This is a genomic window from Streptomyces sp. NPDC002156, from assembly GCF_053593675.1.
The window spans coordinates 1-55,873 of the sequence record NZ_JBSFDA010000061.1 but is presented as its reverse complement, the minus strand read 5'-3'; the positions used below and the strand labels follow the sequence as shown (position 1 = coordinate 55,873).

The following is a 55,873-nucleotide window of genomic DNA, read 5'->3' as shown; positions in this document are numbered from 1 at the left end:
GATGCCCAGTTCGTCCTTGGCTGCGGAAATCCATTCGTCCAACACGTGCCCATGCTCCCTGATGCGTGCTCTAGCGGCGGCGATGTCGTCCCAGGGCGGAGCCCCCGAGGATGGGACGGGTAGGGGCGGCGGGGGCGAGAAAAAGGCCCCCCGCCTCCCCCCTGGAGCCCCCATGCCCCACCCCCGCAAGCCCGCCCGCCCGGAACGACACGCCGTCCCGACACCACCCCTCGGATTCAGAACCAGCCGCTGGCTGGCCGCCGGCGTCCCCTGGTTCGCCCCCTTCACCGCGATCGCGGCGACGATGAGCGTCCTCGCACTCGCCGTCTCGGGCCCGGAACTCACCGACACGGCCGACCGGATCCTGGCCGCCGCCGACTGGACCCAGCCCCACACCTGGGCCGCGCTGCTCCTCAAGCTGGGCGCCAGCGGGCTGAGTTTCCTGCCCGTGGCCGTGGCCGGACACCTCGCCTACGGCATGGCCGGCAGACCGGCGCTGGTTCCCGGTCTCCTCGGCGGCATGGCCGCCCTCGGGGTCCAGGGCGGCATCCTCACCGGACTGCTCGCCGGTCTCCTCGCGGGCGCGGCCACCATGGCGCTCCAGCGGATTCCCGTCCCCTCGGCGCTGCGCGACCTCGCCTCGACCACGCTGGTCCCCCTGCTGGCCACCCTCCTCACCGCCGCGGTGATCATCGCGTTCGTCGGGGAGCGGCTCACCGCCCTGACCGGGTGGCTTCACGGGAAGCTGGTGTGGCTGGAGTTCCACCACCTCGTGCTGGCCGGCGTGGTCCTCGGTGTGATGGTCTGCTGCGACCTCGGCGGCGCGATCGGCAAGTCGGCCATCGCCTTCGGCACCGTGGGCGTGAGCGGGTTCGACGCCTCGAAGTTCAACCCGACCGACATGACCATGATGGCCGCCGTGGTCGCGGCCGGCATGGTGCCCCCGCTCGGCCTGAGCCTCGCCACCCTCGTCCGCCGCAAGGTCTTCACCGAGCCCGAGCGGGCCTACGGCAAGGTCGCCTGGCTGTTCGGCGCCGCCTCCATACCCGAGGGCGCCGTCCCCTTCGCGGTGGCCGACCCCCTGCGGGTGATCCCGGCGGGCATGGCCGGCGGAGCCGTCACCGGCGCCCTGGTCATGGCCTTCGGCACGACGATCACCGTCCCGTACGGCGGCTTCCTCGCCCTCGGTGACACGGGCAGGCCGCTGCTCTTCGCGCTCGCCGTCGCCGCAGGCACCCTGGTCACCGCCGCGTCGGCCGTCGCCCTCAAGAGCCTCGGCGCGCAGCCCGCCCCGCGCCCCGCGAGCCCCGCGGTGCGGGTCCGCCGGAAGGTGTCCGTCGCCGGCTGAACCCCGTACGACCCCAAAGAGCGGCCCCACGAAGAGGGGCCGCTCTTTCGTGTAGGCGTGCCCGGGCGGACGGGATGTGCATCCCTGTAACAGCCGTACGTCGTTTCCGGCGGCCAGGTGTGATCCGGCCGCCGGACCACCGAGACGTTCGGCCGGTCTTCTTGGGCTCAGCCAGGGGCGCACCGCCCCGGCGGACACCCGAGAACAGACAGGGAGCCAACCATGTCCCCATCCTCCGGGCGGAGCCTGACGGCCCGCCTCCGCGCCCACGCCCGTAAGGTCGCCGTCCCGGCCATGCTGCTCGGCCTCACCGTCGGTGGTGTCGGAGTGTCGGCCACCGCGCACGCCGCCGAGGGCCCCAGCTGCGCCAGCGTCCCGGGCCAGACCTGCCCCGCCCCGGGCCCGGCCGCGGACCCCCTGCCGTCGCGCGGCTCGCAGCCCGCCGGTGTCTCCACCCAGCAGTGGCGGGGCGCGACCACCGCGGCCACCTTCTGGAGCAACGAGGGGATCAGTACGGCGTCCGGCGACCGCAACCACCTCGTGATGCGCGGCCAGACCGGCTACCCCGGACAGGGCTGGCCCGGCAACACGAGCGCGAACGCCCGAGCCTGGTACCACTTCGAGACCGGCAGCAGCTGGCGCCCGGAGCACCACTACATCGTGTACGGCGGTGTCTTCCAGGACCGCGACCACCGCATCGAGAACCTGGAGGAGTCCCACCACGTCACGCAGAACAACGCGAGCGGCTCGAACACCGTCTACCGCGAGTACGACGTCAACTCCTGGAGCACCACCACCGCCAGCCGCGGCCGGGAGCGCATCGTGCGCAACGTCCGCAACGGCCACGTCTACGCGACGTTCGACCACTACGGCTCCTTCCACTACCTCGGCCGCTGGTAGGAGGACGTCATGACGGAGGGCCCCGAGGTCCGTGGCAGCCGCTGCCGCACCACCCTCGACCTGTTCGCCGAGTGGGCCGAAGTGCTCGGTTTCCCGGAGTACTTCGGGCACAACTGGGACGCCTTCGAGGAGTGCCTCCGCACGGTGACCGGGTCGTCCGACGGCCCCCTCACGGTTCTCGTCCGGGACGCCGGCCTGCTCCTCGTGGACGAGGACCCGCGGCAGCTGGCGACGTTCCTGGCGATCGTCGACACCGTCACCCAGGAGACCGGTTTCACGCTCAGGTCCGATCAGGCAGCGTGAGCACCGCCTCCGCCCCGCCCTCCGGATGGTTGCGGAAGGCCAGCCCAGCGCCCAACAGCCGGGCCTGGCCGACCGCGATCGTCAGCCCCAGGCCGGTTCCGGTGCCCGGTGCGGTCGTACGGAAGCGCTGGGGCCCGGAGGTGTGCAGGACCGCGAACAGGTCGGGCGGGAAGCCGGACCCGTGGTCGCGGATCCGCACCACCGGGCCGTCCACCTCGACCTCGACCGGCGGGGCACCGTGCCGCAGCGCGTTGGAGGCCAGATTGGCGAGGACGCGTTCGACGCGGCGCGGGTCGGTCGTCACGACCGTGTCCCGGACCACCCGGACCGCCACCTCCGCCAGTCCCGCCACCGCCCGCCGGGCCATCGCGCTGACCTGCCGTTGCTCGGTCTCCAGCACCGCCACCTGCGCGTCCATGCGGGCCACCTCCAGTACGTCCTCGACCAGCCCGCGCAGGTTCTTCACGGACCGCCCGATCAGGTCCGTGGCGGGGCCCGGCGGCAGCAGCCCGACCGCGGTCGCCATGCCCGCGACGGGGGTGCGCAGTTCGTGCGCGATGTCGGCGGTCACCCGGCGCTCGGCCTCCAGCCGGGCGCCCAGCGCGTCCGCCATCGTGTCGACGGCGGCGGACAGCCGCGCGATCTCGTCCCGGCCGTCGGGGCGGACCCGGGCGTCGAGGTCGCCGTTCGCGATGCGTTCCGCGGTACGGGCGGCGGCCGTGGCCCGGCGGCCCATCCGCACCCCGAGGAACAGGCCCGCCAGGGACACCACGACGGTGGCCGCCGAGCCCACGGCGGCCAGGGTCCGGTCCAGCGTGGCCAGCGACCGGGCCTCGGGGACGTACGACCGCGACAGCGCGAGCACCTCACGGTCCGAGACCCCGGTCGCCGCCCACAGCACCGGGCGCGAGCCGTCCCGCAGATACGTCACCCGGACCCCGTCCCGCACGGCCTTCGCCACCGGGGCCGGCAGGTTCGGCGGATTGATCCGCGCCGGGGACTTGCGGGCGGCCGCGTAGTCGTACGCGGCAGTCATCAGCTGCTGGTCCAACTCCTTGCGGGCCGTGGCGAGTTGGTCCGCGGCGGTGAGACGGTGGACCAGGACGCCGACCACGGACGACACCGCCAGGGCCGCGGCGGCCACGGCGAGGGCGACCTTCGTACCGACGTGCACGCCGGGCGGCCGTCTCATGCGCGCAGCTTGTAGCCGAAGCCGCGCACCGTCTCGATGCGCTCCCGGCCGATCTTCGCGCGCAGCCGCTGCACATGGACGTCCACGACCCGGGTGTCGCCGGACCAGGCGTAGTCCCACACCCGCTCCAGGAGCAGGTCCCGGGTGAGCACGGTGCCGGGCGAGGCGGTGAACTCCCGCAGCAGCTTCAGCTCGGTCGTGGTCAGGGAGAGGAGCCGTCCGTCCCGCCGTACGTCCAGGGTCACCGGGCAGAAGGCCAGGTCGCCGAAGTGCTGGGCCGACGACGTCTCCGGCCGCTCGGGCGACGGCTCGGCCGGTGCCGCGCGCCGCAGCAGCGAGCGGATCCGGGCGACCAGGACCGGGCCGTCGAACGGCTTGGTGACGTAGTCGTCGGCGCCCGCCTCCAGGCCCATCACCACGTCCACCGGGTCGTTGCGCGCCGAGATCAGCAGCACCGGCACCCCGGACTCCTCGCGGATACGGCCGGCCAGGCTCACCCCGTTGAGCCCCGGCAGCATGATGTCGAGCACCGCCACGTCGGGCCGGCGCTCCCGGAACAGGGCGAGCCCGGTGACGCCGTCGGCCGCCGTACGGACCTGGTACTCGTGCCCCTCCAAGATGAGCCGGGTGGCCTCGCGGATCATCTCGTCGTCCTCGACGAGCAGGATGTCGGGCATCGGGCGTCCCTTCGGGATGGGCGAGGTTGTCGGGGTCTCGGTGCTCGGTTGTCAGGGCTTCGGCACATGCAGTCGGACACGGCTGGTGTCCTCCGCCCAGCCGGGCGCCGGCCGCTGGACCGGGGTGACGGACGCCCGGCTGTAGTACGCCGCGTACTGGCGCTCCACCAGCCCGCTGACGGCGATCGAGACGGGGAAGCTCTTGTAGTCGTGGTGGGGGCAGCCGCCGGCGCAGGCGAAGTCGACCACCGTGGCCGTCGCGGTGGCCCGGGGGGAGCCCCAGCCGTGCCACTCCACGCCGTACAGGACGGTCCGGCCGGTCAGGTCCATCACGTCCGGGTGCTGCCAGGCGAGGGACTTCCAGTCCAGCACGTACACCGGTCCCGACCAGGGGATCCGGGACGGGGCCGGGCCCTCGACGCGTACCCCGCCGTCCGCCGCGCCGCATCCGGTGAGGCAGGCGAGGCAGACCAGCAGACAGGCGGTGAGCGAGGCGCCCAGCACCGAACGACGACGAGGCATGGACGTCTCCCCCGTGCGATGAGTGGTTCACGTGGAATAGTGCATGTCCGTACATGAACGATTGGTCAAATCCACCCGTGATGTCCGCAACAGCGCCCTGCGCAACCTTCGGCGGGAAAACGGCGTCGAGCGGTCGGCCGGCGGCCGGCTAGCGGCCGATGCGGAGGTGGACGCGGACGGCCGTACCGCCGGAACCGGTGTGGGTCCGGACCAGGTCCGTGACGGTGTGCACCAGCAGCAGACCGCGCCCGCCCCGCTGGTCCCGGGCGGCGGGGCGGCGTCCGGCGAGCGGATCGGTCAGCCGCCCGCGGTCGCGGACCTCGCACACCACCTGACCGTCCTCGGCCCAGATCCGCAGGGTGCCGGAGCCGCCGCCGTGCACCACGCTGTTGGTGGTCAACTCGGCCACCGCCAGGGCGAGATCGTCCAGTCGTACGCCGGACAGGCCCAGCCGCGCCGCCCGCGCGACGGCGAAGTGCCTGACGACCGGCAGCTCGTCGATGCCGAACAGCTGGGGCTCGGCCGACGCGGGAGCCGCCGGGAAGGGCCGGTTGTAGTGGGCGATGACCTCCCCGGGCGCGTACGAGGGACTGGGCCGCCGAGTTCCGCTTCCGCCGGAGACGATCACGGGGTGGGTGGCGTACGCGTCGGTGAGCACCTTCTCGTCGAGGCGCTCGGCGTCGTACGGGCAGAGAATGGTCACGTCCCGACCCTGGAAGGCGAGGTTGATCAGCGCCTCGTGCTGCACGCACGCCGGGTACTCGACGCTGCTGCGGCCGGGCCAGATCGGCTCCCCGATGATCCGTACGCGGTTCCGGGGGTGGGCGTCGGCGAACGCGCGTAGCACCCTCGGGATGATCCGGCCCGGATTGCGGCCCGCCTCGGTCATGTCGACGAAGTACACGGACGCGGCATCCCCGTCCAGGCTCTCCCTGAGCAGGGCCAGCTGCCGTCCGGGCACGGCGACCGCCACCGGCAGGCCCGCCTTCAGCCCCTCGCGGAGGAAGGGCACCGTGCCGTCGAGGTACTCGTCCTCGCCCCGGTAGAACAGGGCGGGATGCACGAACGGCTCGGTGGTCGGCTCGGCGGCCCGCGGGGCGGTCATCGGGCCACCGCCCCGATCACGGTCTCCCCGGCCGGGCGCGTGGCCGAGGTGTTCGTCTGCCGCAAACTGTCCACGCACCCACCCCGGTATGCCGGTTGACCCTCCCGTGTCCCGCCCCAGTATTACTCCCCTATTACTCCCCGGCCCCGGGGCGGCCCTTGCCAGCCCTTGTCGGTCCTCGTCAGTCCTCGTCAGTCCTTGTAGTCCGGAGCGATGCGCTCCACCAGCCGGAGCAGGGCCGACCAGGCCAGGGCGTACGCCTGGTCGTCCTGGAGATCCGAGCTGTCGTCCTCGCCCGTGAGCTGGCGGGCGGTGAGTTCGCAGATGTCGGGGCCGGGGATGACGAGCGGGGTGCCGGACGCGGTGGCCGTGGTCTGGATCTCGCAGGCCTTGTCCAGGTAGTACATGCGCAGGAACGCCTGGGCCGGGGTCTCGCCGACCGTGAGGAGGCCGTGGTTGCGCAGGATCATCGCCGGGTGGCCGCCGAGATCGGCGACCAGGCGTTTCTGTTCGGCCAGGTTGAGGGCGACGCCCTCGTAGTCGTGGTAGCCGAGCCTGCCGTAGAACTCCATGGAGATCTGGTTCAGGGGGAGCAGCCCGTGTTCCTGGGCCGCGACGGCGCAGCCCGCCCTGGTGTGGGTGTGCAGGACGCAGTGGGCGTCGGACCGGGCCGCGTGGATCGCGCTGTGGATGACGAAGCCGGCGGGATTGACCGGGTGGGGGCTCTCGCCGACGGGGTTGCCGTCCAGGTCGATCCTGACGAGGTTCGACGCGGTGATCTCCTCGAAGAGCAGGCCGTACGGGTTGATGAGGAAGTGCTGCTCCGGGCCCGGGAGCCGGACGGAGATGTGCGTGAAGATCAGGTCGGTCATCCGGAAGTGCGCCACGAGGCGGTAGACCGCGGCGAGTTCGCGGCGCAGGCGCAGTTCTTCCGGGGAGACGGCGGGGCCGGACATGGGGACCTTTCGACGAGGTGCGGCACGTGCGGGTGCGAGTGGGTGCGGGTGGGTTTTTTTAGGGGAGGCTTCCGGTACGGCCGGTCAGGCTACGCTCAACTCCGGTGCGGCCGGGGCCGGTTCGCCCGCCAGGCGGCGGTGCCATGCCTCGACGACGGCTTCCTCGGTCGGCTCGGTCAGGAGGCTGACGGCCACGTAGGCGACGAGGCCGGCCAACAGGCCGTAGTAGATCGGCTCGTTGGCGAGGAGCCCGTCGGTCACCATGAACGCGATGACCGTCGTACCGCCCGCGATCATCGAGGCCATCGCGCCCTGGAGGTTTCCGCGCTTCCAGAGCAGCCCGCCGAGGATGGGCACCAGCAGCCCGCCGACGAGCAGGTTGTAGGCGACGGTGAGGGCTTCGATGACATCGCTGAGGACCACGGCGATGGCCATGGCGGCGACTCCGAGGACGACGATGGCGAGCCGGTTGGCACTGATCTCGTCGCCGTCCTCCGAACCTGTTGTACCGGAGCTCGTACGTCGGCTCAGCCGCGCCCAGATGTCGTTGTTGGCGACGGTCGCGGAGGCGATCAGCGCGCCGCTCGCCGTGGACATCATCGCGGAGAGCGCGGCGGCCAGGACCAGGCCCCTGACCCCGGTGGGCAGGGCGTGCTGGACGATCGTGGCGAACGCCTGGTCGGCGGCGGCGAGGCTCGGGTAGAGGGTCTTGGTGGCCATGCCGATGACGGCTCCGGCCAGGGCGTAGACCAGGCAGTAGACGCCGGCGACCGTACCGCCCCAGGCGGCGACCCTGTCGGAGCGGGCGGTGAAGACCCGCTGCCAGATGTCCTGCCCGATGAGCATGCCGAAGGTGTAGATCAGGACGAAGGTGAAGATGGTCTGGCCGCCGATGGAGGTCGGGGAGAAGAAGCCGTCCGGCAGCTTGTCGGCCATGGCGGAGAAGCCACCCGCCTTGACGACGGCGATGGGCAGCAGCAGGACGAGCACCCCGAGGCTCTTGACCACGAACTGCACCATGTCGGTGAGCGTGATGGACCACATCCCGCCGAGCGCCGAGTAGCCGACGACGATCGTCCCGCCGATGAGCACCGCGACCCAGCTCGGCACGTCGAACAGGACGTCGAAGACACTGGCGTACGCGATCGTCGAGGTCACGACCAGCATGAGCGTGTAGATCCACATCACGACGCCGGAGATCACGGCGGCGGTGTCGCCGTAGCGCAGGGAGAGCATCTCGGCGACGGTGTAGACCTTGAGGCGCGCGATACGGGCGGAGAAGAACACGCTCAGGGCCAGCAGCCCGAGCCCGATGGCGAAGACCATGGCGGCGCCGGATATCCCGTACGTGTAGCCGAGCCGTACGCCACCGATGGTGGAGGCGCCGCCGAGGACGACGGCGGCCATCGTGCCGGTGTACATGAGCGGGCCCAGCCGCCGGCCGGCGACGAGGAAGTCGCTCTTGGAGGCGGCACGTTTCTTGCCCCACCACCCGACACCGACGATGCCGAGCAGGTATGCGGCCATGACGAGGTAGTCGACGGTCATCAGATCCTCCGGGGAACGAGGGAGAGGGGAGGGAGGGGATGTCGGCGACCGGGTGCGGGCCGGGCCGGAGAAGGGAGATGCGCGCGCGGGGGGTGCGAGGGCGGGGATGTTGCCCTGTGGGTGCCTGCGGGTGGCACGACGATAGCGGCGGACTGCACTGGTGCCGAAGTGGCGGATTCCTCCAATATGGAGAATCACATTGGACGATTCCGGCACTCGCACGGGAGACTCGCACGGAGAGAGGACGTCTCCTGATGACCGAGCCCGAACGGCCGTCCGAACAGCCGTCCGTACCGCTGAGCGCGCTGCTCGCCGATCCCGCCCTGGGCCTGCGCCAGATCGCGGGCCCCGCCGAGGACCGTCGCGTGAGTACGGTCGGCACGACGGAGATCGAGAACCCGGCACCGTATCTGGTGGGCGGCGAACTGTTCCTCACCGCGGGCGTACGGCTGCCGCGCGACGCGGACGGCATCGACACGTACGTACGGCAGGTCGCCGCCGTCGGGGTGAGCGCGCTCGGGTTCGGCGTGGCCCCCGTGTACGAGGAGGTGCCGCCCGAACTGGTCGCCGCCTGCGACCGTCACGGGATGCCGCTCCTGCGCATCCCGCCGGCCACCCCGTTCGTGGCGGTCGGTCAGGCCACGTACACGGCGATCGCCGAGGTCCGCACCCGCGAACTGCGGGAGATCTCCCGGGCCCAGTCGGCACTGGCCACGGCAGCGGCCAGGCCGGACGCGCTCCAGGCCGTGCTGGACCGGCTGGGCGCACACACGGGCGCCTGGGCGGTCCTCTACGACGCCCACGGCAACGAACTCTTCAGCGCGGGCCCGCGCCCCGCGTCCCCGACCCCGGAACGCCTGCGCGACCTGGCCGTACGCACACGAGGTGCCGCCCGATCCGCGGCGGCCGACCACCGGACCGGAACCCACCTGACGGTCCACACCCTGCCAGGCCCCGACGGCACCGCCACCACTACGACCCTCGCCCTCGGCCAGGCCACCACCACGGCCCCGACCCCGGTCCACCGCCAGATCACCAGCACGGCAACGGTCCTGCTGGCCCTGCTCACCAGCCCCCGCCACGCCCTGGGCACCGATACCCGAGGCGCGGGCGCGCTGGTACGGCTGATGCTGGGGGCGACCCCGGCGGAGGTAGCCCCGGCCCTCGATGTCGGCCACTGGACAGTGGTCCACGGCCGCCACGCACGCTCGGTCTCCCCGGGCGAGGACCCGGCCCAACTGGCCACCCTGGGAACGGCCTTGGGCACCCCGTACCTGTACGTGGACGGCCCCGACCTCAAGGCCCTGATCCCTGGCACACCGGACGCGCGCCCCGAGGCCCCCGCACAAGCGGCCGAGTTGGGCTGGACGTTGGGCTTCAGCACGCCCGTATCCGCCTCGAACCTCCCTCAGGCCGACCGCCAGGCGGATCGAGCCCTACAACGCGCGCTAGCTGCCGAGATACCGGCCACCGTCCACACGGAGGACCCGCTGACCGTCCACGCCCTGGTCCCCCCGGCCGACGCCCGGGACCTGGCCCGCACCCGCTTCGCCCCACTCGACGAGGCGGGCACCCCGGGCCGCGCAGTCCTCCTGGACACCCTCCACACCTGGCTGACCCTGCACGGCAGCTGGGACCGCACGGCCGCGACGCTCCAGGTCCACCGCAACACGGTGCGCCACCGCTTGGCCAGGGTGGGCGAGGCGCTGGGCGTCGACCTCCAGGATCCGGGCGTGCGGATGGAACTGTGGTTCGCGCTGCAGTGGTTGGACTGAGGGCATTGGCGGACGAATCTGCTGCCCCCGAGGGAGCCTCAGCCGAGGGTCAGCATGCCCGACCAACCACCGCTGGGTACTGCTGTATACGCCCCGAGGGCTGAACGGCCCCCCGGGTAGAAGCGGACGGAGCCGGTCCCCGTGACCGCCCAGATGTCCGGGATGGCGTCACCATTGGCATCGGCTGTACCGAAGGCCAGCTTGATGTCGGTGGCGGTCCAGCCGGACGTCGCGTAGTCGGTGTTGTCCGTGCCGCCTGCCGACTGACCCGAGGTGGACAACGAGTCGAGGCTGACGCCGCCGGTCGTGGTGTCCTTGATTCCCGTACGCAGTGCGAGACGGCCACTGCTGACGACCCGGTAGAGCATGTCCGTGACCCCGTCCCCGGTGATGTCCTGGAGGCTGATCAGGTCGCGGGTCGCCCACGCCGTGCCGGTGTTCAGTGCCCTGGCAGCCTCGACCGTGGCCCCGTTGTAGCCGGTGAGGGCCCACAGGGACTCCACGGTGTCGCTGTCCTTCACGGTGAGGAAGAAGTCCGGCTTGCCGTCCCCTGTGGCGTCTCCGGAGGACACGATCTGGGTGACCGCAGCCAGGTTGGGCCCGCCTGCCGGAAGCAGGATCTCCTGCCGTTTGTCGATGTTGACCGCGCCGTAACCGTCGCCCGGGTAGACCCACAGTTTGCCCTCACGCACGGCGACGAGGTCCTGGAGACCGTCGCCCCCGTAGATGTCGCCGAGGTGTGCGAGCACCGTGTTCTTCCAGTACCCCGAGACAGGACTGACGTACAGAGGCTTGTTGTCGGCCACGTTGCCGTTCGGGTCCTTCTCCGGGTTCTCCCGGTAGGAGCCGGACATAGCGGGGCCGAACGTCCCGGTTCCCTTGGTCAGGTCGGAGTTGCCCCTGCTGGGATACATCCAGAGGTCGCCGGTGGCGGTCACCACCATCAGGTCCGCGAACTCGTCACCGGTGAGGTCGCCCGCCGCGTCGGCCTTGTCTCTGGGGGTGATGTAGAAGAAGTACTTCCGGGGATCCGACACATGCCCCGCGTCGTCAACGGCCCGCACGTACAGCACATTCGGCCCGGCCAGTGGTGGCTTGGCACCGTTCCAGGTGGTCGTCGTCGGGGTCGTGGCGCCGTTCAGGCGGGGGAGGGAAGCGGTGTACGTGGGCGTGTTGAAGGCGAACTCGTACTTCACCACATCCGTCTGCGAGGCCCTGAAGACGAAGGACCCCGCCGTGCCGAACTTCACCTTGCTCCAGATCGCGTCCTCGGCCTCGTTGTGCAAACCGTTGTTGTTCGCGTCCGCGTTGGGGAACTGGACCGAGGTGACGACGGGCGGCGTCGGCCGTGAACTGTCGAAGACGAAGCGGCAGTAGGGCGACTTCGAGGGCGCGAAGGCGGAGGTGGCCCCCGCCTTGTCCATGGCACGCACCCGCCAGGAGTACGTGGTGCCGTTCTTCAGCCCGCTGGTGGAGAACGGTTCGGTGTGCTCCCGGGTCGAACCGGACTGGCCGTCGATCGGTACCTTGCTCTTGGAGCCCAGCAGGTTGCCGCTGCCGTTCGTCGGCCACAGTTCGAAGCGGAGCGAGGCCAGGTTGTTGTCCTTGTCGGTCGTGCTCGCCCAGAACGTGATCGAGGAGGCGCCGACGTTGACGTACGGCGCGATGGTGTCGCACGACAGGTCGGGATCGAGGTCCAGCCTGGTGGGTGCGGTCGGCGGCCGGTTGTAGACCAGTTCGATGTACGGGCCGTTGTCCTTGTCGGCCGCGAACTTCTTCCAGGAGTACGCGGAACCCTCGTCACCCGCGCGCAGACCGATGGTCAGCGAGTCCGCGCCGTCCGAAAGCGCCTTCTGGGCAGCGCGTTTGACGTCGAAGGCCTCGTACTCGTCGGGGCAGGTCGCCGCCTTGTACCCGTGGGCGAAGCTCTTGCTCGCCAGCTTGTTGCCGGCCGTCATGCTGGGCGCGTTCCGCCAGGTCGTCTTGTTGCTGATCGGTCCGGTGACGTACACGTTCACGCTGCGCGGGGTGCACGACCAGGAGTACGTCTCCAGAATGTGCAGCTTCGCGGTCGTGACGGTGGAACCCTTCAGGTCAGGGTTCCAGTCCATGGTGAAGAAGGACCGGGACGTCCCCCAGGTGTCCGACTCGAAGCCGACCCGCGCTTCGCTCGTCCCCTGGTTGAAGTTCCGCCCGTTGTAGAAGTTCGCGTTGGGGTGACGGCTGTAGGCCGTCGTCCAGTCGTCGTTGTGCTTGCGGACCGACGGGTCGATGAAGACCGGGTACACCGTGTCCGCCTCGTCGAGGAACTCCTGATCAGGCGTCAGTGTCCAGGTCGAGCCGTTCAGGTCGGTCTCGATGAGAGTGCCCTTCGAGTCCGGCTGCGGGCCGGCCAGCGACGGCAGATCGAACGTCGCGCTCGCACCCGAATGTGTCGGATCCGGCGAAGCCTCCGCCGGTACGGAGGGATTGGCGCCCTCGCCTTCCGAAGCGGACGGGTCCGGGGCCTCGTCGGTGGCGTCCGGGAGTACCTCGGCAGCCGTGTCCCCCGAGTCGACGTAGTCGGAGGTGTCGCCAGGTTCGGGGGACTCCGTCGGGGACTCGGAGTCGTCGGGTGCGCTCGACTCGTCCTCGGACAACGATTCCGAGGTGGTCGGCGAAGCGCTGCTGCCGGCCTGGCCGTTGGTGAGCGCCGGGGTGCCCGAGCTGTCCCACATCAACGGGGTGGGGGAGACCGCCACCTCCTCGCCGTCGCCGTCCTCGGCGCTGATGATGCCGGTGGTCGGGTCCAGGGAGAAGCTGAGATCGGGGGAGGACAGACCGTACGACAGCTGAGCCACACGGGAATCGGCCGCCGCCGCACGGGTCTTCAGGACGAGCAACTGCGCGAAGCCCCCGTCGTTCGCCGTCAGCACCAGGTCGGCGCCGGGCAGGATCTCCGGGTAGAGCGCTCGCGAGCCGTCGATGACGGGTGTCGGAATGTCGTACGGCCAGGTCAGGACGATGTCGTGGCCGCCGGTGGTCAGGGTCACCAGCGCGTTGCCGGTCGTCGTGGTGTCCGCCTGGGCCAGCAGGGAGACCCGGAGCGCGCCCGCGCCACGGTCGGCCCGGTCGTCCTGTCCACGGGCATCCGTACCCGCCGAGAAGGTCATCCGTACGTTCGTCGCCCTGGGGGACCAGCCGTCCTCGGTCTGCCCGAGCGAGGTGTCGATCGCCCGCCAGGTCCCGTCCACCTTGGCCCGGATGGGCGTCGCGTGGACCCGCCGCTGCAACAGGCCGTCCGGCCGTGCCCACGTGGTCTCGTACGCCGTACGCAGTCCCGTGATCTCGACCGTCTTTCCGGTCCGGGCCGCCTTCGCCGCAGCCTCGGCCTGACTCAACGGCGCGCTGTGCCGGGGCTTTGCCTCCGGCTGTGACTGCTCCCCGCTGTCACTCAACCCGGCGTACGTCAGGCCGGAGGCCGCGACGACAGCCACGACGGCCGCCGCGATGATCCGGCGACCGGGTCTGCGGCGCCATGTGCTCGGCCGTGTGCTCGACATGCGCGAGTTTTCCTTCCCCCCTGGGACAACGGGACCAGAGCATGACCCAATGCGCGGCTGCCGTCACGCGCCGGTTTTCAACGACGAGCGGAACGCGGTCTCTTGATGTGCCCTAAAGCGCCGCTTTAGAAGTGATTGACCCGTACATGATGTGATCATTACCACTAACTCACAGGGAACTCTGGCTTTCCTTACAAGTGCGACAAAGAATCTCCACACGTTCTTTGACGTGGTTTTGCCTGCGTGCGGCCTTCCCAGGCGGCCGCTCCATGCCGTCCGGGGGGATCAGCAGTGTCATTTTTTTCGTCCGCGCGTTTCAGAGGCCGTCGGTCCGTCCTTCTCTCCACCGCGGTGCTGACACTGTCGATCGCCATGCTGCCGACGCAGGCCCTGGCAACGCCTCCGGATCCGGCGAGCGCGGAAGTGCCCCGCGACGACGTCCCGTTGGAGGAACTCGCCGACGAGCAGCTCGTCACCGGTACGGACGTCAACGCCAAGCTCGGCAAGATCGGGCTGTCCGCTCCGGCCAACCATGACAAGGCCCCGGCCGGTACCACCACCCCTGCCACCTCCGGCACCGAACCGGTCGAGTTCGGGAGCGCCACGTCAACGGTCGCCCTGCGGACCGGCTCTGCTGTGACCCAGGCCGCCTACAAACCTGCTGGCAGCCTGCCGGTGAAGCTGGGCCAGGCGCCGGACGCAGCCGCGCCGACCGGTACTTGGGCGGTCACGGTCTCCCCCCGTACGGAGTCCGTGTCTACCGGCGTCGATGGCGCGGTGGTCACGGTGGCCGCGCCCGCCACCGGCTCGGTGCCGATCTCCGTCCAGCTCAGCTACAAGACGTTCGAGAATCTCTACGGGGCCGACTGGGCCTCACGCCTGCACTTCGTCCAGTTCCCCGAGTGCTACCTCTCGACTCCCGACCTGGAGGAGTGCCAGGCGTACACCGAGCTGGACACGGACAACGACACCGGCGCCAAGACCATCACCGCCACTGTCGACACGGCCGCCGACGGCACCGTCTCCAGCTCCGCGGCCTCCGCCGCCCCTGCCGACTCCTCCGGCGTCATCCAGGCCTCGTACACCCGGGCCCAACCGGCAGCCGCCACCGGCGACAAGGCGGTCATCGGCGCTGTGGACTCCGGTGGGAGCGCGGGCGGTTCGTTCAAGGCGACCCCTCTGGCCTCCAGCGGCAAATGGGCGGCCGGCAGTTCGTCGGGTGCGTTCACCTGGTCCTACCCGATCACGGTCCCGCCGGCGCCCGCAGGGCCCGCCCCGCAGATCTCCTTCGGCTACAACTCACAGACTGTGGACGGCAAGACCGCCACCTCCTCCCCGCAGGTGTCCTGGATCGGCGAGGGCTGGGACTACGACCCCGGTCACATCGAGCGCCGCTACCGCACCTGCAAGGACGACCGGGACGACGTCACCGACGGGGCGGCCAACAACAAGGAGAAGAAGTACAAGACCTCGGACCTGTGCTGGGTCTCGTACAACGCGGTCATGTCACTCGGCGGCCGGACGGTCGAGTTGGTGCGCGTCAGTTCCACCTCCGAGATCTACCGCCCCCAGAACGACGACGGCACCCGCGTCGAGTTGAGGACCGACGGCGACAACAGGGACAACAACGACGAGTACTGGCTCGTCACCACCCCCGACGGCACGAAGTACTACTTCGGCCAGAACAAGGTGGGCGGCTCGCACGCCGACACCGACTCCGTCTTCACCGTTCCGGTCTACGGCAACCACCCCGGTGAGCCCTGCCGCCAGGCCGCCTTCGCGGACTCCCGCTGCGACCAGGCCTGGCACTGGGGTCTGGACAAGGTCGTCGACGTCAACGACAACGCGATGATCGTCAACTGGAAGCGGGACACGAACTACTACGCGGCCAACAAGAAGTTCAAGACCCCTGTGCCGTACGACCGAGGCGGCTACCCGCTCTCCATCGAGTACGGCCTGCGCACCAACGACCTCAACTCGCCCTCCGCGAGGGTCGTCTTCAACGCCCAGCAGCGTTGCCTTCAGACCGACGGTTCCTGTGCCGCGGCGAAGTTCGACGTCACCAACGACCCGGCCTCGTACCGCCCCTGGTGGGACAGCCCCGGCAACCTCAACTGCAAGTCCACGTCCAAGCTCTGCCCGGCTTTCCCCTCCTTCTGGACCCGGATGCGCCTGGCGTCCGTGACCACCGAGGCCGCCCGCCCCGGCACCTCCGGGCTGACCAAGGTCGACACCTACACGCTCCGCCAGTCCTTCCCACGCGACTGGTACGACACCTCGCCGGCCCTCTGGCTCAACTCCATCACCCGTACCGGCTTCGCCCCCGGCGACACCTCCGGCACCGTGATGTCGGCGGACGGCGTCAGCTTCGCCCCTTACGTCGTGGCCTCGAAAGGCGAGGCGCTGAGTGGCTACCTCGGCGATGAGCAGCTCCCCAACCTCGTCCCCCGCACCGAGAACGACGCGCGTCCGGGCTTCATCCGCCCCCGCATCGGCAATGTCCGCACCGAGCAGGGCGGTTCCATCGCGGTGACGTACGCAGGCGGCTGCCGGACCCAGCCGACCGTGTCTCCCGAGAACAACGACGGCACCTGCTATCCGGTCCGGTGGTCCCCGGACGGTGAGGTGGAGACTCCGAAGATCGCCTGGTTCAACAAGTACGTCGTCGACACGGTGACCGAGACCGACAGAATCTCCGGGGTCTCCGACCAGATAAAGACCAAGTACACCTACACGAACCCGGCCTGGGGCAAGGACGACGACGAGTTCTCCAAGCCGTCCCTGCGTACTTACGGTGTGTGGCGCGGCTACCAGCAGGTGGCCACGGCCGAAGGGAACAAGAGCGGCGGCACATCCGCCCAGACCCAGTCCTACTCGGTCGTCCGCTACTTCCGTGGCGCGGGCGGTGCCGTCAAGGACTCCAAGGGCAAGGTGACGCTCCTCGCCGACGACGCACCCCAGTACGCGGGCATGGTCGCGGAGACCATCAGCTACACGGGCAGCTTCAAGCCTGTCGACGGCACCGACGACCCCGTTGTCAAGCGGACCCTCAACTACCCCTGGTCCAAGCAGACCGCTTCCCGCACCCGCGACAACGACACCTCGCCCCTGCTGGCCCACCAGATCGGCGTCCGGCGTACCGACGCCATCGAGGAGATCGCCGACAGCTGGCAGGCGGTACGCACCGAGACCGAGGTCGACCCCGACCACGGCCTTCCCGTCCAGGTGCAGACATCCGTGGTCGAGCCTGTGTCCGGCGGCGCCGAGACCTTCAGCGAGTACCGCTGCACCAAGACCGAGTACGCCAACAACACGACGGCCGCCAACATCATCGGCCTGCCCAAGCAGGTCCGTACGACGGCGACCTCCTGCGCGTCCTACGCTTCCGCCGACCCGGCGACCCAGCTGATCGGCGCCACCCGGACCAGCTACGACTCCCTCACCTACGGCGCCGTGCCGGTCAAGGGCCTGCCCACCAGCGTGGCGACCAACCCCGCCTCGGGTTCCGGCTACTCCGTCGTCACCACCTCCACCTACGACGACCTGGGCCGAATCCGCATCGTGACGGCCCCCGACTCCGTCGGCGTGGTCAAGACCGAGACGCAGTACACCCCCGCTTCCGGTGGCCCGGTGACCGCCGTCAAGACGATCAACCCGGCAGGCCACACCTCCCTCACCACGTTCGACCCGGGCCGTGGCCTTCCGCTCACCGTCACCGACGCCAACAACCGCGTCACCCGCACCGAGTACGACGCGCTCGGCCGTCTGGTCAACGGTTGGTCCGCCTCGCGTTCCTCGGGCAGCCAGACCCCGAACGTCAAGATCACCTACCAGATGGCCAAGGCCACCGACAGCGTGACCAAGCCCAGCACGGTGACCGTCGAGACTCTCAAGGACGACGGCAACTACGCCAAGCAGGTCACCATCTACGACGGACTCTCGCGCCCCTTCCAGACCCAGGCCGAAGCCCACGGCCGAGGCCGCGTCATCACCGACACCCGCTACGACGACCACGGCCTGGTCAGGGAGCAGACCGGCGGCTACCTGGTCCAGGGCGAGCCGCAGGCCACGCAGTTCAAGCGCAAGTCCGACTCGCTCGTGCCCACCATGACCCGGACCGTGTACGACGGCCTTGAGCGCGCGATCAAGACGACGACGCTCCACAGCGGCAAGGCGGTCTACTCCAGCTCAGCCACCTACGGCGACGACTGGACGCTCACCCGTCCGGCCGGCGGCGCCACACCCGCCGTCAAGACCTGGACCGACGCCCTCGGCCGCGTCACCCTTGTCCAGCACTACACCAACAGCGGCCTCAGCCACTGGCGCAACACCCGGTACTCCTACGACGCCCGCGGCAACCGCCGACAGGTCACGGACCCGGCCGGCAACGTGTGGACGTACAACTACGACTCCCGCGGCCGGATGACGGACTCCACCGACCCCGATGTCGGCACGTCGTCCTTCGGCTACGACGACCTCGACCGCCGCACCAGAGCCACGGACTCCCGCAACCTCGCCACCTTCACGGAGTACGACACGACCGGCCGGGTCAAGTCGGTCCGCGAGGGATCGGCGACCGCGTCCCCGATCATCGAGTACGCGTACGACCCGACGGGCGCGCTGGGCCAGCTGTCGTCCACGACCCGCCACGACCGGTACGGCGACTTCGTCGACCGGATCACCGGCTACGACACCGACTACCACCCCACGGGCCGCGAGGTGACCATCCCGGAGGGTGCCGCGACTGCTGGCTTGGCGGCCAAGTACGCGTATGCCTACACGTACACCCCGACCGGCAAGCCGCTGACGACCACACTCCCGGCGGTCGGCGGGCTGGCCCAGGAGAAGGTCGTCACCCGCTACGACAGCGATGGCCTGGCCGAGTCCACCTCCGGCCTCAGCTGGTACACCTCCGACGTCACCTACTCCCCGTACGGCGAAGTCCTGCGCACCGTCAGCGGCCCTCAGCCCTACCGCGTGTGGACCACCAACTTCGTCGACGAGCACACCGGCCGTGTCCAGCGCAGCGTCTGGGACCGTGAGACCGACGCGTCCCACCGCATCACCGACGCCTACTTCTCCTACGACCGGGCCGGCAATGTCACCTCTGCCGCCCGCCAGCAGATGGACGGCACCGTCGGCACGACCGACAACCAGTGCTTCACCTACGACCAGCTCGGCGAACTCGTCCACGCCTGGACCTCCAACCTCGACTTCGACACGGTGGCCAGCGGCGGTACGGGCTGCAAGTCCGCCTCCGGCACCAACTGGGGCTACCGCACGGACGGTCAGACCTCCGCGGGTCCCATCGCCGAGGCCTCCGACACCGCGACGGACACCACGGCCCCGGACAGTGATCTGACGGCTTCCCTTTCCAGGACGGCCCCTGCCTCGGGCACGGTCTCCACCGGCTCTACGGCTTACTGGGACGCCTACACGTTCGACGTCACCGGCAACCGCACGTCGCTGACCGAGCACGCGCTCGGCGCGACGACTGCTACGGCGACCACCGCTTACACATACGGCACCACCAACACGACCACGCGGCCCCACCTCCTGACCTCTCGCACGGTCACCAAGCCCAGCACCACCCCTGTCACCAGCACCTACGTCTACGACGCCGCAGGCAACACAACCGCCCGCCCCGGCAGCGTCACCGGCCAGTCCCTCATCTGGACCTCCCAGGGCAAGCTCGCCACCGCCTCCGACGGCAAAGAGAACCCCGCCGCCATCACCGGGCTGGGAGGGTTCTGCCTCGATGTCCGCAACGCGGCCACGGCCGACGGCACGGTCATCCAGCTCTCCACGTGCAACAGCGGCGACGCCCAGAAGTGGACGCTGGGCCTCAACGGCCAGCTCAAGGCGCTCGGCAAGTGCGCCACCGCCGTCGGGACTGCCAACAGCGGCGCGGTCCAGCTCTCCACCTGCGACAACTCCGACGCCCAGAAATGGAATCTCGGCGCCAACGGAAGCCTCAAGAACACGGCCTCCGCCCGCTGCCTGGACATCCCCAGCTCCAACGCGGCATCGGGCACCGCCCTCCAGATCTACACCTGCAACAACTCCACTGCCCAGCGCTGGACCCTCACCGACCGTACGGACTACGTCTACGACGCGAGCGGTAACCGTCTCCTGGAGCGCACGAAGTCCGGCGCCACGCTCTTCCTCGGCGAAACCGAGGTGACCGCCAACACCGCCGGCACCATCACCCGCGCCGTCCGCGCCTACTCCCACCCGGGCGCCCCGACGGTCGTCCGCACCACCGCAGGCACGGCTACCGGCCACAAACTCACGGTCCTTCTCAACGACCCCGTCGGCACGGCCACCACGGCCGTCGAGGAATCCGCGGGCCAGCCACTGACACGCCGCGCCTTCAAGCCGTACGGCGAATCCCGTGGCGCCCCGGCCACTGCCTGGCCCAACCGCCACACCTATCTCGGCGTGGGCATCGACGATGCGGCCACGACTGGGCTCACTCACATCGGGGCTCGGGAGTACGACCAGTCGACGGGGCGCTTTGTCTCTGCGGACCCGATCGTGGATATCGCCGACCCGCTCCAGATAAACGGATACACGTACGCGAACGCCAGCCCGATCACCAAGAGCGATCCAAGCGGCCTCAGGCTCTATGACCCGGAGGGGGAGGCTGCGCAGCGGAAGCAGAGGGCACTGATCAATTCGAACCCTGGTCTTACCAAGGCGAGGGCGGCTATCCCCGAGGTGCAAAGCTCTAAACTCCGGGGAATGTTGCAACAGATATACTCAAAGCCTGTCGCGAAGTCCGTTGTTGGTGATGGGAAGCTGGCTACCGGACTCATTCAGGAGTTCAACACCGGGGGGGAACTCAAGGGCAAGGGTGCTCAGTGGCATCTTGAAAAGGGTTGGAATACAATGAAAGGACTTGGTGATCTTCTGCAAAAGGATGAGAAGGCTCGAAGTGATGCTAAGAAACCCAGAGCGGATATCCTTTCTGGCGGCGACTTGGAGATTGCCAAGCGGGAAGCTGCCGAGTTGTGGAATGCCTTGAATTCAAATGATGTTACGGGCAAAATTGGGAAGCTTGTCAATGGAAATCCCGATTTGGCTAGGGTGATGAAGAGGGGGCGGGCGGGGGTTGTCGGAACGCCAGCCTTGAGTGGGTTGACTGGGCAGGAATTTGTTGAAGTGGAATTCAAGGACCCGAAGCCCGTGGGTGAAGCGAAAAACCTGCGAGGATTTGCGAAGACCTTTGGAATCGTAGGATCCGCTGCAGGAGTGGCCACTTACCCGGTGGATGTATATAACTACGGATTTGAAGAAGGAACGAAGGGTGCTCTCGAAAGTCTGATAGACCCGTTTGGTGTGGCACCGGAAGGGCAAGGGGTGGGGTGTGTGTTCTTTAGCGAATGCTACACTCGGGCCGGCCCTGTGATCTGATCTCTCCCGAGGTTTCGGCTCCGAAAGGTGAGAGTAAGCATGAGTAAGTTCGAACTGGACGATGTCCTCCCGCTTATGCTGAAGATGGTTCCAGAAACAAGATCCTTCGTAGAGGCTATGTACGAAGTTCCGCCTGGCGGCATAGTTCCGGTGCGAGAGTCCGGATCGGACATCTATGCATTCCTGTTGGACTGTCTTGCGTATCCTGTCCTTCTGCCTGAACTTAGAAAGTCAGAGCCGAATTCGGATCTCGTGAAAAGGTGCTTCAGTTTTGCTGAGATGGTTATGGGAATTCCTGGCATGGTGCCACGCGGGGCAGTGTACTTTCAGATTCTTGAACAGTTGATGGAGTCGGAGACTGTACTAATGAATTCTCTCCCCTTCTTGACGGGGGTGGTGCGTGAAAGAGTGATGAGTATGCTCTCCGATTTCGATGTGGAAATTCCCCTTGCTAATGATGAGGCGACCGATTGACTCTGCGCTAAATGCTGCGCCGTCCGTGTCGTCCGCCGGGCGGAGCGATGACATCATGTGGGCGCCGCAGTGCGGGTTCGGCGTCATAGACGGCGGCCAGGGTCGCCATGCGTTTGCGGGCTGGTTTCTCCCCGGCAGCGAGCCGGGTGCGGAAGAGCCCCCGGCGGGCAGCGGCTTTGGCGGTCGCGGGCCGCAAGGAGTCCGGGCGCATCACGATGCCCTTGCCGTCCACCGAGATCACCAGCAGCGTCCCGGCGATGCAGGGGGTCGGGATCCGGGCGCGGTAGAAGGCGTCGATGTCCACGGCGGCTTCCACGACCAGGTCTTCGACCTGACGTTTGCCGATTACCGGCCCGCAGCGGCGGCAGACCGCCCCAGTCGCGGTGTCGAAGGAGGACCGGACCGATTCCAGGACGGCCAGCCGGGCCAGGGAGTACGAGTGCCGCCGCTTCGGCAGCGACAGGACCGAGTCGGCCGGGTAGACGTTCGTCGTGCCGGGGTGCCGCCATGCGCACCGGCGCACGGTCACGGTTCCGAACAGTGTGGCCAGCTGCCGCTGATGGCCCCGTTCCAGACGGGGGCGGGGCAGACGGTCCGGGCCAACCACCACGGGTGGGTGAGTGCGGGCGGCTTCCTCCTCGCGCAGGGCGCGCAGATCGAGGTGGTCCTGCAGGAGCTGGCGCAGCAGTAACCTCCCTCGGTGGTCAAGGAGTTCTTCCAGCTCGTGGTGAGGGAGTTGGCTGGTGGCCGGGTGATGAAGGTCAGCGACGAGTGCGTTGTACAAGTTCGTCGAGGGCGCAAACAGGTCAGGTGTCGGCGCCGTGTCGTAGCGTTCCACCGTGGGCTCTTCTCTCGGCGGTACTGGTTGTTGGCACGTCCGACCGTAGAGAGAAGAGCCTCTTGGTCACCATCCCTTCACGCGCCGCCGTCTCGGGACGGCAGAGTGAACCTGCCCGGCCCGTCCTCGGTCAGCCAGCCGCGCTCCACCAGCCTCTTCAGTTTCGACCGCAGCCCTTCGACCTTGGAGCGGTCCACGCTCAGCCCGGCCGCCTCGGCCACCTGCATCGCCCGCATCGGATGGCCGGCATCGGCGATCACCTCGATGAGGTCCTGATAGGTGTTCGGCAGCACCGAGGTGTCCAGGCCCGGACGCCAGGGCGGCACCGTCTGTACTCCGATCGGGGAACCGTCGCCGAACCGGGAGGCCGACGGCGGCGTTTCTGCCTCCGCTTGCCCGGTCCGTTCGGCCGTCGAGGAGTGCTCGCCAGCCTCATCAAGGATCTCAGTGACCGTTTCCCGGGCGATCTCCAATCGGGACAGCCGCTGCTCAACCGACGCGAGTAGGGTAGTCAACTCCGCTATCTCCTAGCGGAGTTGCTTCACCCGCGCGCGGGCGGCCGACTCCCGCTGTTCGAGTTCTTCGATCAACGAGCCCATCGCCACCCACCGTTCTGCCGAAGCGATACCGGCCTGCCTGGAGACTAGAGATACCCAGGTTCACCCGTGGCCACGAACCGGACCAGGGACCGCTCCAACAGCTCCAGGAAGTGGCGCAAGTCGTCAGCCACCCTGTCGAGTTCAGGCTCATCCAGCGAGGCTGCCCGCGTCCGGAGGACCGAGCCGTCAGGGCCCACGACGTAGGACAGGCCGCCCCCGTCCGATCCGATCACCAACCCGCACGGCTCCTGGCTCTCGCCGACCCGGACGGCCCCGTAATCCGCGAGGTGCTCAAGGACGTCACGCGCAGGATGGATGAAGTAGCCGTTGCCGACGTCCTCCCATACGACTTCGCCGATGCTGCCGTAGAAAGTGACCAGGTCCTCGGGTGCCCGAGCATCGCTGCCCAGAGCGCGCACGACGTCTTGATCGTCGTGGTCGGTCAGACGGATCAGGTTGGTACCCGGGGGAAAACCGTGCTTTCGCTCGAACTCCCACGCCATCTCACCCAGCACGCCTGAGACTGCACTCGTCCACGAAGACAGCCAGGCTGGCGACAACGAACGCTCACTCACGAGGCCAGATCCTGTCATGAGCTGCAGACATCCGTCCCTGGAGAAGAGCTACACCCAATTCAAATTGCGGACCTGCCAGCACATTCAACGTGCCTGAGCAGCCAGGTGTTTACACCATTCACCTCAACGACGGCACCAAGTATGTGGGAATGTCCACGACGAACATCAACAGTCGCGTCGCAGCCTCTATGAGCTCGAAGCATGCAGTCGGATCGCGTGGCTATGGTCCGGCTGATGTTGAGAACGTCACCCCTTCTCGGCGAACATGCGGCGCGCAGCCACTGGCCGAGCAGACACTACAGATCGACGAAGCCCATGTACGGGTCGTCCGGCCCGTACATGGGCTTCGCCCCCCCCCGCACCGCCGACAGACCCTTCCCCATAGCCCGTACGCCCGTGTCGAGAACGTTCGTGGCCCGCGGAGCCGGTGGGGCAGTGCCGGGGTCAGCAGGCCGCGGTTGCTCCGCCGTCGTCGAGGTTGTCGTCGGAGAACCAGCCCTCGGTGCTGGTGCCGGAGATACGCGCGTACGTCCAGGTGTTGCCGTAGTCGTTGACGACGTAGCAGTGGTAGTAGAGGTAGGTCCCGGCGTACGTCTGGCCGGTGTTGCCGCAAGCGGCGTAGGGGCCGGTCTTCAGGGCGTACGTGCCCGTGGAGTAACCCGCGCCGGAGTCGTTGTTGCTGTGGCCCCAGCCGCTGCAGCTGATCGCCGCGGCGGCGCTGCCCGGGGTCGCCGTGGCCAGGTTGGCACCGGCCGCCAGACCGAGGGCGGCGAGGGAAACGCCCAGCGTGCGACGTACCTTGCGGGAAACTCTGGAACTTGCCATCAGGCGTCCTCCTGAGAACACGGGGAGCTGATCTCCCCGCTCCTCGGCCATCCTGTGCGGCGCAGCCCGGAAGGTCGTTAGCGATCGGCGCCCAGTGCCTAGCGTTGCGTGCCGGGTGTCATGTGGCTCGGGGTACCGGCGGGGAGCGCGAGGGCGCGGTAGTCGCTGGGCGGCATTCCGTACGCGGCGCGGAAGGAGCGGGTGAAGTCGGCGGGGCGGCGGAAACCCCACCGTGCGGCGATGGAGTGGATGGTGCGGGAGACGAGTGACGGGTCGGCCAGGTCGTGGCAGCAGCGCTCCAGGCGTTGCCGCCTGATCAACGCGCCCACTGTCGTGTCCTGTTGCTCGAAGAGCCGGTGCAACTGGCGCAGGGAGATCTGATGGGCCGCGGCGACAAGTCCGGGGCTGAGCTCCGGATCGGCCAGGTGATGCCGAATGAACGCCTGGATGCGCAGGACCAATACGCGCTGGTGGCTCTCCGGCAACAGGGCGCGTCCGGCGTCGAGTTCGTGCGCGAGGGTCGCGGACAGCAGGTCGACCAGAACGGTGGCCAGTCGGGGTCCGTCCGTCGGCCGGAACAGGTCGGCGTCCTGGGACAGCCGCAGCATGAACTGCGCCAGCAGCGCCGCCACACCGCGCTGCGTGGTCAGCGAAACGGCGGTGAGGCCGAGGACGCGGTTCATGGGCAGGGCGAGCAGGGATCTGGGGATCTGGACGACGAGGTTCCCGGCGAGACCCTCACCGTTGGACACCCAGCCCTGGTGGGGGTGGGAGGTGTCGTAGAGGACCAGGTCGTACAGGCCGGGCAGGGCGTCACGGCCGTGCTGGGACAGTGCCTGCCTGCCGCTGAGGATGAGCCCGGCACAGAGCTGTTCGGGGTCGCTCTCGCGGATCAGCCTCGGGGTCCGTTGGAACCGCATGGTCGACAACGACAGGTGACTCACCTGCACGGTGCCCAGATCCAGGAATCTCATCGACGCCCGGAACTCGTTCGGACGGTGGACGTAGAGGTCGGACGCCGCGAGTGAACGACTCATGTGGTCGTGCCAGTGCGGAACCCGCTCTGCGGCGGGCAGCGCACCGTTGTCGTAGGCCGTCACCATCATGGTCTCCCCCTTGATCCGAACCGGAGGGAATGCTGCGCTCGCTTGCGTACGGCCACAATGGATCGGCGCGCCAACAATCAGGCCACTTCGGCCACTTCAGCCACAGCCACTTCCGCTCTGAGTCGTATCGGGGAGCTACAGGTCGAAGGCGGGCCGAAGCCCGATCTCGACGGCCCCCATGACCCGTTCGTCCACTGGTCCCAGGTCCTCGGTGAAGCGAGGGGCGGACAAAGTGCGGAACTCGCCGAGCACGATGGTGCCCGAAGAGGGGGCACTGACGGGAATGTCGACGAGTGTCGCCTCGCGCACCTGCTGCGGGTAGATCAGTGCGCAGGTGGCGGTCTTGTTCTGAGCGTTCAGTGCATCGGATGAGATCACCAGGACGTGCGCCTGACCTCCGGAGAAAGAAAGCTGGTAGACGTGTCCGCGCTTCACCGGCCCGCCACCCGTGCCCAGCGCTCCAACGTGGTGTCCTCGGTTTCGGCGGGTTCCGCAGCGCTGGTCATGATTCCGGCCTCGGCCCGCACCCGCGCGGATTTTTCCAGCTCCTCGGAGAGCATCTGGCGGCGCAGTATCCGGGCGGTGTACGCGGAGGCGTTTCCCTTGGCCTTCACGAAGGCGGCCACCTCGTCGGGCAGGCTCATCGTCATGTTCACTGTCATGCGGTCATCATGCTCTGCGTCATGTTGACCCATGCCGCGCAACCGGATCGTCGTCCGGCAGGAGGTGGGCCGTGCGCGTGGCGCTACGGGATGCGGGCCGCCGACACGCGCGTGATCACGCGCGCTGACGGTTGTCGCGCGGCGTTGCACGGGTTCATCCGAGCAAGTCCGCCGCTTCCGGCCGGGGTCTTCGACACCTCGGTGCTCACGCAGGACATCACCGCGGAGCTGAAGCGGGGCATCCCGTCCTCGATCCTTGCCGGGATGCACCACGGGACCGTTGGGCGGGTTCGGTGGCGTGCTGCGCGTTCCGTCTCCGTGCGCTGTCAGGCGGCCTGGGTGAGTTCGGCGCGGCCGAACAGCAGGGCGTAGCCGGAGGGGAGTTGGGCGAGGATACGGCTGATGAGGTCCTCGCCGGCGAGCTGGGCCACGATGCGCAGGACGGTTCCGGTGTCCCAGCGGGTGGTGGCCGGACTGCCGCCGGTGTGGGTCGCCAGGTCCTTCACGAAGGCCCAGCCTGTGACAGGTTCGGTGGCGGGGACCTGGGAGGTGAGGGCGACGGCGGCCCAATGCGGATCTGGCGCGGTCGCACCTCGTGCGAGCCGACCTGAGGCGGATCCAGGCGGCCGGAGCGCACTTCGACGACACGTATCTGACCAGGGCCGAAATGGAGGACGCCCGTCTGCAGCGGGCCAGCCTCGTCCGGGCCAGTCTGCCGGGCGCGGTCCTGCGCGGAGCGGACTTGAGGGAGGCCGATCTCCGTGACGCGGACCTTACCGGCGCCGACTTCACCGGCGCGAAGAACCTGTTGACAGCCGGTTTCAATGGTGCGGTCCTCAAGAACACCCGAGGTTTGCCTTCCTGACCGCAGCCCGACCTCCCCACCTCGACGAATTGTGTTGGCCGTTCTCACCAGGGCACCAGGTCCATTGCTCGCAGGGAACCGGACAGTGCGCCCAGGACGCTGTCCACTCCCTTCACTTGCTCTCCCTTCACTTCTTCTTTCACTCCCCCAGATCCACCCGCACCGTCAGCAGATTCGTCCCCATGGTCCGTACGCCCGTGCTGTTCACCTTCGGCAGTGTTCGCAGCCGGGCGATCGGGTCGTCGTCCGGGAGGAGGTGGGCCGTGCCCACGTGCCAGCGCCCGCCGACCCGCACCCGCACCCTCGGGTTCGCCTTGATGTTCCGTACGTACTGGGACTTCTCGCCGAACTCCGAGACCAGCCAGAACTCGTTGCCGATGCGGCGGCCGCCGAGCGGGGTGACGCGGGGGAGGCCCGAGGTGCGGCCCGTGGTCTCCAGGAGGGTCTGGAAGGGGAGGCGGCGGGTGACGGGGTTGCCGATGCGGCGCTGGAAGGTGGTCGCGGCCTTGAATCTGAACTCTGTGAAGCGGGACATGTTGGTCTTGTGCCTCCTGCTCTCGTGCCGCTGCTGTCGCGTGCTCTTGAATGGTCTCCCAGAGGGGCAAGAGCTGGGTGAGATGGGTGGGCGGTGGCGAGTATGCGCGTGGTGACCTGGAACCTGTGGTGGCGGTTCGGGCCCTGGGAGGCGCGGCAGAAGGCGATTCTGTCCGTGTTACGGGATCTGCGGCCGGATGTCGTCGGGCTTCAGGAGGTCTGGGAATGCGGTGGCGAGAACCTTGCCGCCTGGCTTGCCGATGAGCTCGGTCTGCACTGGACCTGGGCTCCTTCCGGTGCCCCCGAGCGCTGGCAGCGGCGTATCGGGGGCGCGAAGGTCGACGTCGGGAACGCGGTGCTGAGTCGCTGGCCCGTCGTCGAGAGCGAGGCGATGCGGTTGCCGGCGCCGGAGGAGCTGGACGACGGACGGCTTGCGCTCTACGCGCGGCTCGCCGCCCCCGGCCATCACGTGCCCTTCTTCACCACTCACCTCACCTCCGCGTCCCACGCTTCGGCGGTGCGCTGCCAACAGGTCACCGCCCTCGCGGAGTTCGTGGCGAAGCGGCGTGACGGCACCGCCTTCCCGCCCGTCATCACCGGCGACTTCAACGCCTGGCCCGACTCCGACGAGATCCGGCTGCTCGGTGGTTACAAGACGGCCCCGGCTGTTCCGGGGCAGGTTTTTCTCGACGCCTGGGAACTGGCCGATCCGGCGGCCCCCGCCGCTACTTGGGACGCCGCCAATCCGTACGTCGCCGCCGGGTTCGGGCCCAGCGTGCGGATCGACTACGTCTTCGTCGGGCCTCCTGGGCGCGGCGGGCTCGGGCATGTGCGCAAGGTGGAGCGGGCCGGGCACGGGGTCGTGGAGGGCATCTGGCCGTCCGATCACGCGGCGGTGGTGGCGGATCTGGCGTCCGCCTGAGCCGTGAGTTGTGCCGGGCTCGACCTCCCGGCACAACCATCCGGCCGCCACAGCGGTCACACCGGTGTCAGTAGAACTTGCGCGAGAACGTGCGCGACGACGTGCGCTTCGCGCTGCCGACTTCCTTTCACCGGGGGCTACTTCATGAGATCTCGCCGTGCTTTGGCGCGCCCTGCCGCAGCGGTGGCCGCCGCGCTGATCCCGGCGGCGCTGCTGTGCGGGACGGTCGCGACGACCACCGCGTACGCCACGGAGTCGCCGAGCCCGTCGGCCTCGGCCCCGGCGTCGAGTGAGTCCGCGTCGCCGTCCCCGTCCGGCTCGGCGTCCGCGTCGGCCTCCGCGAGCGTCTCACCGTCGGCGTCCGTCTCCCCGTCCGTGTCCGCGTCGCCCACTGGTCCGCAGTGCCCCAGCAAACCGGGCAAGGACGACAAGATCCTCTCTCTCACCATGTCGGGCAAGACCAGAAACTTCGTCCCGGGCGGTCCTTGGAGCGGTGTCACGCTCAAGATGGAGAACCGCTCGGACACCGCTCTGAAGGACGTCGTTGTCAGGCTGGCGAAGCTGGCCTACGACGAGGTGCCCGACGCGCCGTTGGAGCAACAGCAGTACGTCAACATCCAGCGGTGGGACGCGGACTCCCGTACCTGGGCGGAAATCCCGTGGAGCGAGAGCGAGATGGTCGGCTCGCTGCCCTCTGTCGACCTGGCAGCCCACAAGACCGCGGCCGTTGCTCTCCGTATGAGCGTCGAAGCCGACTGGCCCCACGGTCGCTTCCCGGACTTCGAGGACAAGTACATCGGGTCCGGCTGGCTCGAACCCATGCCTACCGGCATCAGCGACGAAGGTGTGTGTGGGTACGGGGAGAACTGGTCGTTCGTCATTGCCAAGCCCGGCACGGGCACCGGAGAGGGCGACGGTGACGGAGCCACCTCCACGCCCACCTCCACGCCGACCAGTGGCACCGGCGGCGGCAACACTCCCAGCCCGCAGACCGGCAGCAGCACCGCCCCGGTCACCTCTGACACCACTCCCACCGGCGACCTGGCCCACACCGGTTCCTCCTCGGCGCTTCCGGTGATCGCCGGCGTGGGCGGCGCGGCCGTGGCCCTCGGCGCCGGTGCCGTGTACGTCGTACGGCGCCGCAGGTCCGGGACGGGCACCCATGCCTGACGCCACTTACTCCGCAGGTCAACTTCCTTCCACCGAGGGCAACTTCATGAGATCTCGCCGCATCCTGTCCCGCCCTGCCCTGGCGCTCGGCGCCACGCTGATCCCGGCGGCGTTGCTGTCGGGAACGGTCGCGAGCACCGCGTACGCCACGGACTCGCCGAGTCCGTCGGCCTCGGCGCCGGCGACGAGTGAATCCGCGTCGTCGTCCCCGTCCGGCTCGGAGTCGGCGTCGTCCTCGGCGAGTGCCTCACCGTCGGTGTCCGCCTCCCCGTCCGTGTCCGCCTCGCCCACCAATGGGGAGCAGGAGTGCCCCAGCGAGCCGGGCAAGGACGACGAGATCATGTACTTCACCGTGTCGGGTGAGACCAGGAAATTTGTCGCGGGCGGTGCCTGGCACGGTGTCACGGTCAAGGTGGAGAACCGCTCCGACACCGCCGTGAAGGGCGTCGCTGTCGAGGTGATGAAATTCGCGTACGAGGAGGCGCCCGACGCGCCCTTGGAGCATCAGGACTACGTCAATATGCAGCGATGGGACGCCAAGTCCCGTACCTGGGCGGAAATCCCCTGGGACGAGAACGAGACAGAGGGGTGGCTGCCCCCTGTCGACGTTGCTCCGCGCGGGTCCGTGACTCTGGCCCTCCGCATGAGCGTCGAAAAGGACTTCCCCCCTTACCCCTATGCCGACCCGGACGACAAAGTCATCGGGTCCGGCTACATCACGCTCCACTCCTCCGGCACCGAGGACGAGGGTCTGTGCGGGTACGTGAAGTACTGGGGCTACAGCATCTACAAGCCCGGAACCGACACTGGTGAGGACGGCGGCGGCGAAGCCACCCCCACGCCCACGTCCACGCCGACCAGCGGGACAGGCGGCAGCACCCCCACCCCGCAGACCGGCAGTAGCACCGCACCGGTCACCCCCGACCCCACCCCCACCGGCGACCTCGCCCACACCGGCTCCTCCTCCGCCCTCCCGGTGATCGCCGGCGTCGGCGCCGTCGCCGTGGGCCTCGGCGCCGGTGCCGTGTACGTCGTACGGCGCCGCAAGTCCGGCACCGAGGCCTCCTGACCGGACCCGACCCCGCTACCGGCCCAGGAAGATCGGGTTTGTGAACGCCGCCAACGCCCCGGGCAGAGGTGCGAGTACGGCCTCGTGCCGCACCTCCGCCCGGACGTATGCCGCGTACTGAGCCGTCGTACGCCACTCCACGACCCCCGCGCCCGCCACCGGCAGCACCGCACTCGTGAACAGCACGCCCTGGTCCGTCACGAAGCGGACCGTGCAGCGCGGGGCGCCGGACACCTCCAGGCGGACCGTCACCGGGGCGTCCTTCGACACCTTCAACCGGCCCCCGATGTCCGCGTGTTCGCCCTTCGGACCGGACGCCGTGAAGGAGAGGGTGATTGATTTGGACTCGGCTACGTAGGAACGTCCTGCCTTCAGGCCCTCCTGGATCGCCTCCCGGGTCAGGTCGTCGGCCAGGACGACCGTCTGCGGGACGCCCACCGGGTCGGGGTCGCGGTGGGCGTCGCTGTTGCCCATGGCCGGAATCCAGCCGCGCGAGCCCGAGGAGCCCTCCCGTTCCCGTACAGAGGCGACCAGCATGCCGTCCCAGTCCGCCAGCGCCACCTCGTCCTCGGGCGAGTAGGAGCCGTTCCACACCTCCACCGCGTCCGCCTCGTTGAAGCCGAACTTCCAGTTGCAGCCGACGCAGGTGGCGTGCGGGTGGGCCGGGACGACCAGGCCGCCCGCCTTCCGGATCTGGCGCGCGTACTTGCCGAAGCGGTTGTCGCGGGCGCGGTACCGCCAGTCCACGAAAGTGCCTGGGTCGATGCCGAGCGCGACGACGTGACCGTTCCGGGTCGTCACCTCCTCGCCCAGCATGATGAGGAGGTCGTCGCCCGCCTCGTCGGCCCAATGGGCGTGTGCCGACTGGGTGTTGTGCTCGGACGAGTTGATGAAGTCCAGGCCCGCCGCCCGGGCGAGAGCCGCGAGTTCCGCCGGGGTACGGCGGCCGTCCGAGTACCAGGAGTGCAGGTGGCAGTCGCCCCGGTACCAGGCCCGGCCCCGTCCTTTCGCGCGCTCGGGCGGGTAGACCGGGTCGACGACCTCGCCGGGCTCGCCGTAGGCCAGCGTGATGGTGATCTCGTACGAGAGCCCCTGCGGCGAGACCGTGTAGGGGCCCAGCGCGATGTGCCAGGTGCCGGCCTTCACCGGGCCGGGGATGTAGCCGGGGGTGGCGTCGTCCGCGCGGACGAAGAACTCCGTGCGCGCCCCGCCCGACCAGCCCCGGAAGCCCTTGCCGCCCAGTTCGGTGCCGCGCTGGTCGAAGACACCGATGTCGAGCGCGTTGCCCGCGGTGCCGGCCGGGACGGACGGGCGGTCGTAGCTGTACGCGACCTTCAACTCCCGTACGCCCTCAGGGATTTCGACGGGGAGATAGACGAAGTCTGGGGAGCCGGTGGGCAGTGTGCCCCGTACCGTCTTCGTCTCGGTGCCGGGGGTCGCGGCCGCCGGGTTGCCATCGGAGAAGGTCACGCTTCCCAACGTAAGCGCGGCGGCGGCTCCCGTCACGAAGAGGGCGCGTCTGGCCAGCCCGTTTCCCGTGCCGGTTCCGTGGTCGTCTTCGCACATGCTGCTGCTCCCAGAGTGTCGGGGTATGACGTGGGCGATGTGACGTGGGTGACGCAGTGGTGGCGTGTAGCACCTTCATAGCCACTCTCGGGTCCGGGAGTGAACGCCCGTACAAGACAGGGGAATCGCCATCTTTCGAGCGCGCAGCGCACATCCGTCCCGAACCCCCGCCGCCGGGCAATGCCGACTGGTCGGTATGGACAGACGGCGTGCCGCCCGGTACAGATATGGACATGCGCCTAGCCGTCACGATCTTCCTCACCGACGAGACGATCACCCCGACCCGCCTCGCCCGTGAGCTGGAACAGCGCGGGTTCGCCGGGCTGTACCTGCCCGAGCACACGCACATCCCGGTCGAGCGAACCACCCCGTACCCGGCGGGCGGCGACCTGCCGCCCGAGTACGGCCGTACGCTCGACCCCTTCGTCGCGCTCGGCCAGGCCGCCGCCGTCACCGAGCGGCTCGCCCTCGGCACGGGCATCACGCTCGTCGCCCAGCACGACCCGATCGACCTCGCCAAGCAGATCGCGACCCTGGATCATCTGTCCGGCGGGCGCTTCACCCTCGGCCTCGGCTACGGCTGGAACGTCGAGGAAGCCGCCGACCACGGGGTGGAATGGCGTACGCGGCGCGCGCTGATCCGGGACCGGATGGCGCTGATGCGCGCCCTGTGGTCGGACGAACCGACCGCGTACGAGGGCGAGTTCGGGAGTGTGCGGGCGAGTACGGCGTACCCGAAGCCGGTGCAGAAGCCGCGCGGGCCGGTCGTCGGACCACGCACCCTGATCGGTGGCTCGGCGGGGCCGAAACTGTTCGCGCACATCAGCGAGTACGCCGACGGCTGGCTGCCGATCGGCGGGCGCGGCCTGACCGAGTCGCTGCCCGTACTGCGGTCGGTGTGGGCCGACGCGGGCCGCGACCCGGCCGCCCTCCAGGTCGTCCCGTACGCCATCCAGCCGACCCCGGGCAAGCTCGCGCACTACGCCGACCTCGGGATCGAGGAGGCCGTGGTACAGCTGCCGCCGGTCGGCGAGGCGGAGGCGCTGAGCCTGCTGGACGCGTACGCCCCGTATCTGTAGCTCAGCGGGATCTGTGGCTCGGCGGGCCATGGCTGCCCGTGCCGCCCCGTGTCGCCAGTGCCGCCCTGTAACGTTCGGCCGCCCGAACGGACAGGGCGGTCCCTGCAAGACCTGATCACATCGATCGTATGCTCGAAGGATGACGACTCCCGAGACCTCCGGAACCGGCCCCACCGAGCGCCCCGGCGCCACCGGCCCGACCGAGAACTCCATGCGTCGCGCCCTGAAACGCGCCCGTGACGGCGTCGCCCTCGACGTCAACGAGGCGGCCGTGCTGCTCCAGGCCCGCGGCGAGGCCCTCGACGACCTCACCGCGTCCGCGGCCCGCGTCCGGAACGCCGGCCTGGAGGCGGCGGGCCGCCCCGGCGTCATCACGTACTCGAAGAGCGTCTTCATCCCCCTCACCCGCCTCTGCCGTGACAAGTGCCACTACTGCACCTTCGTGACCGTGCCCGGCAAGCTCCGCCGGGCCGGGCACGGCATGTTCATGTCCCCCGACGAGGTCCTGGACGTGGCCCGTCGCGGCGCCGCCCTCGGCTGCAAGGAAGCCCTGATCACCCTCGGCGACAAGCCCGAGGACCGCTGGCCGGAGGCGCGCGAGTGGCTCGACGCGCACGGCTACGACGACACGATCGCGTACGTCCGCGCCATCTCGATCCGCATCCTGGAGGAGACGGGCCTGCTGCCCCACCTCAACCCCGGGGTGATGTCCTGGACCGACTTCCAGCGTCTGAAGCCCGTCGCCCCGTCGATGGGCATGATGCTGGAGACGACGGCGACCCGCCTCTGGTCCGAGCCGGGCGGCCCGCACTACGGCTCCCCGGACAAGGAACCCGCCGTACGGCTAAGGGTGTTGGAGGACGCGGGCCGTTCGTCCGTCCCCTTCACCAGCGGGATCCTGATCGGCATCGGCGAGACGTACGAGGAGCGCGCGGAGTCGCTCTTCGCGCTGCGGAAGGTGTCGAGGGCCTACCACTCCATCCAGGAACTGATCATCCAGAACTTCCGCGCCAAGCCGGACACCGCGATGCGCGGCATGCCGGACGCGGAACTGGACGAGCTGGTCGCGACGGTGGCGGTGGCGAGGCTGTTGCTGGGCCCGAGCGCGTGTTTGCAGGCCCCGCCCAACCTGGTCGACTCCGAGTACGAGCGCCTGATCGCCGCCGGTATCGACGACTGGGGCGGCGTCTCCCCGCTCACCATCGATCACGTCAACCCGGAACGCCCCTGGCCCCAGATCGAGGAACTGGCCGCCAAATCAGCGGCAGTCGGCTTCGAACTGCGCGAACGCCTCTGCGTGTACCCGGAGTTCGTGCAGCGGGGCGAGCCGTGGCTGGATCCGCGCCTCCTCCCGCACGTACGGGCACTGGCCGACCCGGAGACGGGCCTCGCGCGCGAGGACGCGGTCGTCGAGGGCCACCCGTGGCAGGAGCCGGAGGAGGTGTTCGTGGCGTCGGGCCGTACGGATCTCCACTCCACGATCGACACCGACGGCCGTACGTCCGACCGGCGCGACGACTTCGACGAGGTGTACGGCGACTGGGGCGCCCTGCGGGAGGCGGCGGCGCCCGGGATGGTACCGGAGCGCATCGACACGGACGTACGGTCGGCGCTGGCGACGGCGGCCGACGACCCCACGCGCCTGACCGACGACGAGGCACTGGCCCTCTTCCACGCGGACGGCCCTGCGCTGGACGCACTGTGCCAAGTCGCCGACGACGTACGGAAGTCGGCCGTCGGGGACGACGTCACGTACATCGTCACGCGGAACATCAACTTCACCAACGTCTGCTACACCGGCTGCCGTTTCTGCGCCTTCGCCCAGCGCCGCACGGACGCCGACGCGTACACGCTGTCGCTGGACCAGGTGGCGGACCGCGCCCAACAGGCCTGGGACGTGGGGGCAGTTGAGGTCTGTATGCAGGGCGGCATCCACCCCGACCTGCCCGGCACGGCGTACTTCGACATCGCGCGCGCGGTGAAGGAGAAGGTGCCCGGGATGCATGTACACGCGTTCTCACCCATGGAGGTGGTGAACGGCGCGACCCGTACCGGGATGTCGATCCGCGAGTGGCTGACGGCCGCGAAGGAAGCGGGCCTCGACACGATCCCCGGCACGGCGGCGGAGATCCTCGATGACGAGGTCCGCTGGGTCCTGACCAAGGGCAAGCTGCCGACGGCGACGTGGATCGAGGTCGTCACGACGGCACACGAGCTGGGCATCCGCTCGTCCTCGACGATGATGTACGGCCATGTGGACCAGCCCCGCCACTGGCTGGGCCACTTCCGCACGCTGGCCCGTATCCAGCAACAGACGGGCGGCTTCACGGAGTTCGTCACGCTCCCCTTCATCCACACCAACGCGCCGGTGTACCTGGCCGGCATCGCCCGCCCCGGCCCGACGATGCGCGACAACCGGGCGGTCATCGCGATGGCCCGCCTGCTCCTGCACACGCACATCCCCAACATCCAGACGAGCTGGGTGAAGTTGGGGACCGAGGGCGCGGCGGAGATGCTCCGCTCGGGCGCGAACGACCTGGGCGGCACGCTGATGGAGGAGACCATTTCGCGGATGGCGGGGTCGTCGTACGGCTCGTACAAGTCGGTGAAGGACCTGATCGGGGTGGCGGAGGCGGCGGGGCGGCCTGCTCGGCCCCGGACCACCCTGTACGGGGAGGTCTCGGAGGAGCGGCAGCAGGCGGCGGCTGTTTCGGACGGGCATCTGCCGGAGCTGTTGCCTGTGTTGGAGTGAGGGAGCGTGTGAGTCCGGGCGCGACGGGGGACCGTCTGTGATGACTGTGTTGACTCGGCTGCCGTGCGGGGCGGTCGGCATCATCGGCATCAGCCGACATCATCGGCATCGGGCGAGGAGAAGCGTGTGGACTCGAGCAGGCGTCGGTTCCTGGGTCGGTGGGGAAGTGCGGCGGCGGGGGTGGCCGCGGTGCCGTTCGCGCTTCCGCGCCCCGAGGTAGCTCGCTCCGAGGTTCCGGAGAGCCAGGTCCGCCCGGATGAGCGGTTCACGCATGAGCGGTACATGCGGCTGGCCATCGAGCAGGCCCGGAAGAACCCCTATTGGCCGTTCGGCGCGGTGATCGTCGGCACCCGCAGCGGCGAGGTGCTGGGGAGCGGGGTCAACACCGGGGCGGACAACCCGATGTTCCACGGCGAGGTGGTCGCCATGAACGACTACGTACGCCGGAACGGCAACCAGGGCTGGGCCGACACCACCCTCTACACCACCGGTGAGCCCTGCTCGATGTGCATGAGCGCGATGGCGTGGGCGAATCTGCGACGCGTCGTCTGGGCCAGCTCGATCGACGAGATCCGCCGCACCGACATCAGCCAGATCGCCCTGACCGCAAGGGAGGTGGCCGCCGCCGCACGGTCCCTCTACACCCCGGAGCTGCTGCTGGGCGGCGTGCTGGCCAACCGCACGAACGCCCTGTTCGAGGAGGCGCAGCGCCTGCGCGAGCAACTTCCGGACGCGCCCTCGGCCAAGGTGTCCTGATGACCATGCTCCGGCCGAGGGCGGGAACCGTTCCTCCTACCGGTCCTCCTACCGTTCCTTGGTGAGGCCTACCGGTCCTTGGCGAGGCGCAGGAGTTCCGCGAAGAGACCGTCGGCGTGGACGAGATCCTCGTACTCGCCCTGTTCGGTCACCCGTCCGTGTTCCATCACGACCACGCGGTCGGCGATCCTCGTGTTCTCCAGCTGGTGGGTCACGACGATGGTGATGCGGTCGGCGGCGACGCGCTTGATCTCCTCGAAGATCTTGTGCTCACCGCGCGGGTCCATCTGCGAGGTCGGCTCGTCCAGGATCAGGAGTTGCGGCAGGCGGTACAGGGCCCGCGAGCAGGCCAGCCGCTGCCACTGACCGCCGGACAGCTCCGCGCCGCCGAACACCTCGCGGGCGAGCAGGGTCTCCATCCCGTTCGGGAGATCCTCGACGGCTTCGCGCATGCCCACGGCGTCGACGGCTTCCCACACGGGAGCGTCGTCCGCGGAGCGGGGCTGGCCGAGGGTCACGTTCTCCCGTACGCGCAACGGCCACTGCGCGAAGAGCTGCGGGACCAGTCCGGTGCAGGCCCACACCGCATCCTGATCCACCGCTGCCAGATCCGCCCCGTTCCAGGTCACCTTCCCCTTGTCCGCCAGGTAGATCCCGGTGATCAGACGGAGCAGCGTCGACTTGCCCGAGCCGTTCTCGCCGACGATGGCGACGATCTCGCCCCGGCGGAAGGTGAGTGAGACCCCGTCGACGGCCGGGCGCTCCTTGCCCGGGTACTGGTACACCGCCTCGTCGAGACGGATCTCCTCGACCGGGAGGCCGACTCCCAACTCGCCGCGCTGGGGGGCGCGTTGGGCCGCGTCGTCGAGGAAGGCCTGCATGTCGGTCAGGTAGAGGCTGGTGTGGAAGAGGGCGGCGCCGTTGATGACGACCTGGGACAGCGCGGCCAGGGTGGTCTGCACGGCGACGACGGCCAGGGCGGCGACAGCGAGGTCGATCCTCCCCGTCACGGCCAGCCAGGCGAGCGCTGCCCAGGTCAGCACGAGGAAGAGCCCGCCGACAAGGGAGGACACCAGCGCGATGCCCAGGGTGCGCGGGGCGACGGCCCGTAGCCGTCGGTCGATACGTTCGGACAGCGCGCGGTACCAGAACAGCAGGTAGCCGGTCATCCCGTTGGCGCGGACCTCGTCACCGTGCTTGGGCGTCGTGGCCCACCAGCGCATCATGTGACGGACGTTGCGGTCGGCGACGTTCGCGTAGTGCATCTCGTAGTCGACGCGGGCGGAGAGCACGGCGCCGACGCCCGCGGGCAGCACGGCCAGGACGAGCAGTGGCACCAGCAGTGGATGCAGCACCGACAGCACTCCGCTGGCCGCGACCATCCTGATCAGGGCCGACATGAACCGCTGGGCGTCATTGACCATGACGTGCGTACGCACCACCCCCATCTCCGCCGCTTCCTGCCGGTCGGCGAAGCCGTCCTGCGCGTACGCGGCGGCCTCGACCCGGCAGACCGCCTCGACCAGGGCGGTGTCGGCACGTGTCGTGAGCGGCGGTGTGATCCTCCGGTCGGCGTACGAGGCCACAGCGCCGGCGACCCGTCCGCAGGCGGCGGCACCCGCCACCACGAGCAGGGCGGGCAGGGCCTGGTGGAGCCGGTCCGAAACGGCGCCGCCGCTGAGGATCGGCTGCATGGCACGACCGGTGGCGGCCAGGAGAACCGCCGCGGCCACGCCGGTGACCACCTGGCAGGCCAGGAGCAGGACCACGGCGGTCCGGTCGAGCTGCCAGGCCATCCGCGCGATGCCCCGCAGCACGGACGGCAACTTGGCGCACAGCTGCCGGAAGGACACGTTGCCCAGCGGGTTGATCGAGTGCTCGCCGCTGTAGACGATCTCCGCGGGTGGCGGCGGGGGAATTTCGGGTCGGGTGTCTTCGGGGCGTGTGTTCTCGGTGTCAACGGATGTCAACTGCGCTCCCCTGCACGGTCGTTGCGAACGAACTGACGACGCACGGGTCAACGAGGGTCACCGCGATATCGAACACACGTATTTGAGACGGAGCGGATTCCGTACGATCGCGCGACGCACGCCGAGTGGACGATGCATCGACCCTTGGGGGACACGGATCGACCCCGGGTCCGGGAATGGCCGAAACGCCGGGGCCGATGTGCGTGGGGCAGGTGGGGCAGGTGGGGCAGGTGGGTCTCAGTCGAGGCAGAACTCGTTGCCCTCGACGTCGAGCATCACGAGGCACGACTCGTTGTACTCGTCGGCGAGCAGCAGTCGCTCACGTGTCGCCCCGAGGGGGATCAGCCGCGCACACTCGGCTTCGAGTGCGGCGAGCCGCTCTTCACCGACGAGCCCGGTGCCGACCCGCACGTCGAGATGCACCCGGTTCTTGACGACCTTGCCCTCGGGGACGCGCTGGAAATACAGGCGCGGGCCGACGCCCGTGGGATCACTGCAGACGAACCCCGCACCCTGTTGCTCGGGCGGCAGGGAGTGCTCGTAATCGGCCCAAGTCGCAAACCCCTCAGGGGCCGGCGGTACGACGTACCCCAACACCTCGCACCAGAAGCGGGCGACGCGCTCGGGCTCCGCGCAGTCGAAGGTGACTTGGATCTTCCTGATCGATGACATCGGCGCACCTTAACAAGGGGCTTTAGGGGTTTTCAGGGGGAGTCTCCAGTGCCTGGCTGTCTCATCCGGCATGCAGGATGCGAAAACGAGCGGGTTCATCGGGCTTAGCCGCCTCCCGATCGACGACTTGGACGGGCGGCCGGTCCCACTGCCACACGCTGCTGCCCGGCGTACGGGAGAACTGGATCCGCCCGCGGGTGCCCTCGACCGCGACGCTCGCCCAGGACGCCGCCCGGTCCGTGCCGTGAGAACGGAACAGATCGGTGAGGACGGCGATGCTGTCGTAGCCCTCGAAGGCGACGAAGGAGGGAGCGGAGCCCAGCCGCTCGCGCAGGACCTTCTCGACTCGTGCACCGAGTGGGGTGAGGGTCTCGGGCAGGTAGCGCAGGAACGGCACCCCGGCGCCGTCCTCGCCCAGCAGCGCCGCCCATTCGGCGAACTCCGGCTGCCCGGCCGGTGCACCGATCAGGATCCCGGCGAGACGCTGGTCGCGGCGGACGGCCTGGACGATCGGCACGGCGGGCTCCGGGTGCCCGACGAGCAGCAGAAGGGCTGTCGCACGACTGCGAAGCAGTTCGTCGCACACGTCCGCAGGCGTGAGCGCGCTCATGTCGATTTCGACGACGCTGCCGCCGCGTGGAGCGAGGTGGTCCCGCAGGATGCGCGTCCCGGAGGCCCAGTACACACTCGGCTGGACCGCCACGGCGATACGGCGATGCCCCGCGCCGAGGAGAAAATCGGAGTAGACCTGCCACCCACGGGACTGCGGCGGGGAGAGCCGCGCGACCCATTCCGTCGGCTGATCGGTGAGCGCGTCGAGTACGGCCGAGGAGCAGAGGTACGGCAGGCCGAGGGCGTCGGCCCTGGCGGCAGCGGCGCGGGCGACGACGCTGTGATACTCGCCGGCGAGGGCGGCGACGCCCAGCCGAGCCAGCTCGTCCACGGCAGCGGCGGCCCGCTGCGGATCGGCCGCGGTGTCCCGGACCACGAGTTCGAGCGGCCGTCCGGCGATCCCGCCGACGTCATTGACGTCACGAACGCCCAACTCCAGCCCGGAGAGCAGGTGTTGACCGGCTTCGACCCAGCCGGGCCGGGTCAGTGGAGCGAGAGCGCCGATACGGACGGGTGATCCGTCGGTCCGCTCTGCGGCGGCTGAGGGCGCGTTCGGGCGAGCCGGGGTGACCATGCCGGTCATTGCATCGACCACCATCGCCAACAGGCAACCGATTATCCGCTTGTCCGCCGATGGATGTCGGTCCTGGTGGCTGGTTCAGGCGGGCGGCCAGTTCCGCAGGGCCATGTCGGCCACCCGCTGGAGGTCGTCGCGGCCGGCGCCGCCGGCGGCTTGGACGGCGATGCCGTTCCCCACGGTCATGAGGTAACGGGCGAGCAGTCCGGGATCGGTGTCCGGGGGCAGGTCGCCTTCGTCGACGGCCTGTTGGAACCGGTGCCGGAGGCAGGAGACGGCCTCGTCGCGCCAGGCGCTGAGGGTGTCGCGGGCGCCGCGTCCCGGTTCGCCGACCGCGAGGGCGCCCTGGACACCGAGGCACCCGGTGGGGCAGCCGGGGCGGGTGCTGGCCCGGACGGAGCCGTTCAGGAAGGCCGTCGCCACCTCCCGGGCGGTCGCCTCTTGCAGGGCGCGGGCCGCGTACGAGGCGGGGCCCTCGGTGTAGCGGTCCAGCGCCTTGCGGAACAGTTCCTCCTTGTTGCCGAAGGCCGCGTACATGCTGGTGCGGGTGATGCCCATGGCGTTGGTCAGGTCGGTGAGGCTGGCGCCTTCGTAGCCCTGTTCCCAGAAGACGTGCACGGCGCGTTCGAGGGCTTCGTCGGCGTCGAAGCCCCTGGGCCGACCGATCGGCGCCTTCCGCTGGTTCTCCATGCGGTCGATCCTACCTCTTCTGTACTGGTCGGTGCGAAAGTTGGCCCGAAGGTGCTACGGTCTCATTCGTCGACAATCAGTACCGATCGGTACTGAACTTTGGGGAGGTCATTGGCATGGGCAGCATGGGACAGCTTGAGGGCAAGACCGCCGTCGTCACCGGTGGCGGCACCGGGATCGGCCTGGCCACCGCATTACGGCTGGCGGCCGAGGGCGCACACGTGTTCGTCACCGGTCGGCGCAAGACCGAGCTGGACGCGGCCGTCGCGACCATCGGCTCGGCACGGGCCACCGCGGTGGCGGGTGACATCTCGGACCTGGCGGACCTGGACCGGCTGTACGACGCGGTCCGCGCCCGGGGCCGGGGTCTGGACGTGGTCTTCGCGAACGCGGCGAGCTTCTCGTTCGCGAGTCTGGAACAGACCACCGAGGACCACGTCGACCAGATCTTCGGCGTCAACGTGCGGGGCACCCTGTTCACCGTGCAGAAGGCGCTGCCACTGCTCAACGACGGCGCCTCGGTGATCCTGAACGCCTCCACCGCCGCCGACAACGGCTCGGAGGCGTTCGGCGCGTACGCGGCGTCGAAGGCCGCCGTCCGGTCCTACGCGCGGACCTGGGCCAATGAACTAAAGGGCCGTGGCATCCGGGTCAACGCGGTCTCACCGGGCCCGATCGACACTCCCGGAATCACGACCGTCTTCGGCGAGGAGAAGGCGGCCGACGCCAAGGTGAGTCTCGCCGCGGGCGTGGCGATGGGCCGGATGGGGCGGCCGGAGGAAGTCGCCGCGGTGGTGGCCTTCCTGGCCTCCGAGCAGAGCAGCTACGTCCTCGGGGCCAACTTGTACGTCGACGGCGGCGAGAACCAGATCTGACCTGCGGGCGGCATCCGCCGATGTCTCGGCCATGGCCCGGGAGCGGAGCCGCCTGCCCCGACACCTACCCCCAGCCGTGCTCGGTAAGGCGGTTGACGCCGTTCAGGTAGCCGAGCAGGCCGGCTTCGGGATACTCGATGATGTCGTCGGGCAGATCGTGCACGCTGAACCATTCGAGGGCGAGACACTTCTCGGGTTCCCGGTTGCGGGGCGCTCCCTCCCACTCCGTGGCCTCGAAGAAGAAGCCGATCCGCTCGCCCTCCCCGTCCTGATGGTGATGCACGACGTGTACGAGGCGAAGGTGGGCGGGGTCGACGGTCACGCCCGTCTCCTCGAACAACTCCCGGGCGGCGCCGACACTCAAGGGCTCACCCTCGTCGAGCTTGCCCGAGGGCATGTGCCACCGGTGGCGGCCGTAGGGGCTGCCGCGCTGCGACATGAGGATCATGCCGCCGTCGCGGAGGATGACGTGGGTGTCGATGACGGGCTGTGCGGGTTGTTCGCTCATGGGTCCTGGGGGATCGTCGGCTGGGGCGACCGACGCTAGCGGCAGCGGCGGGGACGGTATCGACGGTCGCGGGCGGAGACTCGACTGCCGCCTGGCCGCCTGGCTCAGCCGGGGACGGCCAGGTAGCCATCTGCGGCGCGGTGCAGCAGGCGCGAGGGCACGCAGGCATGCATTTAGCGATACGATACGTCTCGTCTTGCTGTAGTCTCCTGCAGGAGGGGCATCATGGAACACTTCGTCGACGCCGCACCCGGTGTACGCCTCTGGGGGGAAGACCGTGGTGCCGCCGCCGCGTCTCCGTTGCTGCTGATCATGGGTGCGCAGGCATCCGGCCTGGGCTGGCCGGACGAACTGGTGGACATGCTCACCTCGCGCCATCGCGTGATCCGCTACGACCACCGCGACACCGGGCGCTCCACCTGGGCCTTCGACCAGCGGCCCTATCCCCTCAGCGAACTCGCGGAGGACGCCCTCGCCGTGCTGGACGCCCTCGACGTCCGACGCGCCCACGTTGTGGGTATGTCAATGGGCGGCATGCTCGCGCAACTCCTCGTCGCCGACCATCCCGACCGGTTGCTCAGCGCGACCCTGATCGGCACGGGCGCGCTCAGCACCGTCCCGTACGTTCAGCCGGACGGAACCCTGACCCCGCCCGAGGAACTCCCGGGGATCACCCCCCGCCTGCTGGAGATGTGGTCCCGCCCGGTGGCGGACCTCGGCCTGGAAGCAGAGTTGGAACGGCGGGTCGAGCACTGGCGGGTACTGGGCGGGGATCAGCTCCCCTTCGACGCCGAGTACGCCCGCGCCCTGGAGCGGAAGGTCATCGCGCACACCGGGCACTACGCCACCAGCACCGCGCATGCCCGCGCCGACGCCTCCGACCTGGACCGCACCGAGCAGCTCGCCCGGACCGCGGTGCCCACCCTCGTCATCTCCGCTCCCGCCGAACCGGTCTTCCCGCCGCCGCATCCCCGCCACCTCACCCAGGCGATCCAGGGCGCACGCGTCGTCGACATCCCCGGCATGGGGCACGCACTCCCACGTGCGGTGCACGCGCCCCTCGCCGCCGCGATCCTGGACCACACCACCAAACGCTGACGCGCGGCAGGCCCGGCAACAGCCCCAGCCTCAGTACCCCACGCGAAACGTGGCGTCCTGCCGCTCAGTAGCCGTAGAGATGGGATCGATCCGCAGTACGTAATTCGAGTGCCGTATGTACCGCGTCGGGTTGTTGTACGACCGGAACGACGACCACGTACTGTCCGCCAACCCCGCCGTCCGATAGAACGTCGCGTCCCCCGCGAACGTCGACGTGCCGTCGTTCACGTCGAGTTGGAGGGCGTAGTTGTAGTGCCGCAGATAGCGCGTCGGGTAGTTGACCGACTGGAACGAGACGCCCGTGCTGTCGGCCAGGCCGGGGACGAGCTTCCACTCCGAGTCGGTGTACAGGTCGAAGGGGTACTCGTCGATGCGGCCCACGAAGCCGGCGTGGCGGACGTAACGCGCCGGGTAGTTGTACGACTTGAGGCGGTTCCAGGCCGGGGAGCCCCACTTCGTCAGCAGGTTGTTGTACTCGGTCGTCGTGATCGTCGCGATGCCGCAGTGCTTGGAGTTGACCGGCTGGGTGTACGTCTTCTGGTCCAGTGCCGTCCAGGTGCCCGACGCCAGGTCGGACGACTGCCACGCGTAGAAGACGCCGTTCGGCGTGTACGTGTCGCCCCACAGGTACCACGTGCTCGACGTCAGTGACTTGAAGACCGTCGGCGCCTCCGTACCCCCGTGCGCCACCCCCGCGCTGTACTCCGTGAAGCTGCCCGGGTTGAGGGACGTCGAGCGGGCCGAGACCAGCGTCTGGTTCTTCTTGTAGAACAGGTAGGAGTAGCCGTTGACCCCTACCGCCATGTTGCCGTCGATCACGTCGTAGCCCGGGTCGAAGAACACCTGCGGTGCCGACGCCGTCACGAAGTCGCTCGTGTAGTTCACCATGATCACGTTGTGGCCGCTGGAGTTGACCGACGAGTAGATCACCGCGTACTGACCCCGCCCCGCGTCCCAGAACGCCTCGGGTGCCCAGCTGTGGGTCGTCATGTCGTGCAGTTTCAGGCGGCGGTAGCCGGTGAAGGTGCGCAGGTCGGCCGAGTCCCAGACGTGGATGTACTGGCTGTTGTACGACCAGTCCGTGCCCTTGAGGTCGGTCGCGATGACGACGAACGTGCCGTCCTGCTTCCGCATGAGGAACGGGTCCCGCAGGCCGAGTGCGCCCGCGGTGGGGGTGGCCACGGGGTCGTTCTGGTTCAGCGGTGTCCAGTTCAGTGAATCTGTGCTGACGGCCAGGTGGAGGCCGTAGTCCGTGCCCAGGCCGAGGCTCGTCGACTCGGTGAAGTAGCACATCACGTACGCCGAGTCGGCCGCGTGGGCCGTGCCGGAGCCCAGGGTCAGCACGCCGGACATGGCCAGGGGGGTTGTTGCTGCCATGCCGAGGAAGAGACGGCGGGACGGCTGGGGTCTTGCGCTCATCTTTGTCTCCAAGCGGGTGCGGGGACTTGAAGTACGTAGCCAGGCTGGTTAATTGGCGCCGGCTATTGGTCGAGATTTCGAACGCGGTTCGGAAAGTCGATCAGAAGGTAGATCGCACCACCCTGCTCGTCAATCACTCCGGCAACGCTGTGAGGATTCTTTGCGCACAACCCTCCGTGCTCGTCGCGAGTCACCTAGGCGTCTTGCAATTCGCCTGTTCCTCATGAAGGTTGTGCAATGCCCTCTCGTTCCATAAGCCGCAAGGTGCTCCGCACCGCCTCAGCCCTCGCCCTGGCCGTCACCACCGGACTGACCGCCCTGGTCGCCCTGCCCGCCACCGCCGGTGCTGCGGAACCGGCGGCCAGCGTGACGAAAGCTCCTGACGGCCGGTCCTTGATCTACACGGCGGCGCAGGGCCAGGCCAACAAGGTGAAGGTCAGTGTGGTGAGCGACGGCGGCATGTCAGTCGTCTTCTTCTACTCCATCGACGACGTGGTCCCGATCGACGGCCCGGGGGACTTCTGCAGCCACCCCGACCCCGCGGACCGCACCAAAATCTCCTGCGAGCTGTACCTCGGGGATGACGCCCAGGAGCACGTAGCACTGACCATGAAACTCGGCGACGGCAACGACGACGTCACCTACGACGACCGCCCCAGTCTGTACAGCTACCCGGCGATGATCGACCTGGGCGCCGGAAAGGACACGTCGACCCACACCGGCGACCTCGACGCCAACCTGGTCTACGGCGGCCCCGGCAACGACAACATCACCGTGCACGGCAAGGGGCGCGCCTGGGGCCAGGACGGCAACGACACGATCCAGGCCGACGGTGAGGGAAGCCGCGTGGACGGCGGCACCGGCAACGACCTCCTCTACGGAGGCGCGGGCCGGCAGACCCTGACTGGCGGCAACGGCAACGACACGGTCCGCGGCGGCACCGGCAACGACCTGATCTACGGCAGCCCGGGCAACGACATCCTGTACGGCAACAGCGGCAACGACACCATCCAGGGCAACAGCGGCAACGACAAGCTGTACGGCGGCCCCGGGAAGGACGCCCTCAGCGGCGGCCCCGGCCGCAACGTCGTCCACCAGGACTGACGCCCGACCCCACTCTCTCGGCCACCCGTCCCCGGCACCCTTCCGGCCGGGGACGGACCCCGCGTCGGAGTACGATGATCCGACCCCCGGCGGAGTACCCGGCGGCGGGTTCCGTAGCTGAGGAGATGCGTGACCGTGGCTGCCCGACGGCTTCCCTCATCGGTCTGGGTCACCGGTCTGACCGTGGGCGCGGTCGCCGTCGTCGCCGTACTGGCCGTCAAGGCCGAACAGGGTCCGCAGCCCCACGCCACCGCCGCCGCCAGGCCCAGCGCGTCCGCCTCGGCGCAGCCCTCCGCCAAGCCCAGCCAGGCCGCCGAGGTGGCTGTGCCGGACGGGTCGGGGACCGGGCGGCGGGTCGTCTACTCGCTCGGGCAGAAGCGCGTCTGGCTGATCGACGCGAGCGAGCAGACCCGGCGTACGTTCGTGGTGTGGCCGGGCTCGGTGAGCCCGGAGCCGGGGACGTACTCCGTGGGGCAGCGGGACGAGGCCCGCACCGGCTCCGACGGCGTCGCCATCGAGCACGTCATGTTCTTCGCCACCAGCTCCGGGCTCTCGATCGCCTTCTCCAACGCCGTCGACGGCGCCTCACCGCAGCCCGTGTCCGGCGTCCAGACGGGCGGCATCCGCATGTCCAAGGCGGACGGCACCGCCCTGTGGGCCTTCGGGGACGCGGGGACCGCGGTGACGGTCGTCCAGTGAGCGGCGCCGCTCCCTAGGACTCCTTCGAATCCTCGTCAGCCGTCCGGGGCGTACCCACCGGCAGATGGATCACCAGCAGCACCAGCCCGCTCAGCAGGAACACCCGCGTCGCCGCGTCCAGCCCGTTCCAGTCGCCCGACTGCCACATCGCGAACCACTCGCCGCCGATCGCGATGAAACCGGCGCCGAACAGCAGCATCAGCATCAGCAGGCCGTACGTCGAGACGCGCCGCGCCTGTTCGAGGTCGCGGCGGACCCAGAACCACGTACCGGCGATCAGGACGAGCGCGGCGACCGTCTCCCACGCGATGATCGCCACGTACGCCGTGTCCGCGAGGCCCTTCGACGTGATGGCTCTCCACATCAGGTCGTCGTCCTTGAACGTGGTGTCCATCGCGAGGACATGGCGCACGAACTGCTGGTTCGAGTCGAAGTCGGTGATGTTCCCGAGCGCCACCAGGGCTATGTAGAGCGCGACCGTCGCCGTCAGCAGGGTCGAGGCGAGGGTGAGCGCGGTGTGGGTGGAGGCGGAGGTACGGGTGGGGTGGGGGGTACCTGTTGTGGTCATGAGGCAACTCTATGGATCGGCCCGCACGCCGTCTCCCCGTTCCCTCCCCGGTTGACCTTCCGTTCACCGTCCGGGAGTTGGGCCAGACTGGTGTACGCGCCAACAGACAGTACCGATACGAGGGGACCCACGGATGGCTCAGGCCTCGCGGCCGTCGATGCGGCAGCTGATCGAGCAGCGCAGACGCGCCGGTTTCGTCGGCCGGGGTGCCGAACGGGCCGCGTTCCGGGCCAACTTCGAGCTGCCGCCGGACGACGAACGCCACCGTTTCCGCTTCCATGTGCACGGCAACGCCGGAGTCGGAAAGACCTTCCTCGTACGGGAGTTGGAGCAGCAGGCCAAGGAACGCGGCGCGCTCACCGCGTACGTCGACGAGGGCGTCGGCAGTGTGCCGGAGGCGCTCGCGGTGATGTGCCGTCAATTTGCTGCCCAGGGGCGGCGGTTCAAGGAGCTGGAGCGGCTGCTCGCGGCCCACCGGGAGCGGCGACACGAGGCCGAGTCCGCCGTCGCCAGCCTCGAAAGCCTTGAACCGCAGCCCGAAGGGCCCTCCGCCGGAAGTCTGACGGCCGCCCGGATGGGGCTCGTCGGCGCCGGACTCATCCCCGTCGTCGGGCCGTTCGCCGGTGCCCTCGACGCCGACCGGATCGCCCAGGGCGCCGACCGGGTGCGGGCCGGGATCGCCGCCCGGCTGCGCAACCAGGACGACGTCCAGCTCGTCCTCGCGCCCGAGCGCGTCCTCACCCCGGTGCTGCTCGCCGAGCTGGACGGCATCTGCGCGGCCGTGCCCTGGATCGTCCTGTTCCTCGACACGTACGAGCGCACCGGGCCGTTCCTCGACGGCTGGCTGCACGACATCATGACCACCGACCGCTACGGCGACCTCTCCTTCCCCTCCAACCTCGTTCTCGTCACCGCAGGTCAGCGGCCCTTCGACACCGGACGCTGGGGCGGCTTCGCCGACTTCGTCACCGAGGTGCCGCTCGGGCCGTTCACCGAGGCCGAGGCGCGCGGACTGCTCGCCGACAAGGGCGTGACGGCCGAGCCGGTCGTCGAGGAGGTGCTGCGGCTCACCGGCGGGCTGCCGGTGCTGGTGTCGACCCTCGCCGAGGCCCGCCCCGCCGACCCGGACGACGTCGGTGATCCCAGTGCGACCGCCGTCGGCCGGTTCCTGAAGTGGGAGACCGACCCGGTGCGCCAGGCCGCCGCCCTCGCCTGCGCGCTGCCCCGCCGCCTGGACGCGGACATCTTCCGGGCCGCCCTCCCGGCCCCTGTGCAGCCGGGCGACGAGACCGAACTCGACCTGCTCTTCGGGTGGTTGAGGTCGCTGCCGTTCGTGAGCGACCGGGGGGACCGGATCCAGTACCACGACGTCGTCCGGGCGCCCATGCTCCGACTCCAGCGCCGCCGCTCCCCGCGCCGCTGGGCCGAGCAGCACACCGGTCTCGCCGACACCTTCGCCCGCTGGCGCGCCGAGGCCGAAGTGCCGCTCCCCGCCGACGAGTTGTGGGCGACGGAGGAGTGGCGGGAGCTGCGGCTCGCGGAGTCGTACCACCTGCTGTGCGCATCCCCGCGCACCGCGCTGCCCGTCGTCCTGCGGGACGTCGTCGACGCCTGCGACCACGGGGAGGTGGTCGCCCGGCGCTGGGCGCACGTGCTGGTCGAGGCGGGCGACGACAACGAGGCGCCGACGGTGGGCCGTTGGGGGCGCGATCTGCTCGCCGTCCTCTCCGCGAACGAGGCGGGTGGGGCGGGCGGGGAAGGCAGGGAAGGCGGGGCACGCCGCCGGGATGTCAGAGCGAGCGCCTCCGGAGCTGTCGGCGGCGACGACGGCGTCGGAGGCGGCTACGGAGTCCTCGGCGCGCTCGCGCTGCTGCTGAACCGGGGCGGCCTCGACGCGTCCGGGCAGGCCGTCGCACGCATGCTGCGCGGGCGCGAACTGCGAATGGGCCGGGAGTACGAGAAGGCCCTCGGCGAGTACGAACAGGCCGTCGCCCTCGATCCCGGACTGGAGCGCGCCTACTACGGCCGGGGCGTCACCCGCGCCGAACAGCGCGACTACGCCGCCGCCATCGCCGACCTCGACCTGGCCGACGAACTCGCCCCCGACACCGCCCGCATCCTCTTCGTACGCGGCGACTACCACCGCATCCTCGGCCACCACGAGGAAGCCGTCCGGGACCTGGACCGGGCGGTCGTCCTCGGCCCCGATCTGGCCGGCGCCTGGGCCTCCCGCGGGGTCACCCGGCACGGCACCGGCGACACCGAGCACGCCCTCGCCGACCTCGACCGGGCCCTCGAACTGGACCCCGAGCATGTGTGGGCGCTGGTCCGGCGGGCCCGGGTGCACCGCTCGCGCGGGGACCGGGACGGTCAACTCGCCGATCTGGACCGGGCGGTGGCCCTCGGCCCCGAGCTGGCCTGGGTCGCCTGCGAGCGCGGTGACGCGCTCCGGGTCGCCGACCGCGACGCCGACGCCCTCGCCGACTACGACCGCGCCCTCGAACTCGACCCCGCCTACGCGTCGGCGTACGCCAGCCGGGGTGTCTCCCGCAGCCGACTCGGCCTCAACGAGGGGGCGTTGACGGACCTGGACAGAGCGCTGAACTTGTATCCGTCGTACGCGTGGGCGCTGGTGCAGCGGTCGGTGGTGCACCGGCGGGTCGACGGCTACGAGGCCTCGTACGAAGACGCCGACAGGGCAGTGGAGTTGGAGCCGGAGAGCGCGTGGGCCCTGTGGAACCGGGGCGAGGCGCTGCGCTGTCTGGGCCGCTTCGAGGAGGCGCGCGCCGACCTGGACCGGGCGCTCGCACTCGCCCCGGACAGCGTGTGGGCGATCGGCTGCCGGGGCGCCGTACTGCACGAACTGCGGCTGTACGGCGAGGCGTTGGCGGATCTGGACATGGCGGTCGCGCTCGATCCGGACGGGGCCTGGCATCTGATGCGCCGGATCATGACCCTGCTGGCGGTGGGCCGTCCCGAGGACGCCCGTACCGACCTCGCCCGCTTCCTGGTGATCGGCGACGACCTGGCCTGGGCGCACCACACCCTCGCGCAGATCCACCTCCTGGACGGGCGCCCGCAGGACGCGGCGGTGGCGCTCGCGGAGGCCGCGCGGCACGGCCTGGTGGAGCCGGCCGGTCTTGAGGAGCTGGCCCGCACCCAGCGCAAGGCGGGGGAGTGGGCGGCGGCTCGGGAGACGGCGGACCGGATGCGCGCCCTGCACGAGGCCGGCGGCGCCTTCTGTCTGGCCCTCGCGGTCGGCGGGGAGCGGGGCCAGGAGGCCGCCCGCCCGGTCTGGCGCGAGGCGCACCGGCTGGCCTCCGGCTGGGACCTGACCGAGGGCGCCTCCGACTTCCTGCACGCGGTGATCGCGGCGGGCCTCGGCGACTGGGCCGACCTGGACGAACGCCTCGCCACTCTGCTCACGGGGAGGCGGGAGTGGGCCGACGTGGCATGGCTGGCCGACCTGCTGGGCGAGCTGGCGGCGGCACCGGGCGTACCGGCGGCGGACGGCGAGCGGATCGCCGTACGGCTGGAACGGGTCCGGAGGGCGGGGGAGAGGATCAGGAGGCGATATGCGGAGTGAGGGCGACGTGAAGCAGATAGGGAGGATTTGCGGGGAGGGTGTGGGGGCTGTCGAACGGCTGTCGAATTGGTGATCAGTCGGGATCACTAGTGCGCTCTCATGCCCACTCATGTCACATTCCGCATACCAATCAGGCCCCTGAACAGACCGTTCCCGGTCGATTACAGTGCTGAGCTGTCGATCGTACGAACGTGCTGTGAGGGAGGCCCGAGGTGGGCGTGATGACATCCGGGGGCATGACCGGTGCCGCGTCCGGCGCCATCTGGGGCCGCTCGGAACAGCAGGACTTCCGCAGCCGGGTGCGCGGCACCCTGCTCGGCGCGGCCCTCGGCGACGCCCTGGGCACCCCGCTCGACGGGCTCACCCTCGACTCCATCCACGAGGCGTACGGCGCGGAGGGCCTCGCCGATCTCGCCTTCACGTACGGCAGACGCGGCGCGATCACCGACCTCACCCAGCTCACCCTCTTCACCCTGGACGGCCTGATCCGCGCCCAGGTGCGCCGCGACACCGGCGCATGGCACCCGCCGACCGACCTGCACCGCGCCTACCGCCGCTGGGCGGCCACCCAGAGCGACTGGGGCCCCGACGAGCGCCGCAAGGAGGACGGCTGGCTGGCCCACGAGGAGTGGCTGTACGCCCGCCGCGACCCGTCCCTCGCCTGCCTCCTCGGCCTCGGCGACGAGACGATGGGCACCCTGGACGCGCCCAAGAACCCCGGCGAGGCGGGCGCGGAGGCGGCGGCCAGATCGGGCCCGTTCGGGCTCCTGGTCGGCTGGGAGCCGCAGCTCGTGATGCAGCTGGCGGTGGAGTGCGCCGCGCAGACCCACGGCCACCCGATCGGCTACCTGGCGGCGGGCGCGTACGCCGTGATCGTGCACGGTCTGGCGCGCGGCGAGGGCATGGACGCGGCGGTCCAGCGGGCCCTGGCCCTGCTGTCGGCCAGACCAGGCCACCAACCGGTGGCGGAGGCCCTCCAGCGTGCCCTGGGCGCCGTACGCCAGGGCATCCCGACCCCCGCGCGGGTTGACGACCTGGCCGGCGCCGGCACGGCGGAGGGCCTCCTGTCTGTGGCGGTGTACTGCGCGCTCGTCGGCGAGGACGTCCGCCACGGCCTCGCCCTCTCGGTCAACCACAGCGGTCAGTCGGCCGTGACGGGCGCCCTGACCGGCGGACTGCTGGGCGCCCTGCACGGCGAGACGGCCCTGCCGCCCGCCTGGCTGGCGGAGCTGGAGGGCCGCCCGACGATGCTGGTCCTCGCGGACGACTTCGCGATGGAGATGACCCAGGGGCCGGCCCTGCACGGTCCGGCGGGGTCCTCTCCGGGGTGGCTCACGCGGTATCCGCGGGCGTGAGGTGGTGCGGGCGAGAGGCAGAAGCCACGCCGTTGCCTACGGCCCGGTCACCAAGGGTAGGAGTACCAGGATGTGCAGCTGGTGTTGGCGCCGTTTACGCCGGCGCAGACTCGTGCGCTGGTGATGTAGCCGCCACCCGTCGGCGACTCGCCGCCGCAGCCGCTGGAGCTGCCGTTGGCATCTCCCACGATGTCGGTGACACCGTTGCTGGTGTAGTACTGCGTGCGCACCCCCCAGTTGTCGGCGTTGGTGTCGCACGCGTACACGTACGCTCCTCCGGTGTTGACCTGGCCATAGCCCCGTCCGGAGAGAGAGATGACCGTGGTCGCCGAGGCGCTTTCGGACATCAATGCCAGGGACGCGCACGCGGCGCCGGCGACCAGGAGGCCGCGCTTGGTCGTGCGGTTCATCTTCATGGGTTCCTGCCTTTCATTGCGGACCACGACTTTTCGATTCGTCGTTGCGTCCTCTGAATTCCTGGAACGCCTCAAACGGTCGCAGCGGTGGACCGCCCCAGCCAGGAAAGCCGCACGCAACTGACCCGCAACTGACCGGATGTTCTCTCACCTCAACGGCGCGCATCGGTGGGACAGTTGGGGCGACCAGAGGCAGGGGCCAGGGGGGTTGCCGATGCTGGGCGAGGTGCTGCGTGACCACCGGCGCCGACTGGGGCTCACGCAGGAGGAGTTGGCCGAGCGGTCGGGCGTCAGCGTGCGCACGATCTGCCATGTCGAGACGGGCCGTATCGAACGCCCGAGGCCGGCCACCGTACGGCGGCTGGCCGACGCGCTGGCCCTGACGGGGACGGGACTCGATGAGTTCCGGCAGGCGGCGACAGGCCTCCCGCACGCCCCCCGCCCGCCGCAGCCGTCGTACCCGTCGTACTCGGAAGCGACGTCCGCTCCGGCCCAGCTTCCGCCCGCCCACCCGGGTTTCAGCGGGCGAACCGAACAACTCGGCGCGCTCGACGCTCTGTTGGACGGCGAGGCGGATCAACTCCCCACCACCGGCGCCGTCGTCATCTCCGCCATCGCGGGCACCGCGGGCGTCGGCAAGACGGCCCTCGCCGTGCACTGGGCGTCACGCGTGGCCGCCCGCTTCCCCGACGGGCAGCTGTACGTCAACCTGCGCGGGTTCCATCCGAGCGGGGCGGTGATGACCTCGGCGCAGGCGGTACGGGTGTTCCTGGACGCCTTCGAGGTACCCGCCGAGCGCGTCCCGGCGGGCGCCGAGGCGCAGGTCGGCCTCTACCGGAGCCTGTGCGCGGGCAAACGGGTGCTCGTCCTGCTGGACAACGCCCGCGACGCCGAACAGGTCAGACCCCTGCTGCCCGGCGCCCCCGGCTGTCTCGCCCTGATCACCAGCCGCAACCAGCTCACCGGCCTCGTCGCCTCCGACGGCGCCCACCCGCTCCGCGTCGACCTCCTGACCATGACCGAGGCCAGGGAACTGCTCGCCCACCGGCTCGGCCCCACCCGCCTGGCCGAGGACCCCCAGGCGGTCACGGAGATCATCAACCGCTGCGCCCGCCTCCCCCTCGCCCTGTCGATCGTGGCCGCCCGCGCGGCCACCGACCCGCACTTCCGGCTGACGCGGTTCGCCGGCGAACTGCGCGCCACGGGCGCCGGCGCCGGCCTCGACCCCTTCACCGACGACGACCCCGCGACGGACGTACGGGCCGTCTTCTCCTGGTCGTACCACCGCCTGAGCCCCGCGGCCGCCCGCTTCTTCCGCCTCCTCGGCCTGCACCCCGGCCCCGACATCACCGCCCCGGCCGCGGCCGGCCTGACCGGTCTGAGACCCGAGCAGGTACGCCCGCACCTGGCCGAACTCACCCGGGCGCACCTGATCGACCAGCACGCGCCGGGCCGCTACACCCTCCACGACCTGCTCCGCGCCTACGCCACCGAACTGACCCACGAGCACGACCCGGAACCCGCCAGACGTGCGGCGCTCCACCGCCTCCTCGACCACTACCTCCATACGGCGGCCACGGCGTCCGAGAGCCTCAGCTGGTACCGCGACCCGATCCCGCCGACAGTTCCCCTGCCGGACTCCGCGCCGGAGCAACTGACCAGCCTCACGCGCGCGTTGGCCTGGTTCACCGCCGAACTCCCCAACCTGACGGCGGCGGTACGCGGGGCGGCCAGGGCGGGCTTCGAGACCCACGCCTGGCAACTGGCCTGGACGATGGTCGCCTTCTTCGACCTCACCGGTCACTGGCCGGAGTGGGTCGCCACGCACCAGCAGGCGCTGGACGCGACCAGACGCTCCGGCGACACCGTCGGCGAGGCCCGCACCCGTCGCAACCTCGCCCGGGTCCGTTCCCGGCAGGGCCGCCACCAGGACGCCCTCGTCCATCTGCGCCGCTCGCTGGGGCTCGGCCGGGAACTCGGCGATCCGGTCGTGCAGGCGCAGGCGCTGCGCAACATGAGTACGGTGCTCGGCCGGATGAGGACGGTGCCGGGGGTCCGTGACCCGCACGCGGAGGCGCTGGACCTCGTCCGGCAGGCGCTGGGTCTGTTCCGGGCCGCCGGACACCGTATCGGCGAGGGCCGGGTCCTGAACCAGATCGGGTGGCACCTGACCAACCTCGGCGAGCACCGGCAGGCCGTCGAACACTCCGTGCAGTCCCTGCGGATCCTCCAGGAGCTGGGCGACCGTGACGGCGAGGGTGCCACCTGGGACACGTTGGCCTACGCCCACCACCATCTGGGCGCCCACCAGGAGGCGATCACCTGCTACACGCACTCCCTGCGGCTGCGCCGGGAGCGGGGCGACCTGGCCGAGATCGCGGAGACCCTGGACCACTTGGCGGAGTCCCATCTGTCCCTCGGCACCCGCGAGGCGGCGGCGGCCTGCTGGCGGGAGGCCCTGGAACTCCTGGACCAACTGGGCCACAGAGACGCGACCCGAGTCCGCGAACGATCCCGGGCGGCACAGCCGTCCGGGGTATGAGGGAACTTTCTTTCGCCCCCGCCGCCCCTACCCGTCCCATCCCTGGGGGCTGCGCCCCTTCGACCCCCTGCGCCTATTGGGTCGGGAGGTGCTGTCGTTCGGCGGG

47 protein-coding genes and 2 pseudogenes are annotated in these 55,873 nt (G+C 69.6%); 21 read left to right on the top strand and 28 right to left on the bottom strand.

Annotation, left to right across the window (positions count from 1 at the left end):
• Positions 1 to 96: pseudogene (locus ACWCRB_RS24330) on the bottom strand (molybdenum cofactor guanylyltransferase); the annotation flags it as partial.
• Positions 97 to 172: 76 nt separating this feature from the next.
• Between ACWCRB_RS24330 and ACWCRB_RS24325 the strand changes: the two are divergent.
• The 3 genes from ACWCRB_RS24325 to ACWCRB_RS24315 all read left to right on the top strand — a co-directional run bounded on the left by ACWCRB_RS24325 (position 173) and on the right by ACWCRB_RS24315 (position 2,551).
• Positions 173 to 1,348 (top strand): fructose-specific PTS transporter subunit EIIC, encoded by a 1,176-nt coding sequence (locus ACWCRB_RS24325; protein ID WP_450998044.1) that lies wholly within the window; start codon positions 173 to 175, stop codon positions 1,346 to 1,348.
• Positions 1,349 to 1,570: 222 nt separating this feature from the next.
• Complete coding sequence (locus ACWCRB_RS24320) at positions 1,571 to 2,248, top strand: hypothetical protein (protein ID WP_450998043.1); 678 nt, start codon at positions 1,571 to 1,573, stop codon at positions 2,246 to 2,248.
• 9 nt (positions 2,249 to 2,257) lie between these two features.
• Positions 2,258 to 2,551 (top strand): barstar family protein, encoded by a 294-nt coding sequence (locus tag ACWCRB_RS24315; RefSeq protein WP_450998042.1) that lies wholly within the window; start codon positions 2,258 to 2,260, stop codon positions 2,549 to 2,551.
• Here the strand turns inward: ACWCRB_RS24315 and ACWCRB_RS24310 are convergent.
• The 6 genes from ACWCRB_RS24310 to ACWCRB_RS24285 form a co-directional block, all read right to left on the bottom strand.
• Complete coding sequence (locus ACWCRB_RS24310; protein WP_450998041.1) at positions 2,529 to 3,743, bottom strand: ATP-binding protein; 1,215 nt, start codon at positions 3,741 to 3,743, stop codon at positions 2,529 to 2,531. The genes ACWCRB_RS24315 and ACWCRB_RS24310 overlap by 23 nt on opposite strands.
• Complete coding sequence (gene cseB / locus ACWCRB_RS24305; RefSeq protein WP_450998040.1) at positions 3,740 to 4,420, bottom strand: two-component system response regulator CseB; 681 nt, start codon at positions 4,418 to 4,420, stop codon at positions 3,740 to 3,742. The genes ACWCRB_RS24310 and cseB overlap by 4 nt, the downstream gene beginning before the upstream one ends.
• A gap of 51 nt (positions 4,421 to 4,471) precedes the next feature.
• Complete coding sequence (locus tag ACWCRB_RS24300) at positions 4,472 to 4,942, bottom strand: hypothetical protein (RefSeq protein ID WP_450998039.1); 471 nt, start codon at positions 4,940 to 4,942, stop codon at positions 4,472 to 4,474.
• 148 nt (positions 4,943 to 5,090) lie between these two features.
• Positions 5,091 to 6,047 (bottom strand): anti-sigma factor RsbA family regulatory protein, encoded by a 957-nt coding sequence (locus ACWCRB_RS24295; protein WP_450998038.1) that lies wholly within the window; start codon positions 6,045 to 6,047, stop codon positions 5,091 to 5,093.
• A 191-nt stretch (positions 6,048 to 6,238) separates the two neighbouring features.
• Positions 6,239 to 7,003 (bottom strand): class II aldolase/adducin family protein, encoded by a 765-nt coding sequence (locus tag ACWCRB_RS24290; RefSeq protein WP_450998037.1) that lies wholly within the window; start codon positions 7,001 to 7,003, stop codon positions 6,239 to 6,241.
• Positions 7,004 to 7,087: 84 nt separating this feature from the next.
• Positions 7,088 to 8,551 (bottom strand): sodium:solute symporter, encoded by a 1,464-nt coding sequence (locus tag ACWCRB_RS24285; protein ID WP_450998036.1) that lies wholly within the window; start codon positions 8,549 to 8,551, stop codon positions 7,088 to 7,090.
• 254 nt (positions 8,552 to 8,805) lie between these two features.
• Here ACWCRB_RS24285 and ACWCRB_RS24280 point away from each other — a divergent pair, with 254 nt between their 5' ends.
• Positions 8,806 to 10,326 carry a PucR family transcriptional regulator gene (locus tag ACWCRB_RS24280; RefSeq protein WP_450998035.1) on the top strand — a complete coding sequence of 507 codons (1,521 nt, stop codon included), beginning with the start codon at positions 8,806 to 8,808 and terminating at the stop codon, positions 10,324 to 10,326.
• A 38-nt stretch (positions 10,327 to 10,364) separates the two neighbouring features.
• Here the strand turns inward: ACWCRB_RS24280 and ACWCRB_RS24275 are convergent, their stop codons facing one another.
• Positions 10,365 to 13,868: a DNRLRE domain-containing protein gene (locus tag ACWCRB_RS24275; RefSeq protein ID WP_450998034.1), complete on the bottom strand. Its 3,504-nt coding sequence runs from the start codon at positions 13,866 to 13,868 to the stop codon at positions 10,365 to 10,367.
• 372 nt (positions 13,869 to 14,240) lie between these two features.
• On the opposite strand from ACWCRB_RS24275, the gene ACWCRB_RS24270 reads away from it, so the two are divergent.
• Both ACWCRB_RS24270 and ACWCRB_RS24265 read left to right on the top strand, forming a co-directional pair.
• The gene (locus ACWCRB_RS24270) at positions 14,241 to 21,284 is read left to right on the top strand and encodes a ricin-type beta-trefoil lectin domain protein (RefSeq protein ID WP_450998048.1); all 7,044 of its coding nucleotides are present in this window, start codon (positions 14,241 to 14,243) and stop codon (positions 21,282 to 21,284) included.
• Positions 21,285 to 21,323: 39 nt separating this feature from the next.
• On the top strand, positions 21,324 to 21,758 hold the full coding sequence (locus ACWCRB_RS24265) for a hypothetical protein (protein ID WP_450998033.1): 435 nt from the start codon (positions 21,324 to 21,326) through the stop codon (positions 21,756 to 21,758).
• Positions 21,759 to 21,765: 7 nt separating this feature from the next.
• Here ACWCRB_RS24265 and ACWCRB_RS24260 read toward each other — a convergent pair whose 3' ends face one another.
• Positions 21,766 to 22,287, bottom strand: coding sequence for a hypothetical protein (locus ACWCRB_RS24260; protein ID WP_450998032.1), 522 nt, complete (start codon positions 22,285 to 22,287; stop codon positions 21,766 to 21,768).
• Positions 22,288 to 22,317: 30 nt separating this feature from the next.
• Here ACWCRB_RS24260 and ACWCRB_RS24255 point away from each other — a divergent pair, with 30 nt between their 5' ends.
• Positions 22,318 to 22,449, top strand: coding sequence for a hypothetical protein (locus ACWCRB_RS24255; protein WP_450998031.1), 132 nt, complete (start codon positions 22,318 to 22,320; stop codon positions 22,447 to 22,449).
• Positions 22,450 to 22,673: 224 nt separating this feature from the next.
• Here ACWCRB_RS24255 and ACWCRB_RS24250 read toward each other — a convergent pair whose 3' ends face one another.
• From ACWCRB_RS24250 to ACWCRB_RS24220, 7 genes and pseudogenes are all read right to left on the bottom strand, one after another.
• Positions 22,674 to 23,069 (bottom strand): hypothetical protein, encoded by a 396-nt coding sequence (locus ACWCRB_RS24250; RefSeq protein ID WP_450998030.1) that lies wholly within the window; start codon positions 23,067 to 23,069, stop codon positions 22,674 to 22,676.
• 170 nt (positions 23,070 to 23,239) lie between these two features.
• Complete coding sequence (locus ACWCRB_RS24245) at positions 23,240 to 23,770, bottom strand: SMI1/KNR4 family protein (protein WP_450998029.1); 531 nt, start codon at positions 23,768 to 23,770, stop codon at positions 23,240 to 23,242.
• Between the two features lie 444 nt (positions 23,771 to 24,214).
• On the bottom strand, positions 24,215 to 24,595 hold the full coding sequence (locus ACWCRB_RS24240) for an SH3 domain-containing protein (protein ID WP_369032285.1): 381 nt from the start codon (positions 24,593 to 24,595) through the stop codon (positions 24,215 to 24,217).
• A 98-nt stretch (positions 24,596 to 24,693) separates the two neighbouring features.
• Complete coding sequence (locus tag ACWCRB_RS24235; protein ID WP_450998028.1) at positions 24,694 to 25,701, bottom strand: AraC-like ligand-binding domain-containing protein; 1,008 nt, start codon at positions 25,699 to 25,701, stop codon at positions 24,694 to 24,696.
• A gap of 135 nt (positions 25,702 to 25,836) precedes the next feature.
• Positions 25,837 to 26,136 carry a type II toxin-antitoxin system PemK/MazF family toxin gene (locus ACWCRB_RS24230; protein ID WP_450998027.1) on the bottom strand — a complete coding sequence of 100 codons (300 nt, stop codon included), beginning with the start codon at positions 26,134 to 26,136 and terminating at the stop codon, positions 25,837 to 25,839.
• Entirely contained in the window at positions 26,133 to 26,363 is a 231-nt protein-coding gene (locus ACWCRB_RS24225) for a hypothetical protein (RefSeq protein ID WP_369032288.1), read from the bottom strand. Before ACWCRB_RS24225 ends, ACWCRB_RS24230 begins: the two co-directional genes overlap by 4 nt.
• Before the next feature lie 326 nt (positions 26,364 to 26,689).
• Positions 26,690 to 26,938: pseudogene (locus tag ACWCRB_RS24220) on the bottom strand (DUF2267 domain-containing protein); the annotation flags it as partial.
• Between the two features lie 20 nt (positions 26,939 to 26,958).
• Between ACWCRB_RS24220 and ACWCRB_RS24215 the strand changes: the two are divergent.
• The gene (locus tag ACWCRB_RS24215; RefSeq protein ID WP_450998026.1) at positions 26,959 to 27,228 is read left to right on the top strand and encodes a pentapeptide repeat-containing protein; all 270 of its coding nucleotides are present in this window, start codon (positions 26,959 to 26,961) and stop codon (positions 27,226 to 27,228) included.
• Positions 27,229 to 27,367: 139 nt separating this feature from the next.
• Here the strand turns inward: ACWCRB_RS24215 and ACWCRB_RS24210 are convergent, their stop codons facing one another.
• The gene (locus ACWCRB_RS24210; protein ID WP_450998025.1) at positions 27,368 to 27,763 is read right to left on the bottom strand and encodes a nitroreductase/quinone reductase family protein; all 396 of its coding nucleotides are present in this window, start codon (positions 27,761 to 27,763) and stop codon (positions 27,368 to 27,370) included.
• 102 nt (positions 27,764 to 27,865) lie between these two features.
• Between ACWCRB_RS24210 and ACWCRB_RS24205 the strand changes: the two genes are divergently transcribed.
• Positions 27,866 to 28,684 (top strand): endonuclease/exonuclease/phosphatase family protein, encoded by an 819-nt coding sequence (locus ACWCRB_RS24205; protein WP_450998047.1) that lies wholly within the window; start codon positions 27,866 to 27,868, stop codon positions 28,682 to 28,684.
• Between the two features lie 137 nt (positions 28,685 to 28,821).
• Here the strand turns inward: ACWCRB_RS24205 and ACWCRB_RS24200 are convergent, their stop codons facing one another.
• Positions 28,822 to 29,106, bottom strand: a complete 285-nt coding sequence (locus ACWCRB_RS24200) for a hypothetical protein (protein ID WP_450998024.1) — start codon at positions 29,104 to 29,106, stop codon at positions 28,822 to 28,824.
• A 25-nt stretch (positions 29,107 to 29,131) separates the two neighbouring features.
• Between ACWCRB_RS24200 and ACWCRB_RS24195 the strand changes: the two genes are divergently transcribed.
• Positions 29,132 to 29,854 carry an LAETG motif-containing sortase-dependent surface protein gene (locus tag ACWCRB_RS24195; RefSeq protein WP_450998023.1) on the top strand — a complete coding sequence of 241 codons (723 nt, stop codon included), beginning with the start codon at positions 29,132 to 29,134 and terminating at the stop codon, positions 29,852 to 29,854.
• Positions 29,855 to 29,872: 18 nt separating this feature from the next.
• Here ACWCRB_RS24195 and ACWCRB_RS24190 read toward each other — a convergent pair whose 3' ends face one another.
• Complete coding sequence (locus tag ACWCRB_RS24190; RefSeq protein WP_450998022.1) at positions 29,873 to 30,196, bottom strand: hypothetical protein; 324 nt, start codon at positions 30,194 to 30,196, stop codon at positions 29,873 to 29,875.
• Between ACWCRB_RS24190 and ACWCRB_RS24185 the strand changes: the two genes are divergently transcribed.
• Entirely contained in the window at positions 30,195 to 30,923 is a 729-nt protein-coding gene (locus ACWCRB_RS24185; RefSeq protein WP_450998021.1) for an LAETG motif-containing sortase-dependent surface protein, read from the top strand. The genes ACWCRB_RS24190 and ACWCRB_RS24185 overlap by 2 nt on opposite strands.
• A gap of 15 nt (positions 30,924 to 30,938) precedes the next feature.
• Here ACWCRB_RS24185 and ACWCRB_RS24180 read toward each other — a convergent pair whose 3' ends face one another.
• Entirely contained in the window at positions 30,939 to 32,489 is a 1,551-nt protein-coding gene (locus tag ACWCRB_RS24180; protein ID WP_450998020.1) for a CehA/McbA family metallohydrolase, read from the bottom strand.
• A gap of 233 nt (positions 32,490 to 32,722) precedes the next feature.
• Between ACWCRB_RS24180 and ACWCRB_RS24175 the strand changes: the two genes are divergently transcribed.
• The 3 genes from ACWCRB_RS24175 (at position 32,723) to ACWCRB_RS24165 (ending at position 37,076) form a co-directional block, all read left to right on the top strand.
• Positions 32,723 to 33,568, top strand: coding sequence for an LLM class F420-dependent oxidoreductase (locus ACWCRB_RS24175; RefSeq protein ID WP_450998019.1), 846 nt, complete (start codon positions 32,723 to 32,725; stop codon positions 33,566 to 33,568).
• A 139-nt stretch (positions 33,569 to 33,707) separates the two neighbouring features.
• Positions 33,708 to 36,320, top strand: coding sequence for a bifunctional FO biosynthesis protein CofGH (locus ACWCRB_RS24170; protein ID WP_450998018.1), 2,613 nt, complete (start codon positions 33,708 to 33,710; stop codon positions 36,318 to 36,320).
• 126 nt (positions 36,321 to 36,446) lie between these two features.
• A complete protein-coding gene (locus ACWCRB_RS24165; RefSeq protein ID WP_450998017.1) occupies positions 36,447 to 37,076 on the top strand; it encodes a nucleoside deaminase in 630 nt (209 codons plus the stop codon).
• Positions 37,077 to 37,144: 68 nt separating this feature from the next.
• Here the strand turns inward: ACWCRB_RS24165 and ACWCRB_RS24160 are convergent, their stop codons facing one another.
• The 4 genes from ACWCRB_RS24160 to ACWCRB_RS24145 all read right to left on the bottom strand — a co-directional run bounded on the left by ACWCRB_RS24160 (position 37,145) and on the right by ACWCRB_RS24145 (position 41,597).
• A complete protein-coding gene (locus ACWCRB_RS24160) occupies positions 37,145 to 39,046 on the bottom strand; it encodes an ATP-binding cassette domain-containing protein (RefSeq protein WP_450998016.1) in 1,902 nt (633 codons plus the stop codon).
• Positions 39,047 to 39,283: 237 nt separating this feature from the next.
• Positions 39,284 to 39,718, bottom strand: a complete 435-nt coding sequence (locus tag ACWCRB_RS24155; RefSeq protein WP_450998015.1) for a VOC family protein — start codon at positions 39,716 to 39,718, stop codon at positions 39,284 to 39,286.
• Positions 39,719 to 39,779: 61 nt separating this feature from the next.
• Positions 39,780 to 40,904, bottom strand: a complete 1,125-nt coding sequence (locus tag ACWCRB_RS24150) for an ABC transporter substrate-binding protein (protein WP_450998046.1) — start codon at positions 40,902 to 40,904, stop codon at positions 39,780 to 39,782.
• A gap of 84 nt (positions 40,905 to 40,988) precedes the next feature.
• Positions 40,989 to 41,597: a TetR/AcrR family transcriptional regulator gene (locus ACWCRB_RS24145; RefSeq protein ID WP_450998014.1), complete on the bottom strand. Its 609-nt coding sequence runs from the start codon at positions 41,595 to 41,597 to the stop codon at positions 40,989 to 40,991.
• 125 nt (positions 41,598 to 41,722) lie between these two features.
• Between ACWCRB_RS24145 and ACWCRB_RS24140 the strand changes: the two genes are divergently transcribed.
• Entirely contained in the window at positions 41,723 to 42,472 is a 750-nt protein-coding gene (locus ACWCRB_RS24140; RefSeq protein ID WP_450998045.1) for an SDR family NAD(P)-dependent oxidoreductase, read from the top strand.
• 64 nt (positions 42,473 to 42,536) lie between these two features.
• On the opposite strand, the gene ACWCRB_RS24135 is transcribed toward ACWCRB_RS24140, so the two are convergent.
• Positions 42,537 to 42,980: an NUDIX hydrolase gene (locus tag ACWCRB_RS24135; protein WP_450998013.1), complete on the bottom strand. Its 444-nt coding sequence runs from the start codon at positions 42,978 to 42,980 to the stop codon at positions 42,537 to 42,539.
• 225 nt (positions 42,981 to 43,205) lie between these two features.
• On the opposite strand from ACWCRB_RS24135, the gene ACWCRB_RS24130 reads away from it, so the two are divergent.
• A complete protein-coding gene (locus ACWCRB_RS24130) occupies positions 43,206 to 44,078 on the top strand; it encodes an alpha/beta fold hydrolase (RefSeq protein WP_450998012.1) in 873 nt (290 codons plus the stop codon).
• Positions 44,079 to 44,108: 30 nt separating this feature from the next.
• Here the strand turns inward: ACWCRB_RS24130 and ACWCRB_RS24125 are convergent, their stop codons facing one another.
• A complete protein-coding gene (locus ACWCRB_RS24125) occupies positions 44,109 to 45,497 on the bottom strand; it encodes a glycoside hydrolase family 43 protein (RefSeq protein WP_450998011.1) in 1,389 nt (462 codons plus the stop codon).
• 237 nt (positions 45,498 to 45,734) lie between these two features.
• Between ACWCRB_RS24125 and ACWCRB_RS24120 the strand changes: the two genes are divergently transcribed.
• Together ACWCRB_RS24120 and ACWCRB_RS24115 are read left to right on the top strand one after the other, a co-directional pair.
• Positions 45,735 to 46,601 (top strand): calcium-binding protein, encoded by an 867-nt coding sequence (locus ACWCRB_RS24120; RefSeq protein WP_450998010.1) that lies wholly within the window; start codon positions 45,735 to 45,737, stop codon positions 46,599 to 46,601.
• 129 nt (positions 46,602 to 46,730) lie between these two features.
• Positions 46,731 to 47,300, top strand: a complete 570-nt coding sequence (locus ACWCRB_RS24115; RefSeq protein WP_450998009.1) for a hypothetical protein — start codon at positions 46,731 to 46,733, stop codon at positions 47,298 to 47,300.
• 13 nt (positions 47,301 to 47,313) lie between these two features.
• Here the strand turns inward: ACWCRB_RS24115 and ACWCRB_RS24110 are convergent, their stop codons facing one another.
• The gene (locus ACWCRB_RS24110) at positions 47,314 to 47,868 is read right to left on the bottom strand and encodes a DUF2165 domain-containing protein (protein WP_450998008.1); all 555 of its coding nucleotides are present in this window, start codon (positions 47,866 to 47,868) and stop codon (positions 47,314 to 47,316) included.
• 133 nt (positions 47,869 to 48,001) lie between these two features.
• Here ACWCRB_RS24110 and ACWCRB_RS24105 point away from each other — a divergent pair, with 133 nt between their 5' ends.
• Complete coding sequence (locus ACWCRB_RS24105; protein WP_450998007.1) at positions 48,002 to 51,454, top strand: tetratricopeptide repeat protein; 3,453 nt, start codon at positions 48,002 to 48,004, stop codon at positions 51,452 to 51,454.
• Positions 51,455 to 51,675: 221 nt separating this feature from the next.
• The gene (locus ACWCRB_RS24100) at positions 51,676 to 52,809 is read left to right on the top strand and encodes an ADP-ribosylglycohydrolase family protein (protein WP_450998006.1); all 1,134 of its coding nucleotides are present in this window, start codon (positions 51,676 to 51,678) and stop codon (positions 52,807 to 52,809) included.
• A gap of 47 nt (positions 52,810 to 52,856) precedes the next feature.
• Here the strand turns inward: ACWCRB_RS24100 and ACWCRB_RS24095 are convergent, their stop codons facing one another.
• Positions 52,857 to 53,219 carry a hypothetical protein gene (locus ACWCRB_RS24095; protein ID WP_450998005.1) on the bottom strand — a complete coding sequence of 121 codons (363 nt, stop codon included), beginning with the start codon at positions 53,217 to 53,219 and terminating at the stop codon, positions 52,857 to 52,859.
• A 145-nt stretch (positions 53,220 to 53,364) separates the two neighbouring features.
• On the opposite strand from ACWCRB_RS24095, the gene ACWCRB_RS24090 reads away from it, so the two are divergent.
• Positions 53,365 to 55,767, top strand: a complete 2,403-nt coding sequence (locus tag ACWCRB_RS24090; protein WP_450998004.1) for an ATP-binding protein — start codon at positions 53,365 to 53,367, stop codon at positions 55,765 to 55,767.
• Positions 55,768 to 55,873: the final 106 nt, after the last annotated feature.

Bases quoted from the DNA above. Each gene is read 5' to 3' on its own strand.
- ACWCRB_RS24140 (WP_450998045.1), top strand. From the start codon at position 41,723: ATGGGACAGCTTGAGGGCAAGACCGCCGTCGTCACCGGTGGCGGCACC.
- ACWCRB_RS24310 (WP_450998041.1), bottom strand. From the start codon at position 3,743: ATGAGACGGCCGCCCGGCGTGCACGTCGGTACGAAGGTCGCCCTCGCC.
- ACWCRB_RS24265 (WP_450998033.1), top strand. From the start codon at position 21,324: ATGAGTAAGTTCGAACTGGACGATGTCCTCCCGCTTATGCTGAAGATG.
- ACWCRB_RS24195 (WP_450998023.1), top strand. From the start codon at position 29,132: ATGTCGGGCAAGACCAGAAACTTCGTCCCGGGCGGTCCTTGGAGCGGT.
- ACWCRB_RS24155 (WP_450998015.1), bottom strand. From the start codon at position 39,718: ATGTCATCGATCAGGAAGATCCAAGTCACCTTCGACTGCGCGGAGCCC.
- ACWCRB_RS24325 (WP_450998044.1), top strand. From the start codon at position 173: ATGCCCCACCCCCGCAAGCCCGCCCGCCCGGAACGACACGCCGTCCCG.
- ACWCRB_RS24210 (WP_450998025.1), bottom strand. From the start codon at position 27,763: ATGTCCCGCTTCACAGAGTTCAGATTCAAGGCCGCGACCACCTTCCAG.
- ACWCRB_RS24135 (WP_450998013.1), bottom strand. From the start codon at position 42,980: ATGAGCGAACAACCCGCACAGCCCGTCATCGACACCCACGTCATCCTC.
- ACWCRB_RS24275 (WP_450998034.1), bottom strand. From the start codon at position 13,868: ATGTCGAGCACACGGCCGAGCACATGGCGCCGCAGACCCGGTCGCCGG.
- ACWCRB_RS24285 (WP_450998036.1), bottom strand. From the start codon at position 8,551: ATGACCGTCGACTACCTCGTCATGGCCGCATACCTGCTCGGCATCGTC.
- ACWCRB_RS24185 (WP_450998021.1), top strand. From the start codon at position 30,195: ATGTACTTCACCGTGTCGGGTGAGACCAGGAAATTTGTCGCGGGCGGT.
- ACWCRB_RS24170 (WP_450998018.1), top strand. From the start codon at position 33,708: ATGACGACTCCCGAGACCTCCGGAACCGGCCCCACCGAGCGCCCCGGC.
- ACWCRB_RS24125 (WP_450998011.1), bottom strand. From the start codon at position 45,497: ATGAGCGCAAGACCCCAGCCGTCCCGCCGTCTCTTCCTCGGCATGGCA.
- ACWCRB_RS24120 (WP_450998010.1), top strand. From the start codon at position 45,735: ATGCCCTCTCGTTCCATAAGCCGCAAGGTGCTCCGCACCGCCTCAGCC.
- ACWCRB_RS24095 (WP_450998005.1), bottom strand. From the start codon at position 53,219: ATGAACCGCACGACCAAGCGCGGCCTCCTGGTCGCCGGCGCCGCGTGC.
- ACWCRB_RS24255 (WP_450998031.1), top strand. From the start codon at position 22,318: ATGGCCCCGTTCCAGACGGGGGCGGGGCAGACGGTCCGGGCCAACCAC.
- ACWCRB_RS24235 (WP_450998028.1), bottom strand. From the start codon at position 25,701: ATGATGGTGACGGCCTACGACAACGGTGCGCTGCCCGCCGCAGAGCGG.
- ACWCRB_RS24105 (WP_450998007.1), top strand. From the start codon at position 48,002: ATGGCTCAGGCCTCGCGGCCGTCGATGCGGCAGCTGATCGAGCAGCGC.
- ACWCRB_RS24175 (WP_450998019.1), top strand. From the start codon at position 32,723: ATGCGCCTAGCCGTCACGATCTTCCTCACCGACGAGACGATCACCCCG.
- ACWCRB_RS24280 (WP_450998035.1), top strand. From the start codon at position 8,806: ATGACCGAGCCCGAACGGCCGTCCGAACAGCCGTCCGTACCGCTGAGC.
- ACWCRB_RS24225 (WP_369032288.1), bottom strand. From the start codon at position 26,363: ATGACAGTGAACATGACGATGAGCCTGCCCGACGAGGTGGCCGCCTTC.
- ACWCRB_RS24145 (WP_450998014.1), bottom strand. From the start codon at position 41,597: ATGGAGAACCAGCGGAAGGCGCCGATCGGTCGGCCCAGGGGCTTCGAC.
- ACWCRB_RS24290 (WP_450998037.1), bottom strand. From the start codon at position 7,003: ATGTCCGGCCCCGCCGTCTCCCCGGAAGAACTGCGCCTGCGCCGCGAA.
- ACWCRB_RS24205 (WP_450998047.1), top strand. From the start codon at position 27,866: ATGCGCGTGGTGACCTGGAACCTGTGGTGGCGGTTCGGGCCCTGGGAG.
- ACWCRB_RS24090 (WP_450998004.1), top strand. From the start codon at position 53,365: ATGTTCTCTCACCTCAACGGCGCGCATCGGTGGGACAGTTGGGGCGAC.
- ACWCRB_RS24190 (WP_450998022.1), bottom strand. From the start codon at position 30,196: ATGATCTCGTCGTCCTTGCCCGGCTCGCTGGGGCACTCCTGCTCCCCA.
- ACWCRB_RS24270 (WP_450998048.1), top strand. From the start codon at position 14,241: ATGCTGCCGACGCAGGCCCTGGCAACGCCTCCGGATCCGGCGAGCGCG.
- ACWCRB_RS24100 (WP_450998006.1), top strand. From the start codon at position 51,676: ATGACATCCGGGGGCATGACCGGTGCCGCGTCCGGCGCCATCTGGGGC.
- cseB (WP_450998040.1), bottom strand. From the start codon at position 4,420: ATGCCCGACATCCTGCTCGTCGAGGACGACGAGATGATCCGCGAGGCC.
- ACWCRB_RS24320 (WP_450998043.1), top strand. From the start codon at position 1,571: ATGTCCCCATCCTCCGGGCGGAGCCTGACGGCCCGCCTCCGCGCCCAC.
- ACWCRB_RS24315 (WP_450998042.1), top strand. From the start codon at position 2,258: ATGACGGAGGGCCCCGAGGTCCGTGGCAGCCGCTGCCGCACCACCCTC.
- ACWCRB_RS24295 (WP_450998038.1), bottom strand. From the start codon at position 6,047: ATGACCGCCCCGCGGGCCGCCGAGCCGACCACCGAGCCGTTCGTGCAT.
- ACWCRB_RS24180 (WP_450998020.1), bottom strand. From the start codon at position 32,489: ATGTGCGAAGACGACCACGGAACCGGCACGGGAAACGGGCTGGCCAGA.
- ACWCRB_RS24300 (WP_450998039.1), bottom strand. From the start codon at position 4,942: ATGCCTCGTCGTCGTTCGGTGCTGGGCGCCTCGCTCACCGCCTGTCTG.
- ACWCRB_RS24110 (WP_450998008.1), bottom strand. From the start codon at position 47,868: ATGACCACAACAGGTACCCCCCACCCCACCCGTACCTCCGCCTCCACC.
- ACWCRB_RS24150 (WP_450998046.1), bottom strand. From the start codon at position 40,904: ATGGTCACCCCGGCTCGCCCGAACGCGCCCTCAGCCGCCGCAGAGCGG.
- ACWCRB_RS24240 (WP_369032285.1), bottom strand. From the start codon at position 24,595: ATGGCAAGTTCCAGAGTTTCCCGCAAGGTACGTCGCACGCTGGGCGTT.
- ACWCRB_RS24130 (WP_450998012.1), top strand. From the start codon at position 43,206: ATGGAACACTTCGTCGACGCCGCACCCGGTGTACGCCTCTGGGGGGAA.